Annotated in this window: 52 protein-coding genes and 2 pseudogenes (2 of these 54 running past the window's edge); 16 read left to right on the top strand and 38 right to left on the bottom strand. The window is 69.4% G+C overall.

Features of this window, described 5'->3' with window-relative positions; genetic code table 11:
* A pseudogene (locus tag AB0B61_RS33610) lies at window positions 1–1,193 on the top strand (hypothetical protein) (its annotated part extends 1,720 nt beyond the left edge of the window); the annotation flags it as partial.
* Between the two features lie 88 nt (window positions 1,194–1,281).
* On the opposite strand, the gene AB0B61_RS33605 reads toward AB0B61_RS33610, so the two are convergent.
* The 10 genes from AB0B61_RS33605 to AB0B61_RS33560 all read right to left on the bottom strand — a co-directional run bounded on the left by AB0B61_RS33605 (window position 1,282) and on the right by AB0B61_RS33560 (window position 12,158).
* Entirely contained in the window at window positions 1,282–2,409 is a 1,128-nt protein-coding gene (locus tag AB0B61_RS33605) for a hypothetical protein (RefSeq protein WP_358440505.1), read from the bottom strand.
* Window positions 2,406–3,251, bottom strand: coding sequence for an acetylxylan esterase (locus AB0B61_RS33600; protein ID WP_358440502.1), 846 nt, complete (start codon window positions 3,249–3,251; stop codon window positions 2,406–2,408). The genes AB0B61_RS33605 and AB0B61_RS33600 overlap by 4 nt, the downstream gene beginning before the upstream one ends.
* Before the next feature lie 4 nt (window positions 3,252–3,255).
* Window positions 3,256–4,182 (bottom strand): acetylxylan esterase, encoded by a 927-nt coding sequence (locus tag AB0B61_RS33595; protein ID WP_358440500.1) that lies wholly within the window; start codon window positions 4,180–4,182, stop codon window positions 3,256–3,258.
* Complete coding sequence (locus AB0B61_RS33590; protein WP_358440497.1) at window positions 4,179–5,279, bottom strand: ABC transporter ATP-binding protein; 1,101 nt, start codon at window positions 5,277–5,279, stop codon at window positions 4,179–4,181. Before AB0B61_RS33590 ends, AB0B61_RS33595 begins: the two co-directional genes overlap by 4 nt.
* 3 nt (window positions 5,280–5,282) lie before the next feature.
* Window positions 5,283–6,176, bottom strand: coding sequence for a carbohydrate ABC transporter permease (locus tag AB0B61_RS33585; protein ID WP_358440494.1), 894 nt, complete (start codon window positions 6,174–6,176; stop codon window positions 5,283–5,285).
* A complete protein-coding gene (locus tag AB0B61_RS33580; protein ID WP_358440491.1) occupies window positions 6,173–7,078 on the bottom strand; it encodes a sugar ABC transporter permease in 906 nt (301 codons plus the stop codon). The genes AB0B61_RS33585 and AB0B61_RS33580 overlap by 4 nt, the downstream gene beginning before the upstream one ends.
* A 2-nt stretch (window positions 7,079–7,080) precedes the next feature.
* Entirely contained in the window at window positions 7,081–8,409 is a 1,329-nt protein-coding gene (locus AB0B61_RS33575; protein ID WP_358440488.1) for an extracellular solute-binding protein, read from the bottom strand.
* Between the two features lie 10 nt (window positions 8,410–8,419).
* Window positions 8,420–9,724 (bottom strand): hypothetical protein, encoded by a 1,305-nt coding sequence (locus AB0B61_RS33570; protein WP_358440485.1) that lies wholly within the window; start codon window positions 9,722–9,724, stop codon window positions 8,420–8,422.
* A 156-nt stretch (window positions 9,725–9,880) separates the two neighbouring features.
* Complete coding sequence (locus tag AB0B61_RS33565; protein ID WP_358440483.1) at window positions 9,881–10,915, bottom strand: phosphotransferase family protein; 1,035 nt, start codon at window positions 10,913–10,915, stop codon at window positions 9,881–9,883.
* Between the two features lie 49 nt (window positions 10,916–10,964).
* On the bottom strand, window positions 10,965–12,158 hold the full coding sequence (locus AB0B61_RS33560) for an acyl-CoA dehydrogenase family protein (RefSeq protein WP_358440480.1): 1,194 nt from the start codon (window positions 12,156–12,158) through the stop codon (window positions 10,965–10,967).
* 127 nt (window positions 12,159–12,285) lie between these two features.
* Between AB0B61_RS33560 and AB0B61_RS33555 the strand changes: the two genes are divergently transcribed.
* The 5 genes from AB0B61_RS33555 to AB0B61_RS33535 all read left to right on the top strand — a co-directional run bounded on the left by AB0B61_RS33555 (window position 12,286) and on the right by AB0B61_RS33535 (window position 16,298).
* Window positions 12,286–12,846, top strand: coding sequence for a TetR/AcrR family transcriptional regulator (locus tag AB0B61_RS33555; RefSeq protein WP_358440477.1), 561 nt, complete (start codon window positions 12,286–12,288; stop codon window positions 12,844–12,846).
* A 71-nt stretch (window positions 12,847–12,917) separates the two neighbouring features.
* The gene (locus AB0B61_RS33550) at window positions 12,918–14,300 is read left to right on the top strand and encodes an FAD-binding protein (RefSeq protein ID WP_358440475.1); all 1,383 of its coding nucleotides are present in this window, start codon (window positions 12,918–12,920) and stop codon (window positions 14,298–14,300) included.
* 32 nt (window positions 14,301–14,332) lie between these two features.
* Window positions 14,333–14,716 carry a hypothetical protein gene (locus AB0B61_RS33545; RefSeq protein ID WP_358440472.1) on the top strand — a complete coding sequence of 128 codons (384 nt, stop codon included), beginning with the start codon at window positions 14,333–14,335 and terminating at the stop codon, window positions 14,714–14,716.
* Window positions 14,713–15,504 (top strand): SDR family NAD(P)-dependent oxidoreductase, encoded by a 792-nt coding sequence (locus AB0B61_RS33540; RefSeq protein ID WP_358440469.1) that lies wholly within the window; start codon window positions 14,713–14,715, stop codon window positions 15,502–15,504. Before AB0B61_RS33545 ends, AB0B61_RS33540 begins: the two co-directional genes overlap by 4 nt.
* A gap of 35 nt (window positions 15,505–15,539) precedes the next feature.
* On the top strand, window positions 15,540–16,298 hold the full coding sequence (locus tag AB0B61_RS33535) for an SDR family NAD(P)-dependent oxidoreductase (protein ID WP_358440466.1): 759 nt from the start codon (window positions 15,540–15,542) through the stop codon (window positions 16,296–16,298).
* Between the two features lie 54 nt (window positions 16,299–16,352).
* On the opposite strand, the gene AB0B61_RS33530 is transcribed toward AB0B61_RS33535, so the two are convergent.
* The 7 genes from AB0B61_RS33530 to AB0B61_RS33500 all read right to left on the bottom strand — a co-directional run bounded on the left by AB0B61_RS33530 (window position 16,353) and on the right by AB0B61_RS33500 (window position 23,590).
* Entirely contained in the window at window positions 16,353–17,393 is a 1,041-nt protein-coding gene (locus tag AB0B61_RS33530; protein ID WP_358440464.1) for an MBL fold metallo-hydrolase, read from the bottom strand.
* Window positions 17,390–18,883, bottom strand: coding sequence for a class I adenylate-forming enzyme family protein (locus tag AB0B61_RS33525; protein ID WP_358440461.1), 1,494 nt, complete (start codon window positions 18,881–18,883; stop codon window positions 17,390–17,392). The genes AB0B61_RS33530 and AB0B61_RS33525 overlap by 4 nt, the downstream gene beginning before the upstream one ends.
* A gap of 16 nt (window positions 18,884–18,899) precedes the next feature.
* Entirely contained in the window at window positions 18,900–19,220 is a 321-nt protein-coding gene (locus tag AB0B61_RS33520; protein WP_358440458.1) for an EthD family reductase, read from the bottom strand.
* 1 nt (window position 19,221) lies between these two features.
* On the bottom strand, window positions 19,222–19,593 hold the full coding sequence (locus AB0B61_RS33515; RefSeq protein ID WP_358440456.1) for a hypothetical protein: 372 nt from the start codon (window positions 19,591–19,593) through the stop codon (window positions 19,222–19,224).
* A 20-nt stretch (window positions 19,594–19,613) separates the two neighbouring features.
* Complete coding sequence (locus tag AB0B61_RS33510) at window positions 19,614–20,798, bottom strand: ABC transporter substrate-binding protein (protein WP_358440453.1); 1,185 nt, start codon at window positions 20,796–20,798, stop codon at window positions 19,614–19,616.
* Window positions 20,799–20,974: 176 nt separating this feature from the next.
* Window positions 20,975–21,601, bottom strand: coding sequence for a TetR/AcrR family transcriptional regulator (locus tag AB0B61_RS33505; RefSeq protein ID WP_358440450.1), 627 nt, complete (start codon window positions 21,599–21,601; stop codon window positions 20,975–20,977).
* A 165-nt stretch (window positions 21,602–21,766) separates the two neighbouring features.
* Window positions 21,767–23,590 carry a CocE/NonD family hydrolase gene (locus AB0B61_RS33500; protein ID WP_358440447.1) on the bottom strand — a complete coding sequence of 608 codons (1,824 nt, stop codon included), beginning with the start codon at window positions 23,588–23,590 and terminating at the stop codon, window positions 21,767–21,769.
* Window positions 23,591–23,722: 132 nt separating this feature from the next.
* Here AB0B61_RS33500 and AB0B61_RS33495 point away from each other — a divergent pair, with 132 nt between their 5' ends.
* The gene (locus AB0B61_RS33495) at window positions 23,723–24,418 is read left to right on the top strand and encodes an alpha/beta fold hydrolase (protein ID WP_358440444.1); all 696 of its coding nucleotides are present in this window, start codon (window positions 23,723–23,725) and stop codon (window positions 24,416–24,418) included.
* On the opposite strand, the gene AB0B61_RS33490 is transcribed toward AB0B61_RS33495, so the two are convergent.
* The 13 genes from AB0B61_RS33490 to AB0B61_RS33430 form a co-directional block, all read right to left on the bottom strand.
* Complete coding sequence (locus tag AB0B61_RS33490; RefSeq protein WP_358440441.1) at window positions 24,419–25,567, bottom strand: acetyl-CoA C-acetyltransferase; 1,149 nt, start codon at window positions 25,565–25,567, stop codon at window positions 24,419–24,421.
* 48 nt (window positions 25,568–25,615) lie between these two features.
* Window positions 25,616–26,413, bottom strand: a complete 798-nt coding sequence (locus tag AB0B61_RS33485; protein WP_358440438.1) for an enoyl-CoA hydratase-related protein — start codon at window positions 26,411–26,413, stop codon at window positions 25,616–25,618.
* A complete protein-coding gene (locus tag AB0B61_RS33480) occupies window positions 26,410–27,162 on the bottom strand; it encodes an SDR family oxidoreductase (RefSeq protein ID WP_358440435.1) in 753 nt (250 codons plus the stop codon). Before AB0B61_RS33480 ends, AB0B61_RS33485 begins: the two co-directional genes overlap by 4 nt.
* Window positions 27,159–27,929, bottom strand: coding sequence for an SDR family oxidoreductase (locus tag AB0B61_RS33475; protein WP_358440433.1), 771 nt, complete (start codon window positions 27,927–27,929; stop codon window positions 27,159–27,161). Before AB0B61_RS33475 ends, AB0B61_RS33480 begins: the two co-directional genes overlap by 4 nt.
* Window positions 27,926–29,143, bottom strand: coding sequence for an acyl-CoA dehydrogenase family protein (locus AB0B61_RS33470; RefSeq protein ID WP_358440430.1), 1,218 nt, complete (start codon window positions 29,141–29,143; stop codon window positions 27,926–27,928). The genes AB0B61_RS33475 and AB0B61_RS33470 overlap by 4 nt, the downstream gene beginning before the upstream one ends.
* A complete protein-coding gene (locus tag AB0B61_RS33465; RefSeq protein ID WP_358440428.1) occupies window positions 29,144–30,109 on the bottom strand; it encodes a phosphotransferase family protein in 966 nt (321 codons plus the stop codon). It abuts the gene before it with no gap.
* On the bottom strand, window positions 30,106–31,308 hold the full coding sequence (locus tag AB0B61_RS33460) for an acyl-CoA dehydrogenase family protein (protein ID WP_358440425.1): 1,203 nt from the start codon (window positions 31,306–31,308) through the stop codon (window positions 30,106–30,108). Before AB0B61_RS33460 ends, AB0B61_RS33465 begins: the two co-directional genes overlap by 4 nt.
* 8 nt (window positions 31,309–31,316) lie before the next feature.
* Entirely contained in the window at window positions 31,317–32,462 is a 1,146-nt protein-coding gene (locus AB0B61_RS33455; protein WP_358440422.1) for a thiolase family protein, read from the bottom strand.
* A complete protein-coding gene (locus tag AB0B61_RS33450; protein ID WP_358440521.1) occupies window positions 32,459–32,920 on the bottom strand; it encodes an OB-fold domain-containing protein in 462 nt (153 codons plus the stop codon). The genes AB0B61_RS33455 and AB0B61_RS33450 overlap by 4 nt, the downstream gene beginning before the upstream one ends.
* Before the next feature lie 12 nt (window positions 32,921–32,932).
* Window positions 32,933–33,721 (bottom strand): enoyl-CoA hydratase/isomerase family protein, encoded by a 789-nt coding sequence (locus AB0B61_RS33445; protein WP_358440420.1) that lies wholly within the window; start codon window positions 33,719–33,721, stop codon window positions 32,933–32,935.
* Between the two features lie 85 nt (window positions 33,722–33,806).
* Window positions 33,807–34,925 carry an acyl-CoA dehydrogenase family protein gene (locus AB0B61_RS33440; RefSeq protein WP_358440417.1) on the bottom strand — a complete coding sequence of 373 codons (1,119 nt, stop codon included), beginning with the start codon at window positions 34,923–34,925 and terminating at the stop codon, window positions 33,807–33,809.
* Entirely contained in the window at window positions 34,925–37,519 is a 2,595-nt protein-coding gene (locus AB0B61_RS33435) for an ATP-binding cassette domain-containing protein (RefSeq protein ID WP_358440415.1), read from the bottom strand. The genes AB0B61_RS33440 and AB0B61_RS33435 overlap by 1 nt, the downstream gene beginning before the upstream one ends.
* Window positions 37,520–37,529: 10 nt before the next feature.
* Window positions 37,530–38,399: a branched-chain amino acid ABC transporter permease gene (locus tag AB0B61_RS33430; protein ID WP_358440412.1), complete on the bottom strand. Its 870-nt coding sequence runs from the start codon at window positions 38,397–38,399 to the stop codon at window positions 37,530–37,532.
* A 221-nt stretch (window positions 38,400–38,620) separates the two neighbouring features.
* Here AB0B61_RS33430 and AB0B61_RS33425 point away from each other — a divergent pair, with 221 nt between their 5' ends.
* Window positions 38,621–39,661 (top strand): NAD(P)-dependent alcohol dehydrogenase, encoded by a 1,041-nt coding sequence (locus tag AB0B61_RS33425; protein ID WP_358440410.1) that lies wholly within the window; start codon window positions 38,621–38,623, stop codon window positions 39,659–39,661.
* 4 nt (window positions 39,662–39,665) lie between these two features.
* Here the strand turns inward: AB0B61_RS33425 and AB0B61_RS33420 are convergent, their stop codons facing one another.
* From AB0B61_RS33420 to AB0B61_RS33400, 5 genes are all read right to left on the bottom strand, one after another.
* A complete protein-coding gene (locus AB0B61_RS33420) occupies window positions 39,666–40,478 on the bottom strand; it encodes an LLM class flavin-dependent oxidoreductase (protein WP_358440407.1) in 813 nt (270 codons plus the stop codon).
* Entirely contained in the window at window positions 40,475–41,389 is a 915-nt protein-coding gene (locus AB0B61_RS33415) for an alpha/beta fold hydrolase (protein WP_358440404.1), read from the bottom strand. The genes AB0B61_RS33420 and AB0B61_RS33415 overlap by 4 nt, the downstream gene beginning before the upstream one ends.
* A gap of 44 nt (window positions 41,390–41,433) precedes the next feature.
* Window positions 41,434–42,363, bottom strand: coding sequence for a LysR family transcriptional regulator (locus AB0B61_RS33410; protein WP_358440401.1), 930 nt, complete (start codon window positions 42,361–42,363; stop codon window positions 41,434–41,436).
* Between the two features lie 108 nt (window positions 42,364–42,471).
* Window positions 42,472–43,758, bottom strand: a complete 1,287-nt coding sequence (locus AB0B61_RS33405; RefSeq protein WP_358440398.1) for a S1 family peptidase — start codon at window positions 43,756–43,758, stop codon at window positions 42,472–42,474.
* 377 nt (window positions 43,759–44,135) lie between these two features.
* The gene (locus tag AB0B61_RS33400; protein WP_358440395.1) at window positions 44,136–44,867 is read right to left on the bottom strand and encodes a hypothetical protein; all 732 of its coding nucleotides are present in this window, start codon (window positions 44,865–44,867) and stop codon (window positions 44,136–44,138) included.
* Between the two features lie 244 nt (window positions 44,868–45,111).
* Here AB0B61_RS33400 and AB0B61_RS33395 point away from each other — a divergent pair, with 244 nt between their 5' ends.
* Window positions 45,112–45,282 (top strand): hypothetical protein, encoded by a 171-nt coding sequence (locus AB0B61_RS33395; RefSeq protein WP_358440392.1) that lies wholly within the window; start codon window positions 45,112–45,114, stop codon window positions 45,280–45,282.
* Window positions 45,283–45,515: 233 nt separating this feature from the next.
* Complete coding sequence (locus AB0B61_RS33390) at window positions 45,516–45,890, top strand: RNase adapter RapZ (RefSeq protein WP_358440389.1); 375 nt, start codon at window positions 45,516–45,518, stop codon at window positions 45,888–45,890.
* Window positions 45,891–46,133: 243 nt separating this feature from the next.
* Here the strand turns inward: AB0B61_RS33390 and AB0B61_RS33385 are convergent, their stop codons facing one another.
* Complete coding sequence (locus AB0B61_RS33385; protein ID WP_358440386.1) at window positions 46,134–47,162, bottom strand: LacI family DNA-binding transcriptional regulator; 1,029 nt, start codon at window positions 47,160–47,162, stop codon at window positions 46,134–46,136.
* A gap of 133 nt (window positions 47,163–47,295) precedes the next feature.
* On the opposite strand from AB0B61_RS33385, the gene AB0B61_RS33380 reads away from it, so the two are divergent.
* The 5 genes from AB0B61_RS33380 to AB0B61_RS33360 are packed head-to-tail and all read left to right on the top strand — an operon-like array spanning window position 47,296 to window position 53,962.
* Window positions 47,296–48,624 carry an ABC transporter substrate-binding protein gene (locus AB0B61_RS33380; RefSeq protein WP_358440383.1) on the top strand — a complete coding sequence of 443 codons (1,329 nt, stop codon included), beginning with the start codon at window positions 47,296–47,298 and terminating at the stop codon, window positions 48,622–48,624.
* The gene (locus AB0B61_RS33375) at window positions 48,624–49,547 is read left to right on the top strand and encodes a sugar ABC transporter permease (protein ID WP_358440381.1); all 924 of its coding nucleotides are present in this window, start codon (window positions 48,624–48,626) and stop codon (window positions 49,545–49,547) included. Before AB0B61_RS33380 ends, AB0B61_RS33375 begins: the two co-directional genes overlap by 1 nt.
* The gene (locus AB0B61_RS33370) at window positions 49,544–50,353 is read left to right on the top strand and encodes a carbohydrate ABC transporter permease (RefSeq protein WP_358440379.1); all 810 of its coding nucleotides are present in this window, start codon (window positions 49,544–49,546) and stop codon (window positions 50,351–50,353) included. The genes AB0B61_RS33375 and AB0B61_RS33370 overlap by 4 nt, the downstream gene beginning before the upstream one ends.
* Before the next feature lie 3 nt (window positions 50,354–50,356).
* Complete coding sequence (locus AB0B61_RS33365; protein WP_358440376.1) at window positions 50,357–52,483, top strand: family 43 glycosylhydrolase; 2,127 nt, start codon at window positions 50,357–50,359, stop codon at window positions 52,481–52,483.
* A gap of 3 nt (window positions 52,484–52,486) precedes the next feature.
* On the top strand, window positions 52,487–53,962 hold the full coding sequence (locus AB0B61_RS33360) for an alpha-N-arabinofuranosidase (RefSeq protein WP_358440373.1): 1,476 nt from the start codon (window positions 52,487–52,489) through the stop codon (window positions 53,960–53,962).
* Between the two features lie 107 nt (window positions 53,963–54,069).
* Here the strand turns inward: AB0B61_RS33360 and AB0B61_RS33355 are convergent, their stop codons facing one another.
* Window positions 54,070–54,687, bottom strand: a complete 618-nt coding sequence (locus AB0B61_RS33355; RefSeq protein WP_358440371.1) for a helix-turn-helix domain-containing protein — start codon at window positions 54,685–54,687, stop codon at window positions 54,070–54,072.
* A gap of 105 nt (window positions 54,688–54,792) precedes the next feature.
* Between AB0B61_RS33355 and AB0B61_RS33350 the strand changes: the two genes are divergently transcribed.
* The gene (locus AB0B61_RS33350) at window positions 54,793–56,349 is read left to right on the top strand and encodes an acetolactate synthase large subunit (protein WP_358440368.1); all 1,557 of its coding nucleotides are present in this window, start codon (window positions 54,793–54,795) and stop codon (window positions 56,347–56,349) included.
* 87 nt (window positions 56,350–56,436) lie between these two features.
* On the opposite strand, the pseudogene AB0B61_RS33345 reads toward AB0B61_RS33350, so the two are convergent.
* A pseudogene (locus tag AB0B61_RS33345) lies at window positions 56,437–56,565 on the bottom strand (Tat pathway signal sequence domain protein) (its annotated part continues 75 nt past the right edge of the window); the annotation flags it as partial.

Genomic DNA, 56,565 nt, shown 5'->3' with positions numbered 1-56,565 from the left:
CCGAGTGGTACGGGCACTGCAAGTGGGGGCCCGAGGACGGCCTGCCCGGATACCACGACTGCAACGCCTACGTCGAGAAGATCCTCAACGATCCCAAGGGGCCACTCCACGACCCGGACGGCTACGCCCAGGAACGAATCCAGCACTGCAGGAGCCAGTTCGTCGGCAAGGCCCAGGACGCCTGCATGTCCGTCGTCCTGAGCCCGCTCTTCTCCTTCGCGGCAAGGGGGATCTCCGACCGGGAGACCGAAACCCACCGCCTCGCCGAGGAGTACATGGCCCTGACCGGGCTGGACCTGCTCAACGGCGCCTCCCAATGGTCGTTGGCGAACAAGTGCAAGAACGCCGCCAAGGGCGGCGTCGTGACCGGGGGGAAGAAGTTCTCGGACTGCATCACCGGCGCCCTGGACCTGTCCGAAGACCCCGACTGGGACAAGTACGCGAGCCAGTGGAAGGGCACCTTCGTGGAGTCGCTCGTCCCGGAGGAGCTTCGGTTCGCCGAGTACAACTCGGAATGGGGAACGATGTACCTGCGCGAGCACCTGTCCGATCGGACCATCCTCTCGGCGATTCACGAGTCCGACCTGGCGACATCACTCCTGCGCATCCTGCCGATCGGATGCGTTCAGGACGGCGGGCAGTGCCCGTACGCGGATGCCGCGCGACAGCTCAAGAACGTGAGCGAGTCGATCAAGCTGCTGAACAACCAGGGTTATATCGTCGACGCGTCCGGGCGGGTGCTCGATGCGAGCGGGCTGCCGATCGCGAGCCTGCCGCCCATCGATGATCTCGCGAAATGGGCGAACTATACGGTCGAAAGCGGGCTGCACGACGACCTGGCGGCCCTCGAAGACCGTCTCAGCCTGCTGTACAGGCAGGAGTTCGGGCTGCCCATGGCGCCCCCGGCCTGGCACCTCGAGACACAGCTCGCCTATCGCGTCGCCACGCGGGAGGTGACGCTACGCGAGAACACGCTCCGGCTGGTCATGAACAACCGTGGCGGCGTCTGTGACGCGGTGCCGATCGACGGCACCGCGCTCGACCAGCGGCGACAGGTCGTGGCCGGGTGCGTCCAAGCCATCAAGATGTTGCTTCCGGCCGACACGACCATGATCATCTACTACCCCGATCCGGCGAATTCGGCAGAGCTACTCGAGGTCACCGTGCGTGGCGTCGGCCGCTGGCTGGACTGACCGAGGCCCTTGCCGGAAAAGGCCTCGTACCACCCACCCGGACCTCGCGTGTCCGTCAACCTGAAGATCTCCTGGCCGCCAGCCTGGATCAGGCCGGCGGCCCACCGGGAGAAAATCCTGACCGTCCACAGACGCTCAGGTGCCGAACCAGTGCATCGAGAACCACCAGGTCTTCCCCCGGCTCGATCGTCTGCGGGTTCAGCGCGATCGCGTCGTCGGGTACGCCGAACACACCGACCGCGATCCGCGGGTCCCCGTCCCACAAAGCCCGCACCAACCCGTCCCGGGTCCAGCCGCTGGTTGTCAGCAATCGGACAACCGCTCGCCCGTGCGGCTGGCCCGCCTCACTCGGGTACCCGCGCTCGGCGACGACACCCGGCACTCCGCGCAGGCCGACAACCCACCGGTCGACAATCTGCTCATAGCTCGCGAGCAGTGCCTCCTCGTCCTGCTCCAGCGTCCACTCGACCGCGGCGTACAGCCCGAGCAGCTCTTCCTTCCCGACCTTCATCCCGCGCCCGATCTGCTGATTCGGCGACGCGTGCGCCCGGCACCTGTCGACGATCCACCGCTTCCCCAGCACCAGCCCGCTGGACTGCGGTCCGCGCAAACCTTTCCCCCCGCTGAAGATCACGGCATCCGCACCGAGCTCCGTGGTGAATCTCCACAGCGAGGAGACGGGCGGGATCTGGGCCGCCGCATCCACGATCACCGGCACAGCCGGTGGACCGGCGAGTTCCCCGGCGACTCGGATCACGTCCTCGATCGGCAGAGCGTCCGCCGCGTAGTGGGCGCCGGCGAACCACAGTACGCAGGCGGGGCGTCGTACCAGGGCGGCTCGGAGCTCCTCGATCGACGGACCGACTTCGACGATGCGGGCACCGGTCAGGCGGGCCGCGTAGTCGTAGCCGTTGCGCTGGCCGGTGAACATGACGACCTCGGCATCGGCCGGGAACGCCCGCGCGGGCTCACCGACACACGACGCGACCGTGAGGGTGATCGCCGCCGCGGCACCAGACGTCACGCAGGCCGCCTCGTTGCGGGTGAGCGCGGCCAGGCGCTCACCGACGCGGTCGTGGAGTTCGGGCAGGTCGACGAAGTGGGCCGCCCCCTCCGTCATCGCCTTCAGCGCCGAGGGCGGCATCAGCGAGCCGCCCAGCGCGGTGAGTGTCGCGGAGGCGTTGATGACGGCCCGGACCCCGAACGGATTGGTCATACGAGGAATCTCGACATCGGTGGTACGCCGGAGAGTCCGGCCAGCCAGGCATCCAGGAAGTCGTTGTCGGTGCCGTCGAGGTGGGTCAGCTTGTAGACACTCGCGGCGGGCAAGGCCCCGATCAGTGCGGCGCACCAGTCGGGATCATCGACGGCGAGCAATGTCCGAGCGGTCACCGCGGACGCGTGCCGGACCGGGTCGAAGTAGGCGAGAGCATGGTCGATGATCCGCGCCGACGAGCCGGCACGGAGGTGATCGTTGAGCTCCTCGAGCGGATAGCGGCTCGACTTCAGCCGTGCCTCTGCCGCCCGGTAGAACAGCAACTCCGCGAGCCGGACCGCGCTGAACCCGGGCCGCCGCGCGGCCGTCAGCAGCGCCAGGTCGTCCCCGCTCACGGCCACCCGCGCCGGATCGACCTCCTCCAGGCTCATCAGGAACTCCGCGGCCCGCAGGCAGTCCGCCGCGATCCCGCGATAGATGTACGACGCCGGGTCGTCGATGCCCATCGTCAGCAATCCCGGGTACGCCGCCGAGAACCCTTCGTCGGCCAGCCGCTGACCACGGTGCGTCAGGGCGAACACGACGTACCGGCGCCGATCGTTCGGGTGCGGCACGAGGTTGACGCTCCCGTGGCGCGGCGTCTGCAGGAGCGCGGGAAACGGCCCGTCACCGGCCGGGATGCTGAGATGACCGAAGACGCGGTACGGCCCGATGCTGGTGAGCCGCACGGTGTAGCTGGTCGCCTCGTCCGTGGTCCGTGCCGGCACCAGGTCGAGCCCGGGCCGAGCGGAGATCGCGGCCAACTCCTCGTCGACGGCGGACCAGTAGCTGTCGAAGTCCATCGGTTCACCGTCCCGGGCTGAGGTGTTCGGCAAGGAAGTCCTCCACGATCCGCATCACGCCCGGCAGCCCGGCGTGGTGCGCGCAGTGCGGGTAGGCGTGCAGGGTGGTCTCACAGGTCAGCACCCGCCGCAGCGCGAACCCGGTCTCCGGCGGGCACACGTCGTCCTCGAGCCCGAGGTACAGCAGCGTCGGCGCCCGCACCTTCGGCGCGAAGTTGAGCCCGTCGTAGTACGCGACCGTCTCCCGTACCCGGTCGACGTCCTTCGGGTGCACCCGCAGGTACTCGTTGATCTCCTCGTACGGATACGACCGGGTCAGTGTCGGCGCGGTCATGATCCCGCACAGGTACGGCGCTCCCGCCGCGACGCACCGGATCACGTCCGGCATGAGCGCGGCCGTCGAGATCCCGAGGCCACCGCCCTGACTCGACCCCTGCAGTCCGATCCGCAGATCATCGACTTCCGGACGATCGAGCAGTACCTCGACCGCCCGCACCACGTCGAGGTAGAACCCGCGATACCCGTAGGTGTTGTGATCGATGATGTTGTGCGTCAGCAATCCCGGGTAGCCCGGGTTGAACACGTCGTTCGACCGCAGCTTTCCGCGCGGCGCGACCGCGAGCGCGGCGTACCCGAGCTCGGACCATTCCTTCGGGATCGTCGGCTCGGAGATGTAGCCGGGGATCGTCACCAACGCCGGGTGCGGGGCCGGCCGATCGCGCGGGACGGTGTACCAGCCCGCGATCCGCAGACCGCCATAGCTGGTGTAGCGCAGATCGTGGACGATCACCTTGTCCGTGGACAGCGATGGCATTTCGGTGAGGACCGGGTCCAGCGGGTACGACGCGCAGTCCGCCAGGCCGGCCGCCCAGAAGTCGTCGAAGTCGTCCGGCAGCTCGACCTCGACGATGGCGTTCTCGGGGTCTCTCAAGAGTGTTCCTCTCGATGGGGGGCGTGCAGCGCGGTGCCGTCGGAGGCCTTGAACAGATGCAGGCGGTTCTGGTTGAAGCCGACGTACACCGTGCTGTCATGACCCAGCCGGAACGGCACCGGGACGCGGGCCTTCAGTAGCTCGCCGTCGATCCGGACCGTGACGAGGACATCCGGGCCGAGCGGCTCGGACACGAACACCTTCCCGGGCTGATAGCCGGCGACCGGGGTCGGCGACAACGTCACGTCCTCCGGCCGGACGCCCAGGACGACGGCCGGGTCGTCCGGCGAAACGTCGTACCGGCCCAGCTCCTGACTCAACGCGCCGCTGCGGAAGGTCCGGACGCCGTCGACGTCGGCCAGTTCACCGGTGACGAAGTTCATCGGCGGCGAGCCCATGAACGACGCGACGAACCGGTTCGCCGGCCGTTCGTAGATCTCCCCCGGCGTCGCGCACTGCTGGACGACGCCGTCGCGCATCACCGCGATCCGGTCCGACATCGTCATCGCCTCGACCTGGTCGTGGGTGACGTAGATGAACGTCCGGGCGACATCCACGTGCAGCCGCTTGATCTCCGCGCGCATCAGCACCCGGAGCTGCGCGTCCAGGTTGGACAACGGCTCGTCGAGCAGGTACGCGCCGGCGTCCCGTACGATCGCGCGACCGAGCGCGACCCGTTGCCGCTGACCACCGGACAGCTCGCGCGGCTTGCGATCCAGCAGGTCCTCGATGTCCAGCGTCCGGGCCGCCCGCAGCACCTGCTCCTCGATCGTCGCCTTGGGCACCCGCATCATCTTCAGCGCGAACCCGATGTTCTGCCGGACCGTCTTGTGCGGGTAGAGCGCGTAGCTCTGGAACACCATCGCGACGTCGCGCTTGTTGGCCGGCAGCCAGCTGACCGGCTTGCCGTCGAAGAAGATGTTGCCCTCGGAGGCCCGTTCCAGGCCGCAGATCATGCGCAGGGTCGTCGACTTTCCACAACCGGACGGGCCGACCAGGGTGAGGAACTCCTGATCCTCGATGGTCAGATTCAGGTCGTTCACCACGGTCTTGCCGCCGAACGACTTGGTGACGCCTTCGAGTCGAACCTCTGCCATCTGTCAGCCCTTCACGGATCCGGCGGCCATGCCCTGGACCAGCTTGCGCTGGAAGAGCAGGGCCAGTGCCAGGGGTGGGACGACCGCCAGCACGCCGGCCGCGGCCATCACGGTGAACTGGGTGTTGAAGTCGGTGGCGAAGTTCGCCGCCACCACCGGGATCGTCTTGGCCGCCTTCGTGCTGGTCAGGAACAACGCGAACATGAACTCGTTCCACGCGGTCATGAACGCGAACACCGCGGCCGCGACCAGCCCCGGCGCCGCGACCGGCAGGAACACCGACCACATGGTCCGGAACCAGCCGCACCGATCCACCCGGGCCGCCTCCTCGAGCTCGCGCGGCACCGAGCGGAAGAAGTCCTTCAGGATCCAGATCGTGATCGGCAGCGCGAACGTCGTGTACGAAAGGATCAGCGCCAGGTAGGTGTCCAGCAGCCCGAACGTCCGCATCAGCAGGTAGAACGGGATGATGATCGCGATCCCCGGCACCATCCGGGTGAGCAGGTAGAGCATGAGCAGCACCTGACTGCCGCGGAACTTCAGCCGCGAGAACGAGTACGCCGCGAACGTGGCCAGCACGAGATTCAGGATCGCCGTCGAGGTGGCGACGATCAGACTGTTGCGTAAGGAGTACGGCGTCTCGTCGATCGCCCGGCCGCCGACGAGTTGCTGGGCCTCACTCGGATGGATGAAACCGAGATAGTTCTCCAACGTCGGACGGTCCGGAATCCAGTGCGGCGGAACGGAGATCGCGTCCACCTCGTGCATGAAGCTCATCGCGACGATCCAGTAGAACGGCAACACCAGATACAGCGCGAACACGACCGCCAGCACATACAGGACGATCTTCTTCCAGGGGATGCGGTAGCGCAGGGGAACCTTCACCACGGTGCTCATACCTCGAAGTTCCCCTTCCGGTAGAGCAGGCCGATGTAGCCGACCGAGATCAGCAGGGTGATCGCGGTGATCACCCAGGCGTAGGCGCTGCCCAGGCCGACGTCGGTGAAGGTCAGGACGGTCTGCACGTCGAGCAGGGCGATGGTGGTGGTCGCGTCGCCCGGTCCGCCACCGGTCAGTACGTAGATGGTGTCGAAGGCGCGGAACGCGTTCATCGTCTCGAGGATCAGCACGATCAGCAGTGGGTGCAGCAACCACGGCAACGTCACCTGGACGAACCGCTGCACCGCACCCGCTCGGTCGACGGTGGCGGCGTCGTACAACTCCGAAGGGATCGTCGACAGTCCGGCGAGCAGAATGATGACCGAGAACGGGAGCGTGTTCCATACCTGGGCCAGTGCGGTGAACAGGAACGCGCCGGTCCCGGACGTCAGCCAGGCCTGGTATTCGGCGATCAGTCCGAGCTGCGTCAGCAGACCGTTCAGGGCGCCGGTCTTCGCGTCGAAGATGGTCCGCCACATCAGGCCGTTCACCACCCCCGGCATCGCCCAAGGCAGCAGAGCCAGGCTGAGCAACAGACCGCGGCCGCGGAACCGCTCGTTCAGCACCAGCGCCAGGATCAGCGCGAGTACGACGGTCAGCCCGAGCACCACGAGGACGAACAGGGCCGACACCTTCAGCGCGGACAGGAACGCCTGATCGCTGAGCAGGGCCTGGTAGTTGTCGAAGCCGATGAACTGCTTCGCCCGCGGGCGCTTCAGGTTGTCGCGTTGCAGGCTGACCCAGAACGAGTACGCGATCGGGTAGGCGACCAGCAGGGCGATCACGATCATGGCCGGCGCGTTCAGCGCCCATGCCTTGGCGCTGTCGCCCAGCGGCCGGCGTTCGGCTTGGACGGCCATCCTCAGCTGTACTTCTTCTTCAGCGTGGCAGCGGACTGCGCCAAGCTCGCCACCGCCGCGGACGGCTGCGTCTGGTTGCTCAGCACGCCCTGCACGACCTTGTGCATCTCGGTTTCGAACTCGGTGTACCACGGCATGCCGAGCACGTTGCGCGGCTTGGCGATCTCGCCCAGGTGGGCGTAGATCGCCGGGTCGGCGAACTTCTTCAGCGACGCGGTGATCTCCGGGTCGGTCGCCATCGACCGGTAGGCGAATCCGAGACCACGCTGCAGGAACCAGAACTTCGCGGTGTAAGGCTGCTTGTTCGCATCGAGTCCGCCCAGGTAGGTGAGCAGCTTGAACGCGTTGTCCTTCACCTCGGTGTCCTTGGCCAGCGCATAGAGCCGGGTGTTGCTGACCGTCCCGTGCACCTGACCGTCGAGGCTCGGTATCAGCGCCATCCGGATCTTGCCCGCGGCCTTGGACTTGGTCGCGTCGTTGTAGTCGCGGCTGGCGTACCGCGCGCCGATCGTGTACGCGTACCGGTTCGCCTTCATCGCGTTGTCGATCGGGACCGGCAGCAGTTGCAGGCAGGCCGGGTCGATCACCTTCGACTTGTTCGCCGCCTGCTGCAGCCAGGCGAAGACGTCCTTCACCACGGTGTCGGTGGTGTTCATGATCGGCGCCTGCTGGTCGTCGAACATGTTGCCGCCGCTGCCGAAGACCAGCGCCCACACCCAGGACCACCAGGTGTCGGACAGTTGCGCCGGTACGCCGATCGGGTACTTCAGGAGGCCGGCGTTCTTGATCTTGACCGCCTGCGCCTCCAGCTCCTCCAGGCTGGCAGGGGGTTTCGTGATCCCGGCCTTGGCGAGGATGTCGGCGTTGTAGGTCAGGCAGTTGGAGTCGGTGTAGTACGGCAGGCCGTAGCGCTTGCCCTGGTACGTCATCGCGGAGGCGTTGCCCGGGTAGATCGCGGCGTACACCTCGTCGACGCCGGCCATGCCGTCGAGTGGCTGGAGGTAGTCCCCCTCGACCCAGCCCGCGAGGGAATCGTCGTAGACGTAAAGGGCGTCCGGGCCGCCGCCGCCGGTGAACTCGGCGACCACCTTCTGAACGTACTGCGCACTCGTGATCGGGGTGTAGTTGACCTTGATTGTGCTGGTCTTGGTGAAGTTGTCGAGGTTCTGCTGGACGAGTGCGGCCTCGTAGTCCCAGCCCTCGAACTTCACGCTGCCGTCGCCGGAGCCCGCGGACTTGTCGTTGGAGCAGGCGGACAGCAGGGGCGATGCGGCGGGCAGGGCCAGGCCGAGGCCTGCGTACTTCAGGATCTGGCGGCGGTTGAGCTCCATGGTTGTCCCTTCAACGCGATGAGCGCAGTAAGGCTTGGGCGATGCGTAGCCGGTACAGACGCGTCGGGCGTCCTTTCGCATGGCGCTGAGCAGTGCCTTCGACGCTCACCAGGCCCCCAGCGTCAAGTGTGCGGATCAGCCGGCGACCGCTCTGATCCGTGATGCCGAGATGGTCGGCGAGCTCACCGGGCGAGATCGCGCGACCTTCCAGTTCGTGGTCCAGTGCCGCCAGGCGGGAGACGGTCGCGGCACTGAGGCCGACGGACTTCGCGAGCTGTTCGACGTCGTCGCCGTGCTCGCGGTAGGAGTAGCTGAGCGCCGCCCGGACCGGACCCATCGGGCCGATGATCACGCCGCTGTCCTCGATCAGGTAGCCGCATGGCTCGCTCTCCCGCTCGGCCCGGGCGGCCGCTTGTTCGGCCAGGGCCACACAGCCGCGGGCGGACGCGCCGACGCCGAACCCGGCCGAGACCTGCGCACCGAGCGCCGCGGCCGCCTCGGCGAGCGCGGGTACGGCGACCCAGTTGCGGGTGATGCGCTCGAACAACGCCTTGTGGGCGAAGACGACGACACCGCGCCGGCCGCGGTCCTCGATCCACGCGCCGGCGAACTCGGGGGTGTTGAGCAACAGATTCATCAGGCCGACCCGGGCCCGTTCCTCATCCTGCGAATGCGAGATCAGGAAGACTCCGGCGGCGAAGCGTTGCGCGCTGGCTCGCTCGGACTCGATCCGGAGCGCGAGCTCGTGCAGCTCGGTCCGGATCGTCGCCGGCACCGGCATGCCGCTCATGATCGGGATCTCGCCGGACAGCCGCTCGCGGACGGCGGCGCGGACGCTGATCACGTAGCTGCGCTCGCCGAACCGGTGGTACGCGGAACGGTGGAACTCGACGATGTCCGCCACGGATTGCGTGGGGGCGTACGGCAGGCAGTCGATGGCGTCGGCGTCGAGCTCGAGCGCGATGGCGACCGCCTCGACCGCCTCGGCGGGAAAGGTGTCGATGCTGACCGGGGTGCGACCCCAGCCACGCTCCTGGGCGCGGTAGAGCGCCAGGGTCAGGTCGAGTGCCGACGAGCGGATCACGCCGACCGGGAGGCCGGGTGGGAGGAGTTCGCGGCTGGCCGTGTACGGGACCGGACCGGCCAGGAAGCCGTCGAGCCGGGTCGTGCTCAGGAACTCGGCGACCTTGGCGCGGATCTCGTCCTCGTGGTCGTAGCTGACCCACTCCAGGTCGACCCCACGGAGCGTGTTCGCGGCTTCCCGGAACAACTCCCCGTGCATTGAGTGGGTCACCACTCCGATCACAATCGCCACGACACCCCTTTACGAACTAGGTTCGTAAATGACTCGTAAATCCGATTCTGACCAAACTCTCCCCTCCCAGGGGTCCAGGTCAAGGGATCAGCCCAAAAGAAATTCCCCAGTGACAAGCCGGCCGCCGAGGAGATCGAACCTGCGTTCCTTACTCCTTCAGGCGGGCCTCGCCAGGGCATGCAGGCCGGCGGCGGCCAGCGGCGCGACCGCCTGACCGACGGATTCGAACCCCGATCCCCGCGTCATGCCCTGCTGGAAGCGGGCGTGGATCCCTTCCGCGATCACTGCGATCTTGAAGTAGCCGAGACCGAGATAGAAGTCGAGCCGGCCGAGGTCGCGGCCACTGATCGTGGCGTATCGCTGGGCGAGTGCGGCCGGCGGGGGCAAGCGGTCGCTGGTGGACGCCGCTGAGCCGCCGATGACGGGGGCGAACGCCGGATCCGCGTACACCAGGTGCAGTCCCAGGTCGGCCAGCGGGTCGCCGAGCGTGGCCATCTCCCAGTCCACCACCGCCCGCACCTGGGCGGGGTCGTGCCGGTCGAGGATGGCATTGTCGATGCGGTAGTCGCCGTGGACGATCGAGGCGCCGCTCTCCTCGGGACACGCTTCGGCCAGCCGCGCGTGCAGCCGCTCGATGTCGGCCAGAGGGCGGGTCCGGACCCGTTGCCACTGGTCGTGCCAGCGCCGCACCTGCCTGGCGAGGTAGCCCTGGGGACGGCCGAACGCCCCCAGCCCGACGGCATCGGCATCGACCGCGTGCAAGTGGGCCAGCACCTCGAGCAGGCTGTCCGCGCATCGGGCGACATCGGCCTCGGACAGCGTGAGCAACTGGTCCGTGGTCCGGATCACGGCCCCTTCGACGTGCTCGACCACGGAGAAGGGCACACCCAGCACCTCGGCGCCGGCCAGGGCGACCGCGCGTGCGACCGGGACCTGGCTGCCGGCAAGGGCCTCGACGACCCGGTACTCGCGGCCCATGTCGTGTGCCGACGGTGTGAGCCCGCCCAGCGGCGGACGGCGCAGCACCCACTTGTGCCGGCCGTCGCCGAGCAGGTACGTCAGGTTCGACCGCCCGCCATGGAGCAACTCGGCGGTGAGGCGACCGGCGAAGCCGGGCACGCGTTCGGCGAAAAACCTTTCGAGCGCGGGAAGATCCAGGCCATCGAGCGCGGACCGCTCAGTGTCCGTCATCGCGCCTCCACGTCACGCCGGTCATCGCGCCGCCTCCACGTCACGCCGGTCATCGCGCCGCCTCCGCGTCGTGGCGGCGCAGGACGCGCCTGGCGATGGCCCAGCGGTGGGTCTCCGACGACCCGTCATAGATCCTGAACGGACGCACCTCACGCAGGTAGCGGCTCAGCAGAACATCGCCCGAGACGCCGAGGGCGCCGCAGATCTGCACGGCACGATCGACGACGCGCCAGATCGCCTCCGCGCAGAAGGTCTTGGCGACAGCGGTGGACTGTGCCGCGCTGCCGCCTTGATCGAGCTCCCAGCATGCCCGCAGGATGAGGCCACGGGACGCGGCGATGTCGATCTCGTTGTCGGCGATCATCTGCTGGACCATGCCGAGCTCGCCCAGCCGCGACCCGAACAGCCGCCGCTCCGCGGCCCGCGCCACCGCGATGTCCTGCGCCCGTCGCGCGATGCCCAGCCAGCGCATGCAGTGCGTCATGCGGGCCGGGCCGAGCCTGACCTGGGCGTAGCGGAAGCCCTCGTCGACCTCGCCGAGTATCGCCTCCTCGCCCACCACGCAGTCGTCGAAGACCAGCTCGACGTGTCCGCCGTACAGGCTCTCGTCGAGGGTGTCGATGTGCCGGACCGTCTTCATGCCGGGGTTGTCGCCGTCGACCAGGAACATCGTCGCGCCGCCCGCCTCGCCCGGCTGCCCGGAGGTCCTGGCCATGCAGATCGCGAAGCCCGCCCCGTCAGCGCCGGTGATGAACCACTTGTGGCCGTCGATCCGCCATCCGTCAGCCGTTCGCGTGGCACGCGTGGTCAGGGCGCTCGGATCCGAGCCCGCGCCCGGGGCGGGCTCGGTCATCGCGAAGCACGAGCGGACCTCGCCCGCGGCGAGTGGCCGCAGGTAACGTGCCTTCTGCTCGTCCGTGGCGATGGCCTCGAGCATGTGCGTGTTTCCCTCGTCGGGCGCCGCGATGTTCAGCGCGAGCGGCCCGAGCAGGGAGTAGCCGGCCTCCTCGAACACGGCGGCTCGGCCGCGCATGTCGAGCCCGAGCCCGCCGTACTCCCGCGCGACGTGCGGGGCGAAGACACCGGCCTCCTTCGCGGCCTGCTGCAGCGTCGTGCGGACCTCCTCCGACCGCGCGACGCCGTGTTGTTCCTCCTCGACGGGAATCACCGTCTCGCGGATGAACGTCGCGGTGCGCCGGGCGACGTCGGCGACATCTGGATCGGGGGCGAGGTCGACGGCCATGGGGTCTCCCATCTGGCTAATCAGCGTTAGCCGAACCGTAGCCTCTGGCGGTGGCAATCCGCCATCATTGCAGCTAATTATCGTTAGCCGAGGAGTCGATGTGGACCGGGTCGAACACATTCGTTCGGTGGCGCTGGAGCTGTTCGCCGGCAAGGGGTACGAGGCCACCACGATGGCCGACATCGGCGAAGCGGTGGGAATGCGCGCGCCCAGCCTGTACAAGCACGTCGCCTCCAAGCAGGATCTGCTCGCCCAGATCATGGAGGCGACGATGCGCGAACTGCTCGCCGCCAACCGCGCGGCGGTCGCGACCACGACCGACCCCGTCGAGCGCCTGCGGCGGGCGACCGAGGCCCACGTCCGCTATCACGCCCGGCACCGGCTTGAGGCGTTCGTCGGCAACCGGGAGATCCGCAGCCTCACCGAACCGCATCGCGGCCGGGTGCTGGAGCTTCGCGCCGAGTACGAGACCCGGTTTCGTGATCTCGTGCAGGCGGGGATCGCGGCGGGGGTCTTCGCCGTGGCATCGGCGCGGTTGGCGTCGTACGCGATCCTCGACCTCGGCATGGGCTTGGCGGCCTGGTATCGCGAAGACGGCGAGCACGCCGAGGACGCCGTCGTCTGGCAGTACAGCGAGTTCGCGCTGCGCCTCGTCGGCGCCAAAGGTCCGGCACTTGAATTGAATTGAGTTTGGTCTAGAGTGGCACGCGGGACGCCCGCAGGCCCGCTGATCAGCGGGTACCGATGGAGGAGAGTCGCGTGCGCGCAGAAGCGGAAGCCGTCGATCTGCTGATCATCGGCGCCGGCATGGCTGGGCTGACGGCCGGCGCCCGAGCCGTGCGCGACGGTCTGTCGGTGTTGATCGCCGAGATCGGCGACGACGTCGGCGGATCGGCGCGCTTCGCCGGCTACGCGTGGACCGCTCCCAGCCACGAGATCATGGATCAGCACAATCCGCGCGGAGCGGCCGCACTGAAACGCGCCCTGGTGGACCGGTTCGCCGACGGCGTCTCATGGATCCGTTCCATCGGCGTCGAGGCCGGGGACGAGCAGGCAATTCTCAGTTTCGGCCGCGGGCATCGGTTCGACACCAACCACTACCTTGACACCTGCCGCCGGCTCATCCTCCAAGGCGGCGGCGAGCTGCTGCTCGACACCGACACCGAACGTCTGGTGACGGAGGAGGGAGTCGTGACCGGGGCGGAGCTGAGGTCGGCCGACGGCACGCGGACAACGGTGCGGGCTCGCTCGACGCTCATCGCGACCGGCGGATTCCAGGGCGACCTCGCGCTCCGTTCCACCCACGTGCACCCGCGGGCCGACCGTATGGAGCTGCGCTCGAATCCGCACAGCCGTGGCAACGGCTACCGCCTGGCCACCGAGGTGGGCGCGGCCACCGGTCACGAGGACGCCGGCTTCTACGGTCACCTCATCCCCAGCGGCATCTCCTTCGCCGATCCGGCGGACTTCGTCGACCTGTCGCTGTACTACAGCGAGCACGCGCTCCTGTTCAACCTGAACAACGAACGGTTCACGGACGAGACGCTGGGCGATCACCTCACCACCATGGCGTTGCTGGAGCAGCCCGGAAGCCGCGGCCTTCTCGTCGCCGACGCCCGGGTGTTCCGTGACTGGATCGTCGGCTCCTATGTCGAGGGCGCCGTCGCCGTCGACAAGTTCGCCCTGGCGAGCAGGCGAGGCGGTCGCGTCGGACTCGCCCAGGACCTGGACGAGCTGGCCTTTCTGCCCGAGGAATGGGGCTACCACGGCAAGGCCGTCCGCGACGGCGTCGAGCTCTTCAACCAGCGCGCCTCGGCGGGGCTCGACCTGCGGCCCGGCCGCGAACTGGACCGGCTGCCACTCGACGAGCCGCCGTACTACGTCATCGAGGCGGTGCCGGCCATCACGTTCCCCTTCCACGGCCTGCGCGTCGACGACCGCGCCCGCGTGCTGGGCGAGGACGGCGAACCGATCGGCGGGCTGCTCGCTGCGGGGTCGGACGTCGGCGGTCTGTGGAACCGCGCGTACGCGGGCGGCATCGCCGCGGCTCTCGTCTTCGGCCTGACCGCGACCGACACGGCCACCGAGACAACCGCCGAAACCGCCACCGGCGCAGCCACCCACACCACCGCCGACGCCTAAAAGACGCCAAGAAGACGCCTAGAAGGAGCCCCATGACCACCGACACCCCCCTGCTCGACGCGTGGTTCGCCACGATGGACTCCGACGAGCCCGAACGCGTGCTCACGAAGATCACCGACGACTTCGAGATGTCCGTGGTGTTCTCCAAGGGCGGCGGGCAGACCGCCGAGTTCCGCGGCGACCGTGAGGGCCTGGTCGGCTATCTCGAGCAGCGCGAGAAGAACGCGCTGGTCCATCACCTGGTCCGGGCCACGGCCGTCGGCGACGTCGAGCTGGGGTTGGGGACGGTGACGCGGGACGGACGGTTCGAGGCGTCGTTCAACGTGACCGCGCTCGTGGACCCCGCCTCCGGCAGGTGCCGTCGGCTGCTCATCTGCCGTACGCCGGAAATCGCCTTTCCCTTGAGCGACCAGTGAGCGACTCGGCCAGGTTCGAGGGGGCGGTCGCGCTGGTCACCGGAGGCGGGTCCGGGATCGGCGCCGCGGTCGTGCGGCAGCTCGATCGCGAGCGGTGCGCCGCGGTCTATGTGGCCGACGTCAACGAGGTCGGAGCGCGTACGGTGGCCGCGACGACCAGGTCCGGCCGCCCGGCCGCCCTGGACGTCACCGTCGCCGCCGACGTGGAGGCACAGGTCGAACGGATCGTCGCGGCACACGGCCGGCTGGACGTCGTCGTGAACACCGCGGGGGTGGACGATCCACGCGCCAAGGAGCGGCTCCTGGCCGCCCAGTTGTCCGGCGAGCCCCTTGATACCTTCCGGTACCTGGAGGACGAACAGTGGCGCCGGGTCATGGCGATCAATCTCGACGGGTCGTTCCATGTCCTGCGGGCGGCGGTGCGGGCGATGATCCCGGCCGGTCGCGGCGCCGTCGTCATGGTGGGGTCGTCGGCGGCCTTCGACACGCTGGTGGGCTACGCCCACTATGCCGCGTCCAAGGCGGGCGTGCACGCGCTCGCGCAGTCGGTGGCCAAGGAGGCGGCGGCCTTCGGTGTACGGGTCAACGTCGTCGCGCCGGGTCCGGTGGACACCCCCATGGCGGCTCGCACCCCGGCGGCCGTCCGGCAGGCGATGGCGGCCTCCGGGCCGATCGGGTACGCCTCGCCCGAGGAGCTGGCGGACAACATCCTGTACCTCGCCTCCCCCGCCGCGTCGAACGTGGTGGGCGCCGTGCTGCTCAGCAACGGCGGCCGGTTCACGGTCTGAGGATTTTCGCGTGGAGATCGACAAAGGAGATCGCTGTGAAAGCTCGACTGTCCGGCCGCGTGGCCCTGGTGACCGGCGCGACCGGCGGGATCGGGGAGGCCGTCATCCGGCGGTTCGCCGAGGAGGACGCGACGGTCGTGATCACCGATGTGGACGCGGAACGCTGTGAGGAGGCCGCCGAGCAGCTCACGAAGGCGGGCGGACGGGCCATCGGCCGCGGCCTCGACGTCACCGACGAGGGTGCCTGGGAAGCGGTCGTGACCGAGGTGGCCGAACGGCTCGGCGGCATCTCCGTGCTGGTCAACAACGCCGGCATCGCCAAGATGACGGACGTGGAGACGGAGACGCTGGAGACGTGGGAAGCCGTCGTCGCGGTCACCCAGCGCGGGGTCTGGCTCGGGATGAAGCACGCCGGCCCGGTGATCGAGCGTTCCGGCGGGGGGTCGATCGTCAACGTCTCGTCGATATTCGGCACGGTCGGCGGATTCGGCGGCCAGTTCTCCTACCACGCCGCCAAGGGCGCGGTCCGGCTGATGACCAAGAACGCGGCGCTGCACTGGGCGGAGCGTGGGGTCAGGGTCAACTCGTTGCACCCGGGTTTCATCGAGACCCCGCTGTCACGCAAGCTCTGGCGGGGTACGCCCAGGCTTGACCTGATGGTCGACAACACGCCGATGGGGCGGCTGGGCCGTACCGACGAGGTCGCGAACGCCGCGCTCTTCCTGGCCTGCGACGAGTCGAGCTTCGTCACCGGCTCCGAGCTGTACGTCGACGGCGGCTACACCGCCCGCTGAGCTCCGGGACCGCACCACCCGCTGTGTCCCGGGGCCGTACGGCGACGCGGTCGGCTACTCCGTGCCGCCGTCCACACGCGTGTACTCGCTCACTCCGCCATCGACCGTGACGATCACCTGTCCGCGCGCCGCGAGAACGTCGAGGTGCGCGACGGTCTCGTTGACCGCGAGCATCTGGTTGAAGTCGTCCAGGCTCGCGAACGGCACCTCGCGCCGGGTCCAGGTCAACCGCTGTGCCACCGCGTACGCGTTCAGCGTCCGGTCGCCAAGGACCCGCAGCGCCTGCGCCAGGCGTACATCGTGGTGGGTCAGCAGTTCGGCGACGCGAGCGTGGGCGCTCCCGGCGACCGGGCCGTGCGCGGGCAGCAGTCGCGCGTCGGCGAAGCAGGTCATCAGCCGCAGCGAGGCGAGATAGTCCGCCAGCGGAAACCCGGGGTCGCCGAGCTCGAAGCCGATGGACGGCGTGATGTGCGGCAGCACGTGGTCACCGGAGAACAGCAGGCCCGCCGCCTCGTCCAGGTACACCACGTGCCCTCTGGTGTGGCCGGGCGTGGGGATGACGCGCAGGCTCCTGCGGCCGAGGTCGAGGACGCCCGCGCCGATCCAGCCGTCCGGCGCCTCCCAGTCGCTTTCGGTGAAGCGGCCGAAGTCCAGGCGGGAGAGCCGGTCGGCGAGGTCGCCCGCGCCGCCGTGGCGGAGCACCTCCAGGGAGGTGACCGGCACGTTGCTGCGCACCTCGCCCAGCGTGTCCAGGCCGGGTCGCTCGCCGGCGCCGAGATACACCCGCGACCCCAGGAGCCGGCGCAACGCCACCGCCTGCGTGTAGTGGTCGCGATGGATGTGGGTGACGAAGATCTTCGTGATCCGGCCGAGGTCGTGCCCCAGCGACGCCATGGCCCGCTCAAGGACACGACGGGACTGGGGCAGCGCCCAGCCGCCGTCGATCATGACGATGCCGTCGTCCTCTTCGAGCAGGTAGACGTTGACGGCGCGCAGACCGTCTCCGGGGAGCGGCAGCGGGACGCGGTGCACGCCGGGCCGGATCGTCTCCGCTCCGGCCTCGGCCCACTGGCCGCTCCGGGCCGGCGCCGTCACGCCTCCGCCTTGCCAGCCGGGCTGGGCAGGCGGGCGAGCAGGTCACGGGCGAGGTCGCGGGCGCCCGGCCGGGAGATCTTGCCGACCGTGGTCTGCGGCAACGCGTCGACGGCGAAGACCAGCTCGGGCCACTTGGTCTTGGAAAGTCCGACGCTCCGCAGATGCCGGGTGATCTCGTCGAGCCCGATCCCGTCTCGGTCGGTGAGGGTCACCAGCGCGGCCACTCGTTCGCCGAGGATCTCGTCGGGGACCGGCACCACGCAGACCTGCCATATGCCCGGGTGGGTCGCGACGGCGCGCTCCACCTCGGTGACGTCGATGTTGCGGCCGCCACGGATGATCACGTCCTTCTCCCGGCCCATGACGCTGACGGTCCCGTCCTCGTTGGCCATCATGAGATCGCCGGTGGGGAAGAACCCGTCCGCGGTGAGCGCCGGAGGGTCGATCCTGCCTTCGTGCGCGTACCCGAGAAATAGCGACGGCCCGCGCACCTGGGCCCGGCCGACCTCGCCCCGCGACACCTGGCGACCGTCCGGGCCGACCATCCGCAGCTCGGTGCCGGGGAACGGTCGCCCGTCACGGCCGAGCCGGATCTCCACCGGCTCCTCCGGCGACGGCGAGGTGTGGCCCAGGCACTCCGACATCCCGAACACCCGCAGGATCCTGGTGCCCAGCGACTCCTCGGCACGGCCGAGAGCCCCGACGTCCATCGGACCGCCGCCGACGGTCATCGAACGTACGCCCTGGAGCGCCCGTGACCCGGCGGCGGTGGCGCCGAGCTGGAGCGCCATGGTCGGCACGCACATGGTCCACCGCGCCCGCGTCCCGGCCATCCGGGTCAGCACCGCGGCGGGGTCCCACCTGCTCCACAACACCAGTGGGCCCGCCAGCGTCAAAGCCATGAAGACGCCGAAGCAGTACGCCGCGGTCGAGGACAGCGGCACGAGCGCCGCGACCGCGTCGCCTTGGCTCAGGCCGTTGACGGCGATGGTGCGCGAGCAGGCGTAGCGCAGGGCGTCCTCGGACTGGACCACTCCCTTGGGCCGCCCCGTCGAGCCGGAGGTCAGCCCGATCAGCGAGCCACCGGACCACCGCGAGACGTCCCGCGGCCCGTCGTCCGACCACACCCCCCAGCCGTCCCAGCCGCCCCCGGCCGCGCGCACGGACCACTCCGCGAGAGCGGACGGTTCGGCCACCACGGCGTCGGGCCGGATGTCCTCGAAGGCCGCGGCGAACTCGGCGGCGGTGGTGTGGCGATTGACCACCGCCAGCACGCCACCGTTCATCCCCACGGCCAGGGTCGCCGCGACGGTCCGCCAGGAGTTGTCGGCCTGCAAGAGCACGGTCCCGGCGCCGCCGCCCAGGGATTCGGCGAGCCCCGTGGCGCGGGCGAGCAGCTCCCGCGCCGTGTGCTCGCCCGAATCGTCGATGACGGCGACGAAGTCCGACTCCTCGGCCCGACGCCGGAACTCACTCACAAGGTGCCGCATACGGCCCCCTCCACCATCAGCTCGTGAACATCTCCAGCTCGGTCCCCATCACCGCGATCCGGCGGCCCCTCATGTCGCCGACCTGGGCGACCGCCGCCGCCCACTCGGGGCTGTCCAGAGCCTTCCGGAGATCTTCCGGGCTGTCGAAGCTCAGCACCGACATCCCGTCCCAGCCTTCGGACCGGCTTTCCAGCGCCGCCTCTATCTCGGTGTGCCGCCATGCCCGCAGACCCGGCAGCCGACGGGTGAGCTCCGCGTGCTCACTCCGCCACCAGGCGATGAACCGGTCGTGGGTCCACTCCGGCGGTCGCGCGGCCAGAAGCACGAGGTTGTACATGTCATCCCTCCGATCCGGGCGCCGCCGGCCAGTCCAGCAGCTCGAACGAGGTCGTGAAGAACGACTGGTAGCGCAGCATCCGCCCGTTGGCCGACACTACCGCCGCGGAGTGGAATGCCCCGGTGGGCCTGCCGGACTCGGTCACCACCCCGTAGACCATCTCCACGTTGCCGTCGACCGCCGAGCGCAGGACGTTGTGCACCCGTTCGACCGCGGCGCGGCCGGTGATGTAGCGGGCGAAGTCCTCCTTGGACTGCCCGCTCACCTGCCCGCCGGGAAGGGCGATCAGGAAACGGAAGTCCGGCTCCACGTACTCGAGCGCCTTCTCCGGGTTCTGGCCGTCCATGCGGGCCATGTACTCAAGCAGCACCATGATGTGCATCCTTCCTGGTGTCAGCGGTCCGGCGGGGTGAAGAAGTCGCCCTCGGACACGAACTGGCCGCCCTTCACGACCACTTTCTGCACCGCGCGGGTGCCCAGGTGGTTGGCCGCGCTGAAGTTCATGACGGGCGCGACACCGGGGTCGATGCTGCCTGCCTTCTCGTAGGCCGCGATGAGCGACTGCGAGGTGACCGGGCCCTGGACGGTCTGCGCGATCTGGACGAACACCTTGGCGGCGGTCCACCCCCACAGGGCGATGAAGTCCGCGGGCTGTTTCGGCTCGTACTTGGCCATCGCGTCGCGAAACTCCTTGACGGCCGGATCCTCGTCGCTGGGCACCTTGACCAGTTGCACCGCCTTGAAGCCCTCTGCGGCGTCCCCCGCGAGGGTGAGCGTGGAGGCCGCGGCGGTGGGCGCGTACCCGTACATAGGCACCGACAGGCCCTGCAGCTTGGCCTCCTTGAGGAAGGCCGCGGCCTCCGGCGAGGCGAGGATGACGATCACCGCGTCAGGCTTCTTGGCCTTCACCTGCGTGATCGTCGGGCTCCAGTCGGTGGACTGGAACTTCACCGACAGCAGTTCGGTGGTGCTGCCCGGGCTGACCTTCTGCAGGACGGGCCCCACCTGCTTGGCGACGTTGACGAACGCGGCGGGGTCGCTGTGCACCACCAGCACCTTCTTCGCGCCGTCCTCCCCCGCCCAGGCCGCCAGAGCCGCCGCCTGGTCCTCATAGAGGGTCTGGGTGCCGAACAGGCCGGGACGCGGCGGCGTGTACCAGGTGGCGGCCCCGCCCAGCTCGTTGAGGATCGGTACCTTCGACTGCTGCAGGACGAACGGGAAGCTCGCCTCGCCCTGCGCGGTGCCGTTGGCGGCGACGATGGCCACGACCTTGTCCTGGCCGATCAGTTCCCGGGCGATCTGGACGGTCTGCTGCGGGTCGAAGGCGTTGTCCTTGACGATCCAGTTGATCTTGCGGCCGTTGACGCCGCCCTTGTCGTTGATCATCTTGAAGTACGCGTCGGCGCCCGCGCGCTGCGGGACGCCGGAGGCCGCCACGGCACCCGTGAGGGGATACCAGGCGCCGATCTTGATCTCTTTGTCGCTCGCGGCGCTGGAGCCGCCCCCGCCGCAGGCGCCCACGGCAAGGACGAGGGTCGCGACGCAGGTGGTGAGAAGGTGTGTGGAACGGAGGCGCATGACGTTCTCCCACAACTGAGTTCAGTTCAGTTTACGAGACTGTATCGTCGCGCTCACCATGCGGCAATAGCGGAATGCCGGGAAAAGGAAACATCGGGCGCGCGACTCGCGTCAGGGCCGGACAAAGCGACCGGCACGACCTTCGGCGCAGGTCGTGCCGGTCATCGTGGCCAGCGCTACGGCGCGACCATCCGCACGCAGCAGTCTTCGGTCAGCTCGCTCACGGAGGACAACGTCACCAGGCCCTTGGGGCGATACCAGCGCCAGACGCTCACGATCATGCCGAGCATGTTCAGCGCGAGCGTGTGCGGGTCACGACGCGCGAAGGCCCCCTCGGCCATCCCGCGCTCCAGCAACTCGGTCCAGGCCGCCTCGATGCCGTGCACGAGTTCGCGGGCCGCGAGCCGCTCGGCCTCCTCCTTCTTGGAGTTGCGCGGCACCGCGAGAATGGCCAGGTTGTTCTGCAGGATCCGCATCTGCAGCACATTCTGCTCGGACACCGCGTACGCCGAACGCACCGCCGCCCGCAAGGCCTCCATCGGGTCGGGCTGGTCGGCGGTCGCCTTCGTGAACATCTCCAGCGAACGCTGGAGCTCAAGCCGCATGATCGTGAGCAGGCAATGCGCCTTCGACTCGAAGTAGTGATAGAGCGCGGTCTGCCCGATCCCCACCTGATCGGCGACCACCGACCACTTGGTGGCGTCATAGCCGTTCTTACCGAAGTTCTTGACCGCGGCCGCCAGGATCGCCCTCCGCTTGGAACGGGGACTTTCGTCCGGCTCGACGATCTTCGCCGCCTTCATCACCGCACCCCCCACTTGTGCGCCTGGGAAACGTCGCGGCCCGGCCGGCCTCTGCCGCCGACCTGACTTGAACTCGGTTCTAGTTTCATTCCCCGTCATCTTACCCATCGAAGGTGCTTGCACGTCCCGGTTGTCGATCAAGCGACCGGGACACCCGCCGTACGCCTAGCGCTGACAAGGGTGGCCCGGCCGTTCGGCAGCCCAGTCCATGGGCTGGGAGAAGCCGCCGCTCGTCGGGGTGACCGCGCTCGCCGCCGTACGGAAGCATCCTGCGGGCAGGAGCGGCAGGCTCACCGAGGACGACCCGCGTCGCACCTGGTAGACGCCACCGGGCACCGTGGCCTGCGCCGGCGCGGTGAGCGCGCACGGCAGGACGTTGGCGCCCGCGCAGGCGGCGGCGGGGGTCTGGGTGGTGAGCGTGAGGCGGACGGAGTGTCCGGGGCGCACCGCCCAGAGGCGCGGGTGGAGCGCTATGTCGAAACGGGTGACCTCGCCCGGTGTCAGGTAGCTGTCGCCGGTCTGCCGGGTGTAGGGACGGATGATCGTCCCGTCGCGGTCGCGCCAGGTCTTACGGGGATCGAGGGCGCGCTGGCTGCCGAGCACCGCCCCGAACGTGATGGGCGCCGCCGTCCCGTCCGGTGCGACGTCGGAGAGGGTGGCGATCAGCACGAGGTTGGTATTGCTGGAACTGGCGTACACGGCCGCGCTGACGGGTCCCGCCAGGGTGGCGCCGTCGGCGAGAGGAGGCGTCGAGTAGGTGAGCGTGCCGCCCGCCGTGTCCGGCGCGGCCCACGCGATCGGGTCGCCGCCCTCGGCCGATCGGGAGGGCTTGAGCGCCCCGTTGGCGTGGAGGTAGTACGTGGTGTAGTCGGTGACGATCGGGTATCGCGCCGCGTTGACCCAGCGGTCGGCCCGCAGTTCGTACAGGTGCATCGGGGTGCTTGTCCGGTCGATGCCGGTGTTCGCGTGCTTCAACCACGTGTCGTACCACTCGAGCATGATGGTGTTGTCGAGGCCCTGACCATGCCCCCAAGGGCCGACGATGATCTGGTAGCGCCCGGTCACCGGCTGGCCGGGATCCATCGCGGCCTGGACGGGGCGGTCGTGGTAGGCGTTCTGCAACGCCGTGTAGAACTCGGTCGCGCCCCGGATGACCACATCGTCCCATCCGCTCCACAGCAGAGCGGGGATGTCGTTGTCCACGATGTCCTGGGCGAAGGTGATGGGCTGGCGCGAACGCCAGAAGTCACGGTTGTAGGCGGCGTCGCCGCCGCTCTCGACCTCCGTGACCAGGTCGGCGAAGAAGGATTTCGCCGAGGGGGTGTCGCCGACGGAGGCGGCGGCGCGCTTGAGGAAGGGGAAGTCCCCCGTCAGGATCCCGTCCACCAGGAAGGTCTCCCTGAGGTAGTCCTGCGCGGTGCACGTGGGGATGATCGTTTTCAGCGGCGAGCCTCGGCCGATTCCGGCGGCGGTGTAGAGCTGGGTCTCCCCGGCGTACGAGCAGCCGTAGCCACCGACGACGCCGTTGGAGCCGTCCAGTTCACGGGCTGCCCAGTAGACGGTCCGGACGCCGTCGCGGTGGTCGCGGGCCGACACGTAGCCGAACTCTCCACCGGACGTCCCGGCCCCCCGCGACCGAACGGTCGCGAAGATGTATCCGTACGGGACGAAGAACGGATTGACCGCGTCCGTGTACGGCGTCTGCTGCAGGATCACCGGGAACCGGCCGGAGGCGCGCCGCCCGGTCGCCGGATCCGTCGGATAGGCGACCGTGGCCGTCAGGGTCACGCCGTCGTCCATCCGGACGGGAACGTCCGAGACGACCGTGGTGCCGTAGCGGGCCGGTCCCGGCTCCCATCGCCCGCCGGGCCATGGAGTGGGCGCCTGCCGGTCGGCCCGCGCGGGGGCCTGACCCCCGGCGAGCAGGACCGCGGCGAGCACGCCCGCGAGGACGACGGACCAGACCCGCCGATGCCAAGATGTGGCCATCTTGCACCTTCCCGATCGCTTCCTGAACTGAACTCACTTGAGCTCACCAGCAGTGTGCGGCAGGTACGACCCTGTACGCCAGAGCTGAATTCAATTAGGGTTCGCTGGTAGTCATCCACGAGGAGGCCTCCCATGCCGTTCGTACTCATCCATGGCGCCGGCTTCGGCGCGAACTGCTGGGACGAGCTGATCCCCCTTCTGAACGCCGAGGCGCTGGCCGTCGACCTTCCCGGCCGTGGCACGCGGGCCGGAGCCGACCCGCGCACGGTCACCCTCGCCGACTGCGCCGAAGCCGTCCGCGAGGACGTCGAGGCGAAGGACCTGCGCGACGTCGTGCTGGTCGGTCACTCCTTCGCCGGGGTCACCGTGCCACGCGTGCTGGACCTCGTGCCGGAGCGGATCCGGCACGTCGTTCTCGTGTCGGCCGTGGTGCCGCCCGACGGGTCACGGGTGCTCGACCAGATCGATCCGGGCGTACGGGACCTGGTCGAGCAGTCCATCGCCGGTGGCGTCTACCACCAGACCCGCGAGGGGGCCGCCGCGATCCTGTGCGACGACATGGACGAGGCGACCACCACGGCGACCCTGGACCGGCTGATCGACGACTCGGCCGCGCTGCTGAGCGAGGTCGTGGACCTGAGCGGCTACCAGCGCGCGATCCCGCGCACGTACGTGCACCTCACCCGGGACCTGTGCTACGTCGAGGAACTGCAGCAACGGTCCATCGCGCTGCTCCGCCCGGAGGTCGTCGATCTCGACACCGGGCACATGGCGATGATCAGCGCGCCGGAGAGGCTCGCCGCCGTCCTCAACACCGTCCACGGCTGATCACATCCGTTCGATGATCGTGGCGTTGGCCATGCCGCCTCCCTCGCACATCGTCTGCAGGCCGTAACGTCCCCCGGTGCGCCGCAGCTGGTGCACCAGGGTCGTCATCAGCCGTGCCCCGGTGGCGCCCAGCGGGTGGCCGAGCGCGATCGCTCCCCCGAACGCGTTGGTCCGCTCGGGCGCCGCCCCGATCTCCTTGCGCCAGGCCAGCACCACCGACGCGAACGCCTCGTTGATCTCGATCAGATCGATGTCACCGATGGACAGACCAGAACGATCCAGGATCTTCTCGGTGGCCGGGATGGGCCCGGTGAGCATGTAGATCGGGTCCGAGCCGACGACGGCCATGCTGTGGACCCGGGCCAGCGGCGTGAGCCCGTAGCGGCGCACCGCGTCCGGCGAGGCGACGAGCAGCGCGGCGGCGCCGTCCGAGATCTGGCTCGACACCGCGGCGGTCAGCCGGCCGCCCTCGCTGAGTGTCCGCAGCCCCGCCATCTTCTCCAAGCTGGTCTCGGCCCGCGGACCCTCGTCGGCCTCCAGGCCGAACGCGGGCACGACCTCTTCGCCGAACACCCCGTCCGACCATGCCGCGACCGCGCGCCGATGGCTGTCCAGGGCGAATCGCTCCATGTCCAGCCGCGAGACGTCCCACTTTCGCGCGATCAGCTCGGCGCCGCGAAACTGCGACACCTCCTCCTCTCCGAAGCGAGCCCGCCAGCCCGCCGCGTCGTACGGCGCGCCCATGCCCTCACGCTCCCCCAGGACGGCCGGGCTTGAGATGGGCACCAGACTCATGACCTCGACACCACCGGCGACGACGAGGTCGGCGGTGCCGGACATGACGGCCTGGGCGGCGAAGTGGACGGCCTGCTGCGACGAGCCGCACTGCCGGTCGATGGTGGTGCCGGGCACGTGCTGGGGCAGCCCGGCGGTCAGCCATGACGTGCGGGCGATGTTGCCCGTCTGCGCGCCGATCTGGCCGACGCAGCCGAAGTAGACGTCATCGACGGCCCCGGGGTCGATCCCGGTGCGGGCGATGAGCGAACGCAGCACGTGGGCGCCCAGGTCGGCGGGGTGAACCCCGCTCAGCGCCCCGTTGCGGCGGCCGACAGGGGTACGGACGGCATCGACGATGAAGGCTTCGGCCATGGTGATCCACTCCGGTCAGTCGGTAAGGGAAAGGTAGGGCGGCCTGGGTCACAAGCCGCGTTGCTCGGTGCCGCCAGGGAAGTGAGCGGGGCGCTTGCCCAGGAAGGCGGCCACGCCCTCCTCCCCTTCGGGGGAGGCCGCCGCCGAGGCGAGAGCGCGGGCCTCACGGTCCAGGTGCGCGTCGAGGTCGCTGGACAGCCCGTCGGACACCAGCCGCCGAGTCGCGCCGAAGGCCCCGGTCGCCCCCCGCGCGAGCGTGGCGGCCACCCGCCGAGCTTGCGCCGGCAGCCGCTCGGCGCTCACCACGGTCGTCACGAGTCCCATGCCGGCCGCTTCCTCCGCGGAGATCCGGCGATTGGTGAGCAGCAGTTCCAGCGCCCGCTTGGGACCGACCAGCCGGGGCAGCGACCAGGTCACCCCGGCGTCGGGCGAGTAGCCGATGCCGGTGTAGGCGAGGGTGAACGTCGCGTCGTCCGCCGCGATGGTGAAGTCGGCCGCGGCGGCCAGTCCGACTCCGGCACCGGCGACGGCTCCCTGCACCTGCGCCACGAGCGGCGCGTCCATCGTGGCGAAGATCCGCAACGCTCCGTGCAGCGCGTCGGTCACCTCGATCAGGTGCTCCTCCAGCGCTCTCCCCCGCAAACCGGAGAATTCGCGCAGGTCGCCGCCGACGCAGAAGGATCGCCCCGTGCCGCGCAGCAGGACCGCCCGGACGTTCTCGCTCAGGCAGACCTGGGCGGCGTCCCGCAGCTCGCGCGCCAGCCCCAAAGAGATGGCGTTGCCGCGCTCGCCCCGGCACAGGACGACGTCCGCCACCCCGTCCAGGACCTCCACCGTGACACTCATCTCGCCGTCCAGCCACCGTCAACCACCAGAACCTGTCCGGTGCAGTACGACGAGGCGTCCGAGGCGAGGAAGAGCAGAGCGCCGTCGAGCTCGGCGGGATCCCCGCCACGGCCCAGCATCGTGTTCTTCTCGACCCACCGGCTGGACCGGGCGTCGGCGAACAGCTCCTCGGTCATCTCGGATCGGAACCAGCCCGGCGCCAGCGCGTTGACCCGCACGCCGGCCTGACCCCACTGGCCGGCCAGCTCGCGGGTCAGTCCCACCAGTCCCGCCTTGGAGGCCGCGTAGCTCGCGCCGCCCATCGGGGCCGCCGACACCAGGCCCAGGATGGAGGCGACGTTCACGATGCTGCGGCCGGTGCCGGACGTCGCGGCCATGAGGCGGGCCAGATGGAACGGAGCGACCAGGTTCACGGCGAGAACGTCAGCGAAGTTCTGTGAGCTCTCGTCTTCGGCGCGGGTTCCGCCCGCGACGCCGGCGTTGTTGATCAGGACGTCGAAACGGCCGGTCTGCGCCACGGCGGTCGCGACGAGCCGTTCGCGATCGTCCTCGCGGCTGACGTCACAGGCCACCGGGTGGATACGGGAATCACCGGCCGCCAGCTCAGCCAGCCGGTCGGCCCGCCTGGCCGCCGCGAACACGGTCGCCCCGGAGGCGGCCAGGACGGCCGCGAAGCGGGCCCCGAGCCCGGAGGAGGCCCCGGTGACCACGGCCGTCCGCCCGCTCAGGGAGAACAGGTGGTCGATCACTCGTCGACCCCGATCGGCAGGGCAAGCGCGCCGCCGTCGATGACGAGGGTCTGGCCGGTGATCCAGGAGGAGGCGTCCGAGGCCAGGAACAGCGCCGCGCTCGCCACGTCCTCGGGCGTGCCCAGCCGCCGCAACGGCAGCTTCGCGGTGAGAATGGGCTCGCGCGCCTCCCAGACGGCCCGCGCCAGCTCGGTCTTGATCAGTCCCGGTGCGATGGCGTTGACGCGCGCCTTGGGGCCGAGCTCGTAGGCGAGCTGCCGGGTCATATGGATCATGGCGGCCTTGGTGGCGTTGTAGTAGCCGATGTGCGGGTCGACGATCAGCCCGCCCACCGACGCGATGTTGATGACGGCGCCTCCGTGCTCGGCCATCGAGGCGTTCCAGGCGCAGCGAGTCCAGGCGATCATCCCGTACTGGTTGACCCGCACCGTCTTCTCCGCGCGGGGCAGGTCGAGGTCGAGCAGGTCGCCGTGGTAGGGGTTGGTGGCGGCGTTGTTGACCAGGACGTCCACCCGGCCGAAGCGCTCCATCGTCTCGTCGATACAGCGCTGTGCCTGCTCCGGCTCCCCGGCGTTGGCCACGACGGTGTGCACACCCCCGCCCGCCTCGGCGCGCAGCAACTCGGCACGTGCGCCGGCCAGCCCCTCCGCCTTGCGCGCGGCGATGACCACGTGCGCTCCCGCGGCCCGGTAGGCGTGCGCGATCGCCAGCCCGATGCCACGGGACCCACCGGTGATCACCGCTGTCCGGCCGTCGAGCACGTTCATGCCGCCCCCTTGTTTCGGTACTTGGCCAGTTCCTGGCGGGCGACGGTACGCAGGTGAACCTCGTCGGGCCCGTCGGCGATGCGCAGCGCCCTGGTGATCGCGAACAGCCGGGCCAGAACGGTGTCATCGCTGACCCCGGCCGCTCCGAACGCCTGGACGGCCCGATCCACCACCCGGTGCGCCGTCTCCAGAGCCGCCACCTTGATGGCCGCGACCTCCATGCGGGCCGCGGAGTTGCCGACGGTGTCCATCAGCCACGCGGACTTGAGCACCAGCAGCCGCACCTGTTCGACCTCGATGCGGCTGCGCCCGATCCATTCCCGCACGACGCCCTGGTCGGCCAGCGGGCCGCCGAACGCCTCGCGGTCGAGCACGCGACGGCACATGAGCGCGAGGGCCCGTTCGGCGAACCCGACCGCGCGCATGGCGTAGTGCATCCGGCCGGGTCCGAGCCGTCCCTGGGCGAGCGCGAAGCCGTCGCCCTCGCCGCCGAGCAGGTTGGCGGCGGGTACGCGTACGTCCTCGAAGAGCACGTCACCGTGCCCGAGCCGGTCGGTGTAGCCGAACATGGGCAGGTCCCGCAGCACCGTGATGCCGGGGGTGTCCCGGGGGACGAGCAACATGCTCTGGCGCCGGTACGGGTCGGCGTCCGGGTCGGTCACCCCCATGAGGATGATCAGCTTGCAGTCCGGGTCGAGGATGCCCGAGGTGTACCACTTGTGGCCGTTGACCAGGTAGCTGTCGCCGTCGCGGGTGATCCTGGTGCGCAGGTTTCGAGGGTCGGAACTGGCCACGTCGGGCTCGGTCATGGCGAAGCACGACCGTATCTCGGCCGCCAGCAGCGGGCGCAGCCACCGCTCCTGCTGCTCGGGGGTGCCGAACAGGGCCAGCAGCTCCATGTTCCCGGTGTCCGGGGCGGAGCAGTTGAACACCTCCGGCCCGAAGACGCAGCCGCCGGCCAGTTCGGCGAGCGGCGCGTACTCCAGGTTCGTCAGGTTGGCGCCCCAGTCGCCGTGGGACATGAACAGGTTCCACAGGCCCTCGGCGCGAGCCTGCTCCTTGAGTTCGACCATCACGGGGGGCAGGGCGTGCGGGTCGTCGGCGGTGGCGAGCTGCCGGTCGTAGACGGGTTCGGCGGGATAGACGTGCTGCTCCATGAAGGACCGCATCCGGGTCTGGAGCTCGCGTGCGCGGGGCGAGTAGGAGAAATCCACTTATGTCCCTAGAAAGTCGTGCGCTGTGCGGATCATGGCGGCGATGGTCGGCGGCAGGCGTTCCTGGTCGGGGTCGTGGATCCGGCCCTCGCGGTGCCGACGCAGGTTGTGGCCCATGATCGCGGCCATCTTCATCCGGCCGAGCGCGCGGAACCAGTCGAAGCGGGGCAGCGGCGCGGCGCCCGCGAGGTAGGCCTCCAGCAGCTCCGCCTCGGTGGGCAACCCGGGCACTTCCCTGCCCAGCACGGGGAAGTTGCGGTGGTCGGCGAACAGCAGGAACCAGACCAGGTCCGTACGCGGGTCGCCGACGCTCCAGATCTCCCAGTCGACGACGGCCGCCGCCTCCCGCGCCCGGTACAGGACGTTGCCGAGCCGGAAGTCGCCGTGCACCAGGACCGGCGGCAGATCGGCGGGCACGTCCTGGGCGAGCCGGTGGAGCAGCTCGTCGGATCCGGGGCGCAACTCGGCGGGAACGGCGCGCATCGTGCGGCTCCACTGGCCGAGCTCGGCGACCGCGTCGCGAGGCGGTGGCGCGTCCAGCGCCAGGGAGGCGACGTCGAGATCGTGCAGCCGCCGCAGGACACGGGCGGCGTCCAGCATGCGGGCGCGGGCCAGCTCCGGAGTGAGATCGTGCTCGTCGAGCACCGGTTCCGCGGCCTGGCCGGCGACGAACTCCATGGCGAACCAGGCCGGTTGCCGCTCATCGACCGCCACCACCTCCGGGACGGGCACCGCCGTGCCGGCCAGCGCCTGGAGCACCCGGGCCTGGCGGAGCATGTCGTTGCGGCCCACCGGCCGTTCGGCGGGCGGAACCGCCTTGACGACGTGCTTGCGCTCTCCCACCGTGACCACGTACGTGAGTCCGGAGTGGCCGCCGGCGAGCGTCTCCAGCGGGCCCACCCGCTGCCCGGGGAACGCGCTGACGACCCGGTCGGCCAGGCCTGACGAAGCGACGTCGGCGGTCATCGTACGGGCTCCTTGGGCAGGCCGAGCACCCGCTCGGACAGGATGGTGCGCTGGATCTCGTCGGTCCCGCCGGCGATGCTGTAGCCGGGCGCGCCCAGCAGATGCTCGGTCCAGGCGAAGGTGCCCCACTCTCCGGTGTCGGCGACCAGTCGCGGCCCGAGCAGCTGAAGGACCAGGTCGCTGGTGCGGCGCATGGTCTCGGTGGCGTAGAGCTTGCCCACCGACGCCTCGGCTCCCGGTTCGCGGCCGGAGACCAGCGCCGCGGTCACGCGCAGGCCGATGAGGCGCTGGACGAGCGTGCGAGCGTACAGGTCGGCCGCGAGGTTCCGCTCGTGGCCGGTGAGCGGCCGCGGCAGGTGCCGGGCCAGCTCGACGGCGCGGTCGGCGTTGTCCAGGCCGAGGGCGCCGGAGTCGAGCCGTTCGGCGGCCAGCACCGTCAGGGTGACCCGCCATCCCTCGCCGACGGGGCCCAGCCGATCGGTGTCGGGTACCACGACACCGTCGAGGTAGACCTCGTTGAAGCTGATCCCGCCGGTCATCTGCCGGATGGGGCGAATGGTGACACCCGGGGCGTCCATCGGAACCATGAACACCGTGATGCCCGCGTGTTTGCGCACGTCAGGGTCGGTACGGCAGACGGCCACGCCCCAGGACGCGACCGTCGCCCCCGAGGTCCACACCTTGTGCCCGTCGAGCACCCAGTTGTCGCCGTCGCGAACCGCCCGCGTACGGACCGCGGCCAGATCGGACCCGGCCTCGGTCTCGGAGAACAGCTGGCAGGCCAGCTCGTCAGCGCGCAGCATCGGCCTGATCCAGCGTTCCCGCTGCTCCGGCGTGCCCCAGATCCGGATGGCCGGGGCCACCAGTTGCTGGGTGACCGGGAAGATCTCGGTGCGGCGCGGGACGTCGAAGGCGGCCTCCTCCTGCCGGTAGAGCTGCTCGTAGAACACGGGCAGACCGCGTCCGCCGAACTCCGCCGGCCAGCTCAGCGCGCCCCAGCCCGCGTCGAACCGGGTCACCTCCCAGGCCCGGATCCGTTCGGTGTGCTCGCGCTCCTCCTCTTCGGACCAGTTCTCGAAGACCGCGACCGAGTCGTCACCGGTGCCCCAGGCACCGTTCGCCTGCCGCGGCCGGGCGACCGACGCGAGCCAGTCGCGGGCCTCTGCCCTGAACTTCTCAGGTGCCGGACTATCGCTCATCAGTTCCTCTATCGGGACAACACCGTGCAGGCGCTCACGCCCGGGGCGCCGTACACGTGGGTGAATCCGACTCTCGGCCGGCCGGGCACCTGCCGGTCTCCGGCCTGCCCGCGCAGTTGCCGGACCACCTCGCAGACCTGGCGCAGACCCGACGCGCCGATGGGCTCACCGTTGGCGATGCAGCCGCCGTCGGTGTTGACCGGCAACGAGCCGCCGATCTCGGTGGCGCGCGAGGCGATCAGCTTCTCCTGCTCACCGTCCTCGCAGAACCCGCACTCGGCCATGTGCATCACCTCGGCACCGCTCTCGGTGTCCTGCAGCTGGCACACATCGACGTCGCCGGGGGCGACCCCGGCCGCTTCGAACGCCGCCGCCGCGGCGTCCCTGGTCACGCTGCTCAGCTCGCCGCCGGCGATCCAGGGGCTGAAGACCTCGAACGAACCGAAGCGGCGAGACCGTACGACCGCTGATCGCAGGGTCACCGGGACGCTCGTCAGCTCCCTGGCCACCGAGGCGCCGCACAGCACCAGCGCGGCCGCGCCTTCTCCCGGGGAGCAGAACATGTAGCGGGTCAGCGGGTCACTGACCATGCCAGAGGCGAGAATCTCGTCGGCGGTCATCGGCGTGCGCCGCCAGGCGTTGGGGTTGCGGGCGCCGTTGCGGTAGGCCTTCTCCGCGACCAGCGCGAGCGTACGGGAGCTGATCCCGTGGTCGTGCATGTAGCGGCGGATCTTCATGCCGAAGAACTGGGTGGTGACCATCAGCCCGTCACGCCCGTAGGCCTCGTCCAGGCCCCAGTCGGCCGGCATCGGGTCGAAGGCGCCCCGTGGGTGCTTGTCGAACCCGACGGCCAGCACCACGTCGGCCATGCCGCCGCGGATGGCGTTCACCGCCGACACCAGAGCGCTGCCGCCCGTCGCGCAACCGTTCTTGACGTTGACGAACGGCAGGCCGGTCAGACCTAGCTGGGCCACCAAGGTGTCGGCCAGCCCGGCGGCGTCACTGCCGCCGAACGCCGCTCCCACCCGTGACCACGCGATCCCGGCGTCGGCGAGCGCGGCGTTCACCGCGTGCACGGCATGCCCGCGGCCGGTCGTGTGCTCGGTGCGCCCGAAGGGCGACATGCCGGCGCCGGCGATCAGGACGTCGGTCATCGGACGCCTTCGATCGGGACGGCGCGCGGCACTCCAGTGACGGGCTCGATCGGGACGGCGCGCGGCACTCCGGTGGCGGGCTCGATCGGGACGGCGCGCGGCACTCCGGTGGCGGGCTCGATCGGGACGGCGCGCGGCACTCCGGTGGCGGGCTCGATCCGCAGCGGCATGCCGATCCGGATCGAGTCGAGGTCGCCGACGTCGAGCACCGCCGCGACGCGGACGCCCTCCGGCAGCTCCACATACCCCACGGCGAAAGGCCGGAAGCCGCCCTGTGGCGGCGCGTACGGGGGTGATTTCGGGGCGAACCGCTGAACCGTCCACGTCCACAGCTCCCCCGCCGAGGACAACGTCACCTCGGACGTCGCCCGCCCGCACCGCGGACAGGCGTCGTCGGCCGGGTAGACCGTCACCGCGCACTCACCGCACCGCGAGCCCCGCAGACCGGCCTGCGCCATCGTCGACACCGGTCAGCGACCCTTCCACTTCGGCTCGCGCTTCTCCAGGAACGCGGCCACGCCCTCGGCGGCGTCCTCGGAGTTGAGCGTCACGCCGACGGCCAGGTGCTCCATCACCATCAGCGACTGGATGTCGGCCTCCAGGCTGCGGTCGATGGTCATCTTGGTGATCCGCATCTGGAAGGGGCTCTTGTCGGTCAGGTGGCTGATGAACTCATCGACCGTGGCATCGAGCTCCTCCGCGGGCGCCGACTTGTTGATCAGGTCGAAGTCGGCCGCCTCGACGCCGGTCAGCAGCTTGCCGGTGAGCATCAGCTCCTTGGTCTTGCGGATGCCGATCATGCGGGGCACCCGGTAGATCGGCCCCGCGCCGCCGAACAGGCCTCGGCGGATGTGGAAGTCCCCGATCTTGGCGTCGTCCGCGGCGATCGCGAAGTCACAGGAGATCATCAGCTCGAAGCCGCCGGCCGTGACATAACCCTCCAGCACCGCCACCGAGGGGGTGCTCATCGAGTACAGCCGGTCGCAGACCTTCGCCGAGATGACCGCCACGTCCATGGCCGTGCTGCTGCCGATGTAGTCGGCCTGCAACTCGTCGAGATCGAAGCCCGAGCAGAACGTGCCGCCCCGGCCGCGTAGCACCAGGACGCGCAGCTCGGGGTCGGCGTCGACCTCGGTGATGATCTCGTCGAGCCGCTTGAGTATCGGCAGGGTTACACAGTTCTTCTTCCACGGGCGATTGAGCCAGACTCTCGCGACGTTGCCATCGCGCTCGAACTGGATCTCTTCCTCTACCGTCAACGTTCCTCCTTGAACTGAATTCAGTACAGTTCTATGGGCCGACTGCGGCCCTGTCAATAGCAGGTATTGTGCGAAATATCGCCTGTCAGACCCCGTTCAGGCCGAGCAGACCGCCCAGCCGTGCCCGGTGGTCACCGGCCGTGCCGAACAACACTTCGGCCGCTCGGGCGCGGCGTAGGTAAAGGTGGGCGGGGTGCTCCCAGGTGAACCCGATCCCGCCGTGCAGTTGCACGTATTCGGCCGTCGCCCGGCTGTACACGCCGGAGCAGACCACCTTCGCCGTACTGGCCGCCACCGGCAGATCCCGCGACGAGGCGGTGACGCACGCCACCGCGAAGACCGCGGCCGAACGCGCCGCCTCGATCTCGACCAGCAGGTCGGCCAGCCGATGTTTGATCGCCTGGAACGAGCCTATCTGCCGGCCGAACTGACGGCGCTGCAGCACGTACGACACGCTCGCGTCGAGCGCGTGCGCGCTCCCGCCGACCTGCTCGGCGGCCAGCGCGGCCCGCCCGATGTCGAGCACCCGCCCGGTGATCGCGGCGGCGTTTGCCCCGATCGGTACGAACGGCGTGTCCGCGAAGGTGACCAGGGCCTGGGGACGGGTACCGTCCAGAACCGTCCGGGCCGTCCGGGTGACGCCTTCCGCGCCACGCTCGCACGCGAAGAGACCGGCTCCATCGGCGGTCCGCGCCGCGACGATGATCAGGTCGGCTCCGCAGCCGTCGAGCACGAAGTCGGCCGTCCCGCTGCCGGTCCACCCGCCCTTCCCTGGCGTGGCTCGTAGCCCGCCGCCGTCGTCGTCGAAGCCCGCGACCGTCGCGGTGAGGGTGCCCGCGGCGATGCCGGGAAGGTAGCGGGCGCAGGCTTCGCGATCTCCGCTGAGCAACAGGGCGTAGGTCGCGAGCACGGTGGTGGAGAGCAAAGGGGCGCACAGCAACGCCCGCCCCGCCTCCTCGAAGACCACCGCGAGCTCCGCGAACGAGAAGCCCGACCCGCCGTACTCCTCCGGTATCGCCAGGCCCTGGACGCCGAGCTCCGTGGCCATCCGCGCCCACAGTGCCGCGTCGTGTCCGCGGCCGGTCGCCAGGTGCTCGCGTACGTCCTCCGACGCGGCGGCCTCGGTGAAGAAGTCGCGCAGGACCTCCCGTAGCTGCTTGCGTTCATCGGTGTCGCCGAGCAGCGCCGGATCGACGTCGAGCATCAGGCCTCCAGTTCGTTCACATCGCGTAGCTTGAGCTCACTTAGCTTGAGCTCACTTAGCTTGAGCTCACTTAGCTTGAGCAAGGTCGCGGCCTCCCCACCGAAGTAGGCCAGCTCCGCGGTCTCGGCGAACGAGGGGTCCGACGCGTCTCCGCGCGCGGCCACCCGGCCCTCGTGCAGCACCACCACCTCATGGCAGGAGGTGAGCGCCCTGCTGAGCAGTTGCTCCAGGAGCACGATCGTCATCCCCTCGCGGGCGAGCTGGTTGATCCGGGCGTAGACCTCGTCGACCAGGGCCGGCGCCAGCCCCAGCGCGGGCTCGTCGAGGATCAGCACGTCCGGCCGGGCCATGAGGGCCCGGGCGATGGCCAGGATCTGCTGCTCTCCTCCGCTCAGCCCGGCCGCGGCCACCGACAGGCGGCCGCGCAGCCGCTCCGGCAGCCATGTGGCGGTCTCGTCGAGGCGGGTGCGCAGAGCCGATCCATGGACGCCCGCGGCGTAACCGGCCACTTCGAGGTTCTCCCGCAATGACAAGGTCTTGAAGAGGGCACGACCTTCGGGGACCAGGCTGCCGCGGACCGGGCGCGCACCAGGCTCGCCGATCCGCACCTGCCCCGACGACGGACGCAGCGAGCCATGAATGATCTTGCCGAGCGTGCTCTTGCCCGCGCCGTTCGCCCCGACGACGCCGATGACCGCGCCCTTGCCGATGTCCAGGTGGACGTCGTGCAGGGCGGCGACACCACCGTAGTGGTGGCTGACGTCGCGCAGGGCGATGGCGACGCTCTCGTCGGCGCGGGCCGGCAGTTCGGCGCGCGTGGCGATCAGGCCGAGGTACGACGAGCGCACTTTCGGGTCCGCCAGAATGGCGCCCGGCTCACCGGAACCGATCGGCTTGCCGAAGTCGAAGGCGACCACCCGGTCGGCGACGGCGAAGAGGTCGTCCAGAACGTGATCGATGATCACGACGGCGGCGCCCCGCGCACGCAGGCGGACGATCTGCTGGGCGGCCAGTTGCCGCTCTGTGGCGTCCAGGCCGCCGAACGGTTCGTCCAGGATCAGCAGCTTCGGCTCCTCGGCGATCGCCCGGGCCAGGTCCAGGCGCTTCTGCAGCCCGAACGGAAGTTCGGCCGGGTAGCGGTCGGCCACGTCGGCCAGTCCGGTGAGGGCGAGCAGCTCATCGGCCCGGGTGCGGTCCGCCGTACCGACCCAGCGCTTGGTGCACAGCACGTTCTCCGCGACCGTGAGCTCCGAGAAGGTCTCCGCGTGCTGGAAGGTGCGGGCGATTCCCAGCCTGCGCCGTGCGGTGGCCCTCGTCCCCATCAGGTTCACACCCGCGTAGTCGACCGCGCCGCTGATCCGCGCGCCGCCGATGAGCCCTGAGACGGCGTTGAGCAGCGTGGTCTTGCCGGCGCCGTTCGGGCCGATGATGGCGAGCACCTCGCCGGGCCGTACGTCGAGCGACGCGCTCTCAAGGGCGTTCAGACCGCCGAATCGCACGGACAGGCCATCGACGACCAGCAACGGCGCCGCCTCGTCCGCGGCCGGCCGGTCCCTCGCCAAGGTGGCGGGAGCGCCGTCCCCGCTGTCGGCGGCCGTCGCGCTGACGTGATGCTCGCCGTCGGGAAGGCCGGGGCCTCGCCTGCCCAGCGCCCTTCGTACCAGCGAGCCCAGGAACGGGACCACTCCGCCGGGGAGGAAGATCAGCGCGGCGATCAGCAGAACGCCCTGCACCACCGGCTGCGGCACCGACGCGGCGTCGGCCACCGTCGGCACCCACACCAGGTAGACCCCGCCCACCACGGCGCCGAACACCGAGCCGACGCCGCCGAGCACGCAGGCCGCGATGATGGTGACACCGAAGTTCAGCGAGAACGTATCAGGGCTGACGAAGCCGGTGATCAGGCCCAGCAGCACGCCGGCCAGGCCGGTGAACGCCGCGCTGACCGCGAACGACAGAGCGGTCTGCGCCTCGGGCACGATGCCCACCGAACGGGCGACCAGCGGGTGCGCCTTCGCGGCGACCAGCCGCATGCGCAGCGCGGTCGACCTGGCGAAGACCGCGACCGCGAACACCACTCCCGCCACGAGGACCGCGAGATACTGGGCCTCGCCGCCGCCACTCGGGACCGCGCCGAACACACTGTCGAGCGGGGCCACCGCCACGCCCTGGTCGCCGCCGGTCACGCTGGTCCACCGGTTGATCACCTCAAGGGACACCAGGCTGAACGCCAACGTCAGCAGGGCGATGTAGAGCACCGAGAACCTGGCGCCGGCGTACCCGAGGAAGGCGCCCATCAGCGCGCACGACCCGATCGCCCCCACGATCACCCACTCCAGCGGCCACTGATGCGCGCTGCCGTACGCCGCGAAGTAGGCGCCCACGGCGACGAACGCGGGATGGCCCACGGACCACACCCCCGACCAGCCGGCCAGGAGGCCGACCGAGAGGACGACGATCGCGTAGACCGCGGCGAGCCCGACCGAATAGGCCTGGTAGGCCGGGATTGCCCCGGACTGCATCAGCGCGACGAGGGCCAGCCCGGTGATCGGGCCGAGCGCGGCCCGCACGAGATTCGAGCGGGTGAATACCATGTGCTGCTCCTCAGACCCGCTGGAAGGTGCGTGTGCCGAACAGGCCCTGCGGGCGGATCAGCAACACGAGGACGGTGAAGGAGAACACGAAGGTGTCGCGAAAGCTGGCCGAGACGTAGCTGGCCGCGAGGTTCTCCAGTACCCCGACGGTCAGACCTCCGATGACGGCTCCGTACATGCTCGTGAGCCCGCCGAGGAAGATCCCGGCGAACGCGCGGAACAGCGGCGCGGCCAGCACCGTGGGCACCAGCCCCGATCTGGGCGCGTAGAGGCAGGCGGCGAGGGCGGCCAGCGCGAGGCCGAGTGCCCACGCGATCCGCGCGACGCGTTGCGCGCTGATGCCGATGAGCTGGGCGGTGTCCGCGGACTCGGCGACGGCCCGCATCGCCGACCCCAGCGTGGTGCGCCCGAACAGGAAGGCGACGGCCGCCATCGCCACCGCCGCGATGCCGATGGTCACCAGGCTCTGCGCCGGCAGCGCCGCGTCACCCCATCGGACGGTGCCGTCCACCAGACTGGGAAAGGTCTTCGGCTGGGTGCCCCAGATCGAGTCCACCACGCTCTCGACGATGAGCGAGACACCCATCGTCACCACGAGCGCGGAGAACAACTGCCCCTGACCGAGCGGCCGGATCACCACCTCTCGGACGACCACCCCGGCCAGCGCGGTCACGGCGACCGCGGCGAGCACGCACAGGATCATCGCGAGGCCGCTGTCACGGAACGTGACCGCGGCGTAGAGTCCCAGCGTGGCCAGGGCGGCGAGGGCGAAGTTCACCACGTCCGTCGCCCGGTAGATGATCACCAGGCCGAGGCCCATCAAACCGTAGATCGCGCCGCTGGCGACGCCGCTTACCAGGACGAGCAGGAATTGATCCATTCCGACCGTCACTCTCTCGCAGGGCGGCTCATGCGCTCCGCGCCCTGTCACCCAAAATGAACTCAGTTCGAGAACCTTAGACGACGAGTCGCCGTCCAGCAAGCCTCCCCGGCGGGGGCCGCCTTCGATACTGAACCAACTTCAGTTTGCTACTGTGTCGCCATGCTGGTGCCGACCATGACAAGGGCCGAGGTCCGCCTCCCTGCGAATCGGACGGCGCGGTGAGAGCGCTCCGGCTGCCGGGCTGGGGCCTGCCGCCCGTCCTCACCGACGTCGACCAGCCGGCCCCGCGAGGGCTCGAGGTCCTCCTGCGTGTGGAAGCCGCCGGACTCTGCCACTCCGACCTGCACGTTCTCGACGCGGGTCCGGGTGACATGCCCTTCCCGGCGCCGTTCACCCTCGGCCACGAGGTCGCCGGCCGGGTCGCGGCGGTGGGCCCGGCCGTCACCGGGATCACCGTCGGCGATCGGTACGTGGTGTACGGCCCCTGGGGCTGCGGCGACTGCCGACGCTGCGTGGCGGGCCGGGAGAACTACTGCGACCGCCGAGCGGAACTGCCGTGGGCCGGGATGGGGCTGGGCCGCGACGGCGGGATGGCCGACTACGTCCTCGTGCCGGCGGCCCGCCACCTCCAGCCGATCGGCGAATTGGATCCTGTGCAGGCCGCCCCGCTGTCCGATGCCGGCCTGACGCCTTACCACGCCATCCAGCAGTGCCGGGCGTCCTTGGACGACGGATCGACGGTCGCCGTCATCGGGGTCGGCGGCCTCGGACATCTGGCCATTCAGCTCCTGCGCGCGTTGACGCCGAGCCGGGTGTTCGCCGTCGACGTGCGCGAGGAGGCCCTGGCCGTCGCCGACAGGTGCGGCGCCCACCTGAGCACCCGCCTTTCACCGGATACCGGCCGCGTCCTGCGCGCGGCGAGCGGCGGCAGCGGCGTTGACGTCGTGCTCGACTTCGCGGGCACCGGCTCAACGGTCGATCTGGCCGCCGCCAGCCTGCGCGCCGACGGTGACCTCGTCGTCGTCGGCAACGGAGGCGGGCACCTGACCGTCCGCAAACCGGGCCCGTTGCCCCCGGGCGGCAGGATCTCACTGCCGTTCTGGGGCACCCGGCCCGAACTCGCGGAGGTGATCGCCCTCGGCCGATCCGGGGCGCTGCACGTCGAGGTCGAGCGGTTTCCGCTGTCCGCCGCCCATGAGGCGCTGACCCGGCTGCGCGCCGGAGAGCTCAGGGGACGCGCCGTCCTGACGCCCGACTGACGCGTCAACCTCCTGGGCCATCGCGGAGTACGCCACGCACGACGTCGAGCCGTACACCCGGTTCGAACTCCGGCAGCCACCACGTCGCGCCCGCCTTCGCGTACGGCTCGGGATCGACACCGAGCGGCAGACTGACGGCGATGTCGTACGAGTCCATCTCGCCATGGCGCAGTTCGGTGAGGGTGGCGACGACCTCGGCGAGCTGGTCGGGGTGCTCGAGATTGACCGGGAAGAAGCCGTCGAGCCGGGCTGCCCGGCGGATCGGCTTGACGTTGCCCGGGAATCCGGCGGCCCACACCGGCACGCCGGGCCGCTGAACCGGCCGCGGCAGGAACGCGATGTCGTCGACGGTGTAGTGCTCGCCGCGATGGCGCACCGGCTCGCCGGACCAGGCGGCGGCCAGGATCGCCAAGGACTCGTCGAGCATCTGCCCGCGCCGCCGATCGTCGAGCTGCTCGCCGGTCTTGGACAGCTCGCCGGCGAAGCGGTCGCTTCCGATGCCGACGCCGAGGGTGAGGCGGCCGTCGCTGAGCCGATCCAGCGTCGCGGTCTCCCGCGCGACCTTGGCCGGCCGTCGACGGGGAAGCGCCGACACCATCGGGCCGAGCCGTAGCCGCTCGGTCTTGGTCGCGATCGCCGCCAGCGCGATCCACGGATCAGCGACCTGCCGGACCGGCGCTCGCCAGCACAGCTGATCCCATACGAAGCAGCCGTCCCAACCGGCTTCCTCCGCGTCGGCGGCGAGGCGCGCGACCACTCGCGGGTCGGCGAGGTCGTCGAAGAGCGGCAGCCAGAGCGCCGATCGCAGCCGGTTCATGAGCGGCCTTCTTCGGTGCCGCCTTCTTCCGTGCCGCCTTCTTCCGTGCCGCCTTCTTCCATGTCGCCTTCTTCCGTGTGCCGGACCAGGGCTGACACGAGGTCATCCCATACCGGCCCCGGCAGGTCGTGTCCGGCCCCTTTCAGGACCAGCAGCTCGGCGCCGGGGATGGCGTCGCGGAGCGCCTCGCCGTGCGGCAGCGGCAGGAGCGGGTCGTGGTCGCCGTGGGCCACGAGCGTCGGCGCCGCGATGTCGCCGAATCCGCCTTGGGTCGGCTCGTCGAACTCGATGGCGTAGTGATTGGCCAGAGTCGAGGCGTAGTTCCTGGCGCGCGCCACGTCACGTTCGGCCAACGCGCGGATCGCGGCCTCGTCGAAGTACGGCGAGCCACCGGCGCAGGCTCTCGCGCCGGCGACCACATAGTCGACGAGCGCGGCCGCGTCGGAGGAATCCGGCTCGGCCGGCATGGCCAGGTCGCTGGACGGCGGCGGCAGGTCGTCGGCCCCGGTCGAGGTCGAGACGAACGTCAGCGACGCGACCCGATCGGGATGGTCCACACCGAGAATGAGTCCGATCCCGCCGGACATCGACTGACAGAGCACGTGGGCGCGTTCGATGCCCAGGGCGTCCTGGATGCCGAGCACGTCCAGGGCCAGGTCGGTGAGGGAATAGGTGGGCTGTCCCGGCGGGTAGCAGGTCGACCGGCCGGTGTCTCGATGGTCGTACCGGATCACGAACCGGCCACGGGCGGCGATGCGTTCGCACAGTTCGGCGTCCCACCACAGCATCGAGGCCCCCGCCCCGGCCACCAACATGATCGCCGAGGTCGCGCGGTCTCCGAAGGTCTCCACGCACAGCTCGACGCCGTTGATCGACAGGAGCTGTTCGCCATGGGATTGATGAGCGTTCATGTCTGGAAGGCTAAGTACCGCGACTCCATCGTGAAAAGCGATGATTATCGATCAATATGATCGCCTGTAGCGATGTTCACAGAAATCTGGCCGGCCAGCTCTTTTGCGCCTTCGACGGCGATGTCGATGGCTCGGGTCGCGAGCGGCGACTGGGTGCGTCCGGCCGGCCAGTACAGATACCACGTGGTGGCGGGCGATGGTCGCAGTTGGTGGATGCTGAGCCGGTCGTCGGACCAGGCATCGGATCCGTGAAGGGCGAGCCACGGCAGCACCGCCGACCCGATGCCCGCCCGCACCATCGACACGATGGTTTCGTGGCCGGCGGTTCGGAACACGATCCGTGGCCGCGCGCCGGCGCCGGCAAGCTCCCGCTCCAACCATGTTTGGTGATGGGTGGGAGGCCAGGCGACCATCGGAGCATCGTCGAGCAGCTTCACCCGTACTGGACCGTCGGGGAATGCGCCGGCGCCGGCCACCAGGAGGTACGGCTCGTCGAGCAGCTCGACGTGCTCGACGTCGCCTTCGATGCGGCCGTAGTGGAACAACAGGTCAAGATCTCCGATCTGTGGATTCTCCGGTTCCACCTCGGAAAGCCTGATGTCGCAGCCGGGGTGCTCGCTCAGCAGCCGGCGCACGACGGCCGGCAGGATCAGGTTGGTCGCGCCCTGAAAGGTGCCGATGTCGATCCGGCCGCTTCCCGCCCTGAAGCGATCGACGGCGTCGCCCAGCGCCTCCGCCTTCGTGAGCAGACCGCGCCCGTGAGCCAAGACCACCTCGCCAAGGGGGGTGATTCGTACCGGCCTTGGACCTCCAGGCCGATCAAAGACGGCGCCACCGACGGCCTTCTCCAGCGCGGCGATCTGCTGGCTCACCGACGATTGGGTGTAGCCAAGCCGAACCGCCGCCCGCCCGAATGTTCCTTCCTCGGCTATGGCAGCCATGGTCCTCAGGTGGCGTAGCTCGACGTCGACCATGACGTCAAGCATAGCGAACAGCGATCGACTTGAGCAGAAACAATCGCTTCCCTTAATGTGTCGACGTTTCCAGGGCCATCGACATTCAGGGCGCCGCTCCGCCTGTTGTCACGGGTCGGGGTCGGTGACCAGCTCGAAGGTAAGACCGGATTTCTTCGCCATATTGAAGATGTACGTCAGCGATGACCAGTACGACGTTTTACCGGTCCAACAGCCCAGCCCCGAAGACCCATGCAGGATCCCGTAGGCCTTGTTGTCGACCTCGCTGTAGAGCGGGCTGCCACTGTCCCCGGAGTGGGTGCAGATGGTGGACTGGAAGCCTCCATCCTTTTTCGTGATGTCGCCGCACCTGGTGTTGTTCGACCGCGCGCCGGTCGAACACACCATCCAGCCGACACGGACGTCGTCATACGCCCACATTCCGAATATCGGGAATGCCTTGGCGCTGTAGTGGATCACCGTGTTGTACGGCCATTTCGCCCATATTTTGACGTATTCAGCGAAGCCTCTGGTGACGAACGGCATGAGTGCTCCATCCGCCGGATATTCCGCGTTCCTGGTTGAGACTTCGCGGCGGCCGACGAACACGTCAGTGTGCTTCGTGTAATAGCTCTCACCGATGAGACAATGTCCCGCCGTAAGCGTGTACTTCCACCCGTTCGAGCCCTTCACATTGAAGCCGCTGGTGCAGAAGTCGCCCTTGAGCTTGTTGTAGTTCACGTCGTAGAGGTCCAGCCGCAAGCCGCCGCGCATCGGCGGGAAACACGCCTGGATCTCACACGGACCCCGCTGGGGCGTGATGGTCGGCGGATCGATCACGGTAACGTCCAGGTCGCCGGCTGTGGCGAGCCGACCGGCCGAACCGCGTACCGCTGCCGCGGCCTGGTAATGGAGTTCAACGCGGTTCTTCTGCTCGTTGATCACCGGCACCTGCTCGGGCGTGAGCCCCAGACGGGCACTGACGTCGACGGCCTTCGCCTTCAGTTCCTTGAGGGAGTGCTGCACGGCCACGACGCGGACGTGGTTCCGGTCCGGGATCGCGCTCAGCGCGGGGACCAGCGCCTCGGCGGCGGTGCTCGCGATGACCAGCACACCACCGTTCTCCTGGTCGATCCAGGACCCCGCGTAGGTGTCGGCATAGTCGCGGGCGAGCACGGTGTGCAGAGCCCCCGAGGTTCGCTGCAACTCCAGCCGGCGCATCGCCTCGTCGACACTGACGCCGTATTTCTTCGTCAGGTAGTCGACGGAACCGGGAACGTCCGCCACCCGTAGCTTCGCGGGGGCGGACAGCCGGATAGCGGGAGCGGCCAGCGCCGTATCAGGAACGGCGACAAGGCCGGCGACGACGACCAGGCTGAATGCCGTGGCCAGTCTCCAGCTCGCTCTTCTTCGCACGCGGGTCAGACCTTTCTGTTCTGGAAACTCAGATCTTTCGCGTGGAGTTTGTCAGGCGGCTGTGAATTCGAAGTGGATGGATTCTTCACGGGGGCTGTATCGGCGTACGAAGAGGGGTATGAATAACGGCTGTCCGCTTCATGCGCCGCGTCACCGCGCCCGAGTGGGCAAGTCGCCAGGTAGGCGACCCTCTCGCCGGCGACCGGTGCCAGGGCCTGCGGTATAGCGGTCAGTGCGAGCAGAGGGAATCGATGATGCCGCTCGCGTACGGATCGCCGCCGTGACCGGCCGCCCACTGGAGGCGCTCATCGTCACGCGTTGTGAGTTATGGCGCTTTGTTCCTGCCCTCGTAAACCAGATGGAGAGGCTATGACGGGTCAGCGTTTAATATGTGCGCCTCGCAGCGCCTTGTATACGGTGTCCCTGGCAAGGCCTGTAAGCATGCTTATGCGCCGGACGTTCGTGTCGCCAGAATGGTAGAGGTCGACTGCTATCTCCTTCCGTAACGTTGCAGAGGCGCCAGATTTTCTCGCCTCGATTGCTCTTACCACCAAGGCGTTACGGTCGGCCTGCTGCTTGTCCAAGCCGTCCCGTGGCGCCGATGGAACCACTTTGGTCACCCTCAAGCCTATCGCTTGCGACGACATGACCGCTGTTAGCAAAAGAGGCAGATCCGTCACTCGATCGTCGCCGAAGGCTGGGGTTGCGTCGAGCATCTTCATAAGCAGATAGGCCAGGCATGAAGCGGCCGCCGTAGCTTCCTCGTAAATCCAGGAGCCGGACAGTTCTGCCACTTCGGGCAGGATTCCTTGCACTTCCCAAACGTCAACCACATGGTCGACTGGCTCGTAGGTGATATACCTACGAACCTTCCTCTCGCCGTCCACGTCTGTGTACTCCTGCTCCTGCTCCTGCTCCTCCTCCAGGAAGCGGACAATCGCGTAGTGTCGTAGGGCAATCGGAAATTTGCCGCGATGAACCTCCAGAGACCCCACCCTGATGTCATCGGCGCATCTGAGGGCATCTGTAGCGTGCCTCGACAACTCGGACGCGTTGCGGGCGGTCAAGATGCGTGCACGGAAGAGGCCGATGTCATCGCTGGCATGCACAGTAGATCCCCCCTGGAAGCCGCCAAACAACCCCACTATATGGAGTGTCTACTGTTGGACATGTCGACGCTCGACATAAGGAGATTTCCGGGGAGTTGTTCTGTCCTTCTGGGAGAGGAATACGCCTACCCGGATAGAGGATCCTCATATCAACGAGGCAAAAAGGGAGGCTGGCGCGCATTGCGATCAACGTCTAGCTTTGGCCAAGCACATACGTTTGATCGCAATGGGAAGGATATGGCGCGTGCCAGAGGAAGAGCCTGATTGGCGAAAGCTACTCGCAAACGAAATTGGGCGGACGGTGCGGACTGCGATGGGAAGCCGAAGCCACACCGTCCACCTCTGCATCCTGCTGATCGCCATCGCAGCAGCGATTTCGCTGGTGCTGGCGGTCTACACGATGACAGCAGGTTAGCTCCTACGCGCGAGGGAGGGCCAGGCTTTCATCACGAACAAACCGCTGCTGGGCCCTCTCTCCACAAGCCAACGCTGGTCCGCACTTTAGGTGCGAGCAAAACGTCGCCTTCCCTCCCGGTAAGAATCACTGAGAGTGGCCGAATTCGTCATGCGCGCCGCAGCGCCGGCCCCTACGACGACGGCGGCCACGATAATCACCCCAACACCGGCAAGCAAGGAGAAGCACAGCCGATGACCACCAGGCCGACCATCACGCTGATCTCGTTCGGCTTCCTGCACGGCCCACCGCCCGAGGCCGACCGCGTCGAGGACGTCCGCGACCGACTGCGCGACCCCGCCGCCGCCCGCGACATCCTCAACCTGGACGGCCTGCACCCGCGCGTCCAGAACGTCGTCATCAACACCCCCGGCGCCCGCGAGCTCATCGACAACCTCGTGGACTACGCCATGCTCCCTGCGGGTCCGCGCCGCATCGCTGTGGGTTGCGCCGGGGGCAAGCACCGCGCCGCCGGCCTCATCGAGATCCTTGGACACCGCCTGCGCGAGCGCGGGCGGCAGGTCGACATCGAGCACCGCCACGTACACCTGCCCCGCGTTCTGAAGTAGGCGCGTCCGGGACCGCTGCTACCAGGCCCCCGCGCGGCTGTGCTGAGGCCTTGGTGCCGGCCGGCAACCTGCGGGCGCGAGTGGTCGTGCTCGTTCAGGAACTCCACACGCAGGTCCGCCGCCGCCACCGCGCTGACGACGTCGCGACGCCGTGCTGGAACTGCACGGAGGTGTGGGACTCGATCAGCCGGTCGCTGTCGACATGGATCGGGACCCGTGCGTTCCAGTTGGCCCGGTTGGTCGTCAGGTAGTTCGTGACGCCCGCACATCCGTACTCTCCCGAAATGCCAGTCGATGCGGCACGCACACCTCGTGTGCCTTGCCCGTCCCGCCGCTCAGCCGCTCGGCCAGCAGGTCCACCGCCGACTGCGCGATCAGCGCCTTGTCGGGTGCCACGGTCGACAGTGTGGGCGTGGCGAACCGGCCGTCCTGGATGTCGTCGAACCCCATCACCATCACCTCGCCCGGCACCTCGTACCCCCGCTTGAGCAGCGTCCGCAGGGCGCCAAGCGCGAGCGTGTCGTTGAAGCAGAAGACCGCGTCCGGCGCGCCGGAGTCGAGCAGGCGGCTCATGGCCTCGGCGCCGTCGGCGCGCCCCCAGCGTGCGACCGGCGCGACCAGTGACGGGTCGGCGGGGACGCCGGCCTCGGCGAGCGCCTGCTGGTAGCCCCTCAGCCGCAGGCGGCCCGTCGCGGCGACGGCCGTGCGCTGCACGCCGATGGCGGCGATCCTGCGCGCGCCGCGCTCGGCCAGGTGCAGGGTGGCCGCCCGCGCGGCGGCCACGTTGTCGATGCCGACGTGATCGTAGGGCGAGCGGCCCATCCCGATGCGCTCCCCGAGCAGCACCATCGGCGTACGCTCGTCGCGCCCGGCCAGGTCCTTGCCCGTGAGCGCGAGCGGGCTGAACAGCAGCCCGTCGATGAGGTGGTCGCGGATCCCGGAGATCACCACGCGTTCCTTGGCCCGGTCACCCTGGGTCTGGTCGATGAGCACGGTCCAGCCTCGCCGGTCGGCCGCCTCGATGACGTTCGTGGCCAGTTCGGCGAAGTAGGGGTTGTCCAGGTCGGGCACCGCCAGCGCGACCACGCCGGAGCGGCCCGCGCGCAGGCTGCGCGCCGACAGGTTCGGCCGGTAGGAGAGCTCGGCTATCGCCGCCTCCACCCGGGCGCGTGTCACGTCGCTGACATGGGGATAGTCGTTGACCACGTTGGAAACGGTCTTGATCGACACCCCGGCCAGCTCGGCGACGTCCTTCAGCCTCGGCCGCACCATGCCCCCCTCGCCCCCTTCGCCGTCGGAACCCTATCCGGTTTACAACGATGTAACGAACTGGCGCCAGACAATTTACAACGTTGGAACCAACGTTGTAGAACGTCCGTAACCTCACTGGCAGGAGTGATCTGGCATGTCCCTCGACAATCTCTCCAGGCGACGCGCGCTGGGCCTGGGCCTCGGTGCGCTGGTCATCGGCGCGGCGGGCTGCGGCGGAGGCGGCGGCCCCAAACAGGCGCAGGCGCCGGCGGCCACGGCGGCGCCCACCGCGTACACCGGCCCCTCGGTCTCGCTGAAGTTCTGGAACGGCTTCACCGGCGGCGACGGCCCGGTCATGAAGAAGCTGGTGGACCAGTTCAACGCCGAGCACCCGAACATCAAGGTGGCGATGAACGTCTACAAGTGGGAGGACTACTACGCGAAGGTCCCCGCGGCCGTCTCCGCGGGTCAAGGCCCTGACCTCGGCATCATGCACGTCGACAGCGTCGCCACCAACGCGGCACGTCAGGTCGTCCTGCCCCTCGACGACGTGGCCAACGCGCTCAGCCTCACCGAGGCGGACTTCTCCCCGCCGGTCTGGAAGGCCGGCGTCTACAAGGGCGCGCGCTACTCGATCCCGCTCGACGTGCATCCGCTCGGCATGTTCTACAACAAGACGGTCATGAAGCAGGCCGGGCTCGACCCGGAGCAGCCGCCCAAGACCGGCGAGGAGTACATGGCGGCGCTGGCGATGCTGAAGAAGGCGGGCATCCAGGGGCACTGGGCCACGCCGTTCCCGTTCACCGGAAGCATGCAGTTCGGGACGCTGCTCTACCAGAACGGCGGCCAGCACTTCGCCGACGACGCCAGCGTCTCGCGCTTCGCCGAGGACCCCGGTGTGCAGGCCCTGACCTGGCTCGTCGACCTCGTCAACAAGGGCTACAGCCCCAAGAACGTCGGCCAGGACGCCGACTTCATCGCCCTGCAGAACGGCAAGGCCGCCTTCAACTGGAACGGCATCTGGTCCATCAACACGCTCAAGGAGATCAAGAACCTGGAGTGGGGCGTCGCGCCGCTCCCGCAGATCGGGGCGAAACCGGCGGCGTGGGCAGGCTCGCACCAGTTCGTGGTGTTCAAGCAGCGTACGCCCGACCAGAACAAGCTGACCGCGGCCAAGGTGTTCATCAACTGGATCAGCGGCCACTCGCTGGAGTGGGCCAAGGGCGGCCAGGTGCCGGCCCGCAAGTCGATCCGCGACAGCGCGGAGTTCGCGGCGCTGAAGGAGCAGGCCACGATCGGCACCCAGATCGACTACCTGTACTTCCCGCCGTCGGTGGCGGGCATCGGGGACGCCTCCGCGGTCGTCGACCAGGCGATCAACGCGGCGACCCTGCTCAAGAAGAGCCCCAAGGACGCGCTCACGGAGGCCGCCGCCAAGGCCGACAAGATCCTTGAGGCCAACCGGAAGAAGTACGGCGCCTGATGGTCGCGATCTCGGCGAAGAGCGCGGCGGAAGAGACGCTGGCGCGGGAGGTGCGCGTTCCCCGATCGGGCAAGGCGACGCCGTACCTGTTCCTGGCGCCGTACCTGATCCTGTTCTCCGTGTTCGTGCTGGCCCCGGCCCTGTTCGGGATCTGGGTGAGCCTGCACGACTGGGACTACCTGCTCGAGGGCAAGCCGTTCGTCGGCCTGGACAACTACACGGCGCTGTTCGACGACCAGTCGCCCGTCTACGGCGACTTCTGGATGTCGATGCGGGCGACCGGGATCTTCACCGTGTTCAGCGTGCCGTTCCTGGTCGTGCTGCCGCTCGGAGTGGCGTTGCTGCTCAACCGGCCCTTCCGGGGCAGGACGTTCTTCCGGGGGCTGTTCTTCGCGCCGTTCGTGCTGGGCGTGGCGGTGGTGTGCCTGATGTGGCGGCTGCTGCTCGACCCGAACCTCGGCCTGATCGACTGGATACTCGGCACGCCGATCCCCTGGACCACCGCGACGCCGTGGGCCTGGATCGCGCTGGTCGGGGTGACGGTCTGGTGGACGCTCGGGTTCAACGCGGTGATCTACCTGGCCGGGATGCAGGACATCCCGCGCGAGCTGTACGACGCGGCCAAGGTGGACGGCGCGGGGCGGTGGGGCGAGTTCGTCCACGTCACGCTGCCGGGGCTGCGGCCCGTCGCGCTGTTCGTGGTGACGACGACGATCCTGGCCTCGGCGAACATGTTCGGGCAGTCGTACCTGCTGACCCAGGGGGCGCCGGGCGGGGAGACGCGGACCGCGATCATGTACATGCTCCAGCAGGGGCTCAGGGAGTACAAGATGGGCAGCGCCTCGGCCATGAGCTACCTGCTCACGCTGCTGCTGATCCTGGTCAGCGTGGTCAACTTCCGGCTGTTCAGGAGCCGGCCATGAAGCGCTACACGGGCCTGCTGGCCCTCGCCGTGGTGTTCGTGGGGCCGCTGGTGTGGGCCTTGGGCGTGTCGTTCAAGACGCAGACCGAGGCCACTCAGGTGCCGCCCACGCTGCTGCCCGCCGAGCCGACGACGTCCGCGTACGGGACGGTCTTCCAGGGCACCACGGACACGCCGGTGCTGCGCTGGTTCGCCAACAGTCTCATCGCCGCCACCGGGCACACGCTGCTGGTGCTCGTGGTGTCGTCGCTGGCCGCGTACGCGCTGGCCAGGCTGGAGTTCCGCGGCAAGAAGCTGATGTTCGGGATGATCGTCGGCACGCTGCTGGTGCCGGGGTTCGTCTTCCTCATCCCGCAGTTCCTGATCGTCGACCAGCTCGGCTGGCTGGACAGCCTGACGGCGCTCATCGTGCCGGGGGCGGCGGGCGCGTTCGGGGTGTTCTTCCTGCGGCAGTTCTTCGTCGGGCTGCCGCGTGAGCTGGACGAGGCCGCGCTGATGGAGGGCGCCAACCACTGGCACATCTTCTGGCGGATCACGCTGCCGCTGTCGCGGCCCGCGCTGGCCACGCTGGCCGTGCTGAGCTTCCTGTCCAACTGGAACGACTTCATCTGGCCGATCTACGTGATCTTCAGCCCGGAGTACTTCACGCTGCCGCCGGGCCTGTCGATCCTGCAGGGCGCGTACACGATCCACTATCCGGTGATCATGGCGGGCGCGGTGCTGGCCAGCATCCCCGTCCTGATCCTCTTCAGTCTGACCCAGCGGTACGTCATCGAAGGCATCTCTCGTAGTGGCCTGAAGGGCTGACATATGCACCACTTGGCTGTCATCGCCACACTGATCCTCTCCCTCTTCACCAATCCGGTGTCCGGCTCCTTCTCCGACACGTTCGCCGACCCGTCGGTGATCCGCGGGCAGGACGGCTACTGGTACTCCTACGGCACCTCGGACCCACTGCGCGAGGGCGAGAAGGTCCTGCACAGGCTGCCGATCGCCCGCTCCAGCGACCTGGTCAACTGGACCTACGTGGGCGACGCGTTCGGGCCGGACAACCTGCCGTCGTACGCGGCGCCGGGCAGCCTGTTCTGGGCGCCGGACATCCGGTACCTCGACGGCCGGTACGTCATGTACTTCACCGTCACCGACACCGCCGGCACGCCCGCCAACTGGGACTACTCGATCGGCGCCGCCACGGCACCCACGCCGACCGGGCCGTGGACGCACATCGACGCCCCGGTCGTCGCCCCGCGCCCCTCGGGCAACTCGTACTGGAACACGATCGACCCCGCGCAGTTCACCGACGTGGACGGGCGCAAGTACCTGTACTTCGGCGGGTTCTTCGGCGGCCTGTGGGTGACCGAGCTGTCCGCCGACGGGCTGCGCGCCACCGGGCAGCCGCAGCAGGTCGCGATCGACAACAAGTTCGAGGGCGCGTACGTGGTGCGCCACGACGCCTACTACTACCTGCTCGGCTCCTCGGCGAACTGCTGCGCCGGGCCGACCACCGGCTACTCGGTGCTGGCCGGGCGCTCGACCAGCCCGCGCGGGCCGTTCGTCGACCGCGAGGGCGTGCCGCTGCTGGCCTCGCGCGCCGGTGGCACCCCCGTCCTGGACCAGAACGGCAACCGCTTCATCGGCACCGGCCACCACGCCCAGCTCACCGACCTTTCCGGTCAGGACTGGATGCTCTACCACGCCATCGATCGAAGCGACCCGTTCCTGGACGAGCCGTACGGGATCAACGAGCGGCCCATGCTGCTGGACCGGCTGGACTGGATCGACGGCTGGCCGGCCGTGCGCGCGGGGGCCGGGCCTTCCGAGCAGTCACGGGAGACGCCGGTGACCCGCGGGGTCGTGGACGATCGGTTCGCGGGCGATCTGTCGGGCTGGCGGAACACGGCCGGCTGGACCGTACAGGATGGACATGTCCGCGGCCAGGGCACGCTCATCAGCCGCACGTCGCTCGGCGGGGACGTCCGCGTCGAGACCGACCTCAAGACGGACAAGTCCGCCGGGATTCGCCTAGGTGGCACGACCGCGGTCGTTTCGCGCGACGGGCTGACGCTCACCTCGGGCGGCGCGTCCCGTACGGTGGCGCTGCCCGGAGGGGCCGCGACCTGGCACAACCTGGCCGTCACCGTCAAGGGACGGACGATCACCGCCGAGGTGACCGAGGACCGGCTCCGTGACCCGCGGGCGAGCGTCACCGTCACCGGCCGCGCGAACGGCCCGATCGGGCTGGTCGCCGACGGGGGCGCCGACTTCGACAACGTCTCCGCCACCCCGCTGTTCAAAGCCGTCACCAAGGCGGCGCCGACGCCGCGTACGGGCAGGCTGCTGGACGCCGACGAGTTCAACGGGCCGCTCGACCCCCGCTGGACCTGGGTGCGGCAGGACGCCGCGGCCAAGGTCGAGGAGGGCGTGCTGCGCTGGCCCGTCCAGGGCGCCGACCTGGTCGGAGCCGGCAACAAGGCGTCGGTGCTGCTGCGTGAAGCCCCCAAGGGCGACTACGTCGTGGAGACCAAGGTCACGCTCGACCTGGGCGAGGACGCCGTACGCAACTACCAGCAGGCCGGCCTGGTCGCCTACGCCTCCGACGACGACTTCGCCCGCCTGTCCCAGGTCGCCATCTGGAACACCCGCCAGGTCGAGTACGGCCGCGAGCTGACCTTCGCCGACCGCCTGTCCTACGGCGGCAACATCGTCGGCCCGCCCGCCAAGACCACCTGGCTGCGGCTGGCGCACCACGTGGACCCGGCCAACGGGGAGCACGAGTTCCGCGCCGGATCCAGCCGCGACGGCAAGACCTGGACCTGGGGCGGCGTGTGGACCTTCCCCAAGGACACGGCCGTGCGCGTCGGCCTGATCGCCCACGGCGGGGCCCAGCCGGCCGTCAACGCCGACTTCGACTACGTACGCGTCTACCGAGGAGCCTGACCTGTGCCGCAAGCACACCTGACCCTTGACCCCTCTTTCCGCATCGCCCCCGTCGACCGGCGCCTGTTCGGCTCGTTCGTCGAGCACATGGGCCGGTGCGTCTACACCGGCATCTACGAACCGGGCCACCCGGCGGCGGACGACAACGGCTTCCGCACCGACGTGCTGGAGCTGACCCGCGAGATGGGCGTGAGCGTGGTCCGCTACCCGGGAGGCAACTTCGTCTCCGGCTACCGCTGGGAGGACGGCGTCGGCCCCGACCGGCCCTCCCGGCTGGACCTGGCCTGGCGGCAGATCGAGACGAACGCGTTCGGGCTCAACGAGTTCATGACCTGGACCCGGGCCGCCGGGGTGGAGCCGATGATGGCCGTCAATCTCGGCACCCGGGGTATCCAGGAGGCCTGTGACCTGCTCGAATACGCCAACCACCCCTCGGGTACGCAGTGGTCGGACCTGCGGGTCAAACACGGAGTGACCAACCCGTACGGGATCAAGCTCTGGTGTCTCGGCAACGAGATGGACGGACCCTGGCAGATCGGCCACAAGACCGCGCACGAGTACGGACGGCTCGCGAACGAGACCGCCAAGGCCATGCGGCTCGTCGACCCCGGCGTCGAGCTGGTGCTGTCCGGCAGCTCCAACAGCGGGATGCCGACGTTCGGCGCGTGGGAGGCCACCGTGCTCGAACACGCCTACGACGCGGTCGACTACCTGTCGCTGCACAACTACTACGAGGAGAACGGCGACCTGCCCGGCTTCCTCTGCAGCGCCGTGGACATGGACCGCTACATCTCGGCCATCGTCGCCACGGCCGACCACATCGGGGCGAAGCTCCGGCGCAAGAAGAAGATCAATCTGTCCTTCGACGAGTGGAACGTCTGGAACCAGAGCCGGTTCACCGGGCGCGAGCACTCGCCGTTCCAGGAGGCGCCGGAGCTGATCGAGGACACCTTCACCGCCGCCGACGCCGTGGTGGTGGGGGACTTCCTGATCACGCTGCTGCGGCACGCCGACCGGGTGAGCATCGCCTGCCAGGCGCAGCTCGCCAACATCATCGCGCCGATCAGGACCGAGCCCGGCGGCCCGGCCTGGCGTCAGACGATCTTCCACCCGTTCGCGCTGACGGCCCGGCACGCGCGCGGCACCGTGCTGCGGGTGGAGCCGTCCGGGCCGCTCCTGGAGACCGAACGGTACGGCGAGGCGCCCGCGCTGTCGGCGGTGGCCACCGTCGACGGGTCCCAGGTGGCGCTGTTCGCCGTCAACCGCTCGCCCGACCAGGACCTCGACCTCACCGTCCGGCTGCCGGCGGCGGTACGGCCGGTGTCGGCCTCGGTGATCGCCGCCGGGGACGACCCGCACCGGGTGGAGGCCCTTCCGCAGCCGCTGACCGTACAGGCTGACGGTGACCGGCTGACGGCGCGGCTGCCCGCCGCCTCGTGGACGATGATCCTCGCGGAGTGCGAAAACTCGCGTTCGTAGACCGGAGACATGACCGGGCTACGCGAAGGCGAGCTCTGCCGAGGCCGCGGTCCAGCTCGCGCTGGAGCGCGGCCTCGGCAACGTCCGGCCGAGGACATGGCCGGGCGTCACGGGGCGGCGGCGGTGGATTGCCGACCGGCGTGGGCCGCCAGGTCGAGGAGGCTCTGGGCGCACACGTCACGAAGCTCGGTACGGCTGATCTCGCGGGTGTCGAGCCAGTCGAGGATGAGCATGCGGCACATGAGGATCCAGCCTCGCAGGGCGACGCGGAGCCGGGGCGTTTCGGGGACTCCGGCCTGGCGCAGGCGGTCGAGGAGACGGTCCTCGTGGCGGCGGGCCTTGTCGGCGATGATGGCGCGGACGTGCTCGTCGGCGGAGGCGGCGCCGGTGTAGGCGGCGCGGATGAGGGTGGCGTTGGCCTCGAAGTGGTCGAGGTAGCGGTCCAGGCCGGCCAGGATCTGCTGTTCGAGGGGCAGGGCGGGGTCGGGGTCGGTGAGGTCGATCATGTGGTCGGCGGTTGCCTGGACCACGGCGCGGAACAGGTCGCGTTTGGTGGCGAAGTAGCGGTACATCAGCCCGCGGGAGACTCCGGCGCGGACGGCGATCTCCTCGATCGAGACCAGGTCGTAGGGGCGCTCGGCGAACAGGCGAGCCCCGACGTCCAGGAGCTGCCGGCGGCGGCCTGCGGGGTCGAGACGGGTACGGCTCCGCGCGGGCTGTGCCATGTCCATCATCTTAGTTGACAGTGGTTCATCAGCGGTGCGAGGCTCCTAGTAAACAGTGATTCATTAACGGGCGAGCCCCCGCTTGTCCTGAGGGAGGCCGTAGAGATGAACGGTGCCCAGGCGCTGCTGCGGACACTGGTCGGCGCGGGAGTAAGGGTGTGTTTCACCAACCCGGGCACGTCGGAGATGCATTTCGTCGCGGCGTTGGACGAGGTCCCGGAAATGCGGGCGGTGCTGGCCCTGTTCGAGGGGGTGGCGACCGGGGCCGCCGACGGGTACGCGCGGATGGCCGGCCAGCCGGCGGCGACGCTGCTGCATCTGGGGCCGGGCCTGGGCAACGGACTGGCGAACCTGCACAACGCGGCCAAGGGCAGGTCCGGCGTGGTCAACATCGTCGGTGACCATGCCACCTATCACGCCCGCTACGACGCGCCGCTGCAGTCCGACATCGCGACGGTGGCACGCAACGTGTCGGGCTGGGTCCGAACGCCGCAGACCACCGCCGAGCTGCCCGGTGTCGCCGCGGAGGCGGTCGCGGTCGCCTCGGGGCCGCCCGGGCAGGTCGCCACGTTGATTCTGCCCGCCGACGTCTCCTGGGAGGACGGCGCCGAACCGGCCCTGCCCGCCGAACCGCCGAAACCGGCCATGGTGGAGCAAGAGGTGGTGCGGCAGATCGCCGCGGTGCTGGGCGGCGGCAACCGGACGGCGCTGCTGCTCGGCGGGCGGGCCCTGCAGGAACGTGGACTGCTCGCGGCCGCGAAGATCGCGGCCGCCTGTGGCGTGCGCGTGCTCGCCGAGACCTTCCCCGCACGATTGGAGCGCGGCGCCGGTCTGCCCGGGGTGGACCGCCTCGCCTATCTGGCCGAGTTCGCCACCACCCAGCTGGCCGACCTCGACGACCTGGTGCTGGTGGACGCCAAGGAGCCGGTGTCGTTCTTCGCCTATCCCGGCAAGCCCAGCCGCCTCGCCCCGGACGGCTGCCGGATCCACCGGCTCACCGGCGGCACCGACGATGTGCCGGGGGCTCTGGAGGCGCTGGTGGAGACGGCGGACGCGACCGGCGCCGCACCGGCCGTACAGCAGCCGGTCACCCCGCAACTCCCCTCCGGGCCGCTGTCGGCACAGAAGGTGTGCCAGGCGATCGGCGCGGTCCTGCCACCCGGCGCGATCATCTCCGACGAGGCCCAGACCTCGGGCATCTTCCTGGCGGCGGCGACCGCCGGAGCGCCGCGGCACGATCTGCTCTGCCTGACCGGCGGCAGCATCGGACAGGGCCTGCCGGTCGCGGTCGGCGCGGCCGTCGCCTGCCCGGACCGGCCGGTGATCGCGCTGGAGGCAGACGGCTCAGCCCTCTACACCCCGCAGGCGCTGTGGACGATGGCGCGGGAGAACCTCGACGTCACGGTCGTGCTGTTCAACAACCGCTCGTACGCGGTGCTGAACATGGAACTCGACCGCGTCGGCGCCGGCTCACCCGGCCCGCGCGCCAAGACCCAGCTGGACCTGTCCGAGCCGCCGGTCGACTTCGTGGCGCTGGCCTCCGGCCTGGGCGTGCCCGCCTCCCGGCCGGACACCGCCGAGGAACTGCTGGCCGACCTGCGGCGCGCGCTCGCCGAGCCGGGGCCGCACCTGATCGAGGCCGTCATCCCGCCGATCTTCTGATCCCCGCGGCGGGCCTTGCCGGTGTCGGGGAACGCGGCGACGGGCCACAACCGTCGAGGAGTTCACGTCGTGGTTGCCGGCCAGGACGCTGTACGGCAGCCTGCCGTCGATGATCTTGAACGCGTCTCCGGCGAGCTTGATCTCGTGCTCGCTGCCGTGCTCGGTCACGTCGCCCAGATGGATCATGAACGCGATGTTCCTGTCCTCTTCGGTCAG

It is taken from the genome of Nonomuraea sp. NPDC049158, assembly GCF_040648335.1.
Lineage (GTDB): Bacteria > Actinomycetota > Actinomycetes > Streptosporangiales > Streptosporangiaceae > Nonomuraea.
The sequence above is the reverse complement of the archived record's forward strand: the minus strand, read 5'-3'. Positions and strand labels throughout refer to the sequence as shown.

What these genes read in the sequence shown, in the direction of transcription:
- AB0B61_RS33605 (WP_358440505.1), bottom strand. Translation starts at nt 2,409, where the DNA reads ATGACCAATCCGTTCGGGGTCCGGGCCGTCATCAACGCCTCCGCGACA.
- AB0B61_RS33600 (WP_358440502.1), bottom strand. Translation starts at nt 3,251, where the DNA reads ATGGACTTCGACAGCTACTGGTCCGCCGTCGACGAGGAGTTGGCCGCG.
- AB0B61_RS33590 (WP_358440497.1), bottom strand. Translation starts at nt 5,279, where the DNA reads ATGGCAGAGGTTCGACTCGAAGGCGTCACCAAGTCGTTCGGCGGCAAG.
- AB0B61_RS33585 (WP_358440494.1), bottom strand. Translation starts at nt 6,176, where the DNA reads ATGAGCACCGTGGTGAAGGTTCCCCTGCGCTACCGCATCCCCTGGAAG.
- AB0B61_RS33580 (WP_358440491.1), bottom strand. Translation starts at nt 7,078, where the DNA reads ATGGCCGTCCAAGCCGAACGCCGGCCGCTGGGCGACAGCGCCAAGGCA.
- AB0B61_RS33575 (WP_358440488.1), bottom strand. Translation starts at nt 8,409, where the DNA reads ATGGAGCTCAACCGCCGCCAGATCCTGAAGTACGCAGGCCTCGGCCTG.
- AB0B61_RS33565 (WP_358440483.1), bottom strand. Translation starts at nt 10,915, where the DNA reads ATGACGGACACTGAGCGGTCCGCGCTCGATGGCCTGGATCTTCCCGCG.
- AB0B61_RS33560 (WP_358440480.1), bottom strand. Translation starts at nt 12,158, where the DNA reads ATGGCCGTCGACCTCGCCCCCGATCCAGATGTCGCCGACGTCGCCCGG.
- AB0B61_RS33545 (WP_358440472.1), top strand. Translation starts at nt 14,333, where the DNA reads ATGACCACCGACACCCCCCTGCTCGACGCGTGGTTCGCCACGATGGAC.
- AB0B61_RS33525 (WP_358440461.1), bottom strand. Translation starts at nt 18,883, where the DNA reads ATGCGGCACCTTGTGAGTGAGTTCCGGCGTCGGGCCGAGGAGTCGGAC.
- AB0B61_RS33520 (WP_358440458.1), bottom strand. Translation starts at nt 19,220, where the DNA reads ATGTACAACCTCGTGCTTCTGGCCGCGCGACCGCCGGAGTGGACCCAC.
- AB0B61_RS33515 (WP_358440456.1), bottom strand. Translation starts at nt 19,593, where the DNA reads ATGGTGCTGCTTGAGTACATGGCCCGCATGGACGGCCAGAACCCGGAG.
- AB0B61_RS33510 (WP_358440453.1), bottom strand. Translation starts at nt 20,798, where the DNA reads ATGCGCCTCCGTTCCACACACCTTCTCACCACCTGCGTCGCGACCCTC.
- AB0B61_RS33505 (WP_358440450.1), bottom strand. Translation starts at nt 21,601, where the DNA reads ATGAAGGCGGCGAAGATCGTCGAGCCGGACGAAAGTCCCCGTTCCAAG.
- AB0B61_RS33500 (WP_358440447.1), bottom strand. Translation starts at nt 23,590, where the DNA reads ATGGCCACATCTTGGCATCGGCGGGTCTGGTCCGTCGTCCTCGCGGGC.
- AB0B61_RS33495 (WP_358440444.1), top strand. Translation starts at nt 23,723, where the DNA reads ATGCCGTTCGTACTCATCCATGGCGCCGGCTTCGGCGCGAACTGCTGG.
- AB0B61_RS33490 (WP_358440441.1), bottom strand. Translation starts at nt 25,567, where the DNA reads ATGGCCGAAGCCTTCATCGTCGATGCCGTCCGTACCCCTGTCGGCCGC.
- AB0B61_RS33485 (WP_358440438.1), bottom strand. Translation starts at nt 26,413, where the DNA reads ATGAGTGTCACGGTGGAGGTCCTGGACGGGGTGGCGGACGTCGTCCTG.
- AB0B61_RS33475 (WP_358440433.1), bottom strand. Translation starts at nt 27,929, where the DNA reads ATGAACGTGCTCGACGGCCGGACAGCGGTGATCACCGGTGGGTCCCGT.
- AB0B61_RS33465 (WP_358440428.1), bottom strand. Translation starts at nt 30,109, where the DNA reads ATGACCGCCGACGTCGCTTCGTCAGGCCTGGCCGACCGGGTCGTCAGC.
- AB0B61_RS33460 (WP_358440425.1), bottom strand. Translation starts at nt 31,308, where the DNA reads ATGAGCGATAGTCCGGCACCTGAGAAGTTCAGGGCAGAGGCCCGCGAC.
- AB0B61_RS33455 (WP_358440422.1), bottom strand. Translation starts at nt 32,462, where the DNA reads ATGACCGACGTCCTGATCGCCGGCGCCGGCATGTCGCCCTTCGGGCGC.
- AB0B61_RS33450 (WP_358440521.1), bottom strand. Translation starts at nt 32,920, where the DNA reads ATGGCGCAGGCCGGTCTGCGGGGCTCGCGGTGCGGTGAGTGCGCGGTG.
- AB0B61_RS33440 (WP_358440417.1), bottom strand. Translation starts at nt 34,925, where the DNA reads ATGCTCGACGTCGATCCGGCGCTGCTCGGCGACACCGATGAACGCAAG.
- AB0B61_RS33435 (WP_358440415.1), bottom strand. Translation starts at nt 37,519, where the DNA reads ATGGTATTCACCCGCTCGAATCTCGTGCGGGCCGCGCTCGGCCCGATC.
- AB0B61_RS33430 (WP_358440412.1), bottom strand. Translation starts at nt 38,399, where the DNA reads ATGGATCAATTCCTGCTCGTCCTGGTAAGCGGCGTCGCCAGCGGCGCG.
- AB0B61_RS33420 (WP_358440407.1), bottom strand. Translation starts at nt 40,478, where the DNA reads ATGAACCGGCTGCGATCGGCGCTCTGGCTGCCGCTCTTCGACGACCTC.
- AB0B61_RS33415 (WP_358440404.1), bottom strand. Translation starts at nt 41,389, where the DNA reads ATGAACGCTCATCAATCCCATGGCGAACAGCTCCTGTCGATCAACGGC.
- AB0B61_RS33410 (WP_358440401.1), bottom strand. Translation starts at nt 42,363, where the DNA reads ATGGTCGACGTCGAGCTACGCCACCTGAGGACCATGGCTGCCATAGCC.
- AB0B61_RS33390 (WP_358440389.1), top strand. Translation starts at nt 45,516, where the DNA reads ATGACCACCAGGCCGACCATCACGCTGATCTCGTTCGGCTTCCTGCAC.
- AB0B61_RS33385 (WP_358440386.1), bottom strand. Translation starts at nt 47,162, where the DNA reads ATGGTGCGGCCGAGGCTGAAGGACGTCGCCGAGCTGGCCGGGGTGTCG.
- AB0B61_RS33380 (WP_358440383.1), top strand. Translation starts at nt 47,296, where the DNA reads ATGTCCCTCGACAATCTCTCCAGGCGACGCGCGCTGGGCCTGGGCCTC.
- AB0B61_RS33375 (WP_358440381.1), top strand. Translation starts at nt 48,624, where the DNA reads ATGGTCGCGATCTCGGCGAAGAGCGCGGCGGAAGAGACGCTGGCGCGG.
- AB0B61_RS33370 (WP_358440379.1), top strand. Translation starts at nt 49,544, where the DNA reads ATGAAGCGCTACACGGGCCTGCTGGCCCTCGCCGTGGTGTTCGTGGGG.
- AB0B61_RS33365 (WP_358440376.1), top strand. Translation starts at nt 50,357, where the DNA reads ATGCACCACTTGGCTGTCATCGCCACACTGATCCTCTCCCTCTTCACC.
- AB0B61_RS33355 (WP_358440371.1), bottom strand. Translation starts at nt 54,687, where the DNA reads ATGGCACAGCCCGCGCGGAGCCGTACCCGTCTCGACCCCGCAGGCCGC.
- AB0B61_RS33350 (WP_358440368.1), top strand. Translation starts at nt 54,793, where the DNA reads ATGAACGGTGCCCAGGCGCTGCTGCGGACACTGGTCGGCGCGGGAGTA.